General features: G+C 68.5%; 53 protein-coding genes and 1 pseudogene (1 of these 54 cut by a window edge). 39 read left to right on the top strand and 15 right to left on the bottom strand.

All coding sequences use genetic code 11. The features are described from left to right. The 3 genes from murC to ACIGXP_RS27675 form a co-directional block, all read right to left on the bottom strand. Positions 1-326: the start of a UDP-N-acetylmuramate--L-alanine ligase gene (gene murC / locus ACIGXP_RS27685; RefSeq protein ID WP_399772702.1), read on the bottom strand. Its footprint begins 1,063 nt before the window's first position; the window shows 326 of its 1,389 coding nt (coding positions 1-326); it begins with the start codon at positions 324-326; the stop codon falls past the left edge of the window. Positions 327-405: 79 nt separating this feature from the next. Continuing rightward, positions 406-882, bottom strand: coding sequence for an indole-3-glycerol phosphate synthase (locus tag ACIGXP_RS27680; protein WP_363218244.1), 477 nt, complete (start codon positions 880-882; stop codon positions 406-408). Positions 883-1,012: 130 nt separating this feature from the next. Then, positions 1,013-1,882, bottom strand: a complete 870-nt coding sequence (locus ACIGXP_RS27675) for a pyrimidine reductase family protein (RefSeq protein WP_399772700.1) — start codon at positions 1,880-1,882, stop codon at positions 1,013-1,015. Positions 1,883-1,919: 37 nt separating this feature from the next. On the opposite strand from ACIGXP_RS27675, the gene zapE reads away from it, so the two are divergent. The 10 genes from zapE (at position 1,920) to ACIGXP_RS27625 (ending at position 10,860) form a co-directional block, all read left to right on the top strand. Continuing rightward, entirely contained in the window at positions 1,920-3,023 is a 1,104-nt protein-coding gene (gene zapE / locus ACIGXP_RS27670) for a cell division protein ZapE (protein ID WP_399772697.1), read from the top strand. 165 nt (positions 3,024-3,188) lie between these two features. Further along, entirely contained in the window at positions 3,189-3,584 is a 396-nt protein-coding gene (locus ACIGXP_RS27665; protein WP_399772694.1) for a hypothetical protein, read from the top strand. An 89-nt stretch (positions 3,585-3,673) separates the two neighbouring features. After that, positions 3,674-4,252 (top strand): carbonic anhydrase, encoded by a 579-nt coding sequence (locus ACIGXP_RS27660; protein ID WP_363218247.1) that lies wholly within the window; start codon positions 3,674-3,676, stop codon positions 4,250-4,252. A gap of 8 nt (positions 4,253-4,260) precedes the next feature. Further along, complete coding sequence (locus ACIGXP_RS27655) at positions 4,261-5,739, top strand: SulP family inorganic anion transporter (protein ID WP_363218248.1); 1,479 nt, start codon at positions 4,261-4,263, stop codon at positions 5,737-5,739. A 129-nt stretch (positions 5,740-5,868) separates the two neighbouring features. Further along, positions 5,869-6,672 (top strand): slipin family protein, encoded by an 804-nt coding sequence (locus tag ACIGXP_RS27650; RefSeq protein WP_399772689.1) that lies wholly within the window; start codon positions 5,869-5,871, stop codon positions 6,670-6,672. Between the two features lie 68 nt (positions 6,673-6,740). After that, positions 6,741-7,595 (top strand): PPK2 family polyphosphate kinase, encoded by an 855-nt coding sequence (locus ACIGXP_RS27645; protein WP_399772686.1) that lies wholly within the window; start codon positions 6,741-6,743, stop codon positions 7,593-7,595. 141 nt (positions 7,596-7,736) lie between these two features. Then, the gene (locus ACIGXP_RS27640) at positions 7,737-8,027 is read left to right on the top strand and encodes a hypothetical protein (protein ID WP_363218251.1); all 291 of its coding nucleotides are present in this window, start codon (positions 7,737-7,739) and stop codon (positions 8,025-8,027) included. A gap of 191 nt (positions 8,028-8,218) precedes the next feature. Continuing rightward, a complete protein-coding gene (locus ACIGXP_RS27635) occupies positions 8,219-9,769 on the top strand; it encodes an FAD-dependent oxidoreductase (RefSeq protein ID WP_399772682.1) in 1,551 nt (516 codons plus the stop codon). Between the two features lie 35 nt (positions 9,770-9,804). Further along, positions 9,805-10,659, top strand: a complete 855-nt coding sequence (locus tag ACIGXP_RS27630; RefSeq protein ID WP_399772679.1) for a polysaccharide deacetylase family protein — start codon at positions 9,805-9,807, stop codon at positions 10,657-10,659. Positions 10,660-10,677: 18 nt separating this feature from the next. Next, entirely contained in the window at positions 10,678-10,860 is a 183-nt protein-coding gene (locus tag ACIGXP_RS27625) for a hypothetical protein (protein ID WP_399772677.1), read from the top strand. A gap of 13 nt (positions 10,861-10,873) precedes the next feature. Here the strand turns inward: ACIGXP_RS27625 and ACIGXP_RS27620 are convergent, their stop codons facing one another. Further along, positions 10,874-11,623: a helix-turn-helix domain-containing protein gene (locus ACIGXP_RS27620; RefSeq protein WP_399772674.1), complete on the bottom strand. Its 750-nt coding sequence runs from the start codon at positions 11,621-11,623 to the stop codon at positions 10,874-10,876. 237 nt (positions 11,624-11,860) lie between these two features. On the opposite strand from ACIGXP_RS27620, the gene ACIGXP_RS27615 reads away from it, so the two are divergent. The 6 genes from ACIGXP_RS27615 to ACIGXP_RS27590 all read left to right on the top strand — a co-directional run bounded on the left by ACIGXP_RS27615 (position 11,861) and on the right by ACIGXP_RS27590 (position 18,503). After that, positions 11,861-12,526: a DUF4097 family beta strand repeat-containing protein gene (locus ACIGXP_RS27615; protein ID WP_399773062.1), complete on the top strand. Its 666-nt coding sequence runs from the start codon at positions 11,861-11,863 to the stop codon at positions 12,524-12,526. Positions 12,527-12,607: 81 nt separating this feature from the next. Next, positions 12,608-13,324 (top strand): aminoacyl-tRNA hydrolase, encoded by a 717-nt coding sequence (locus tag ACIGXP_RS27610; protein ID WP_399772671.1) that lies wholly within the window; start codon positions 12,608-12,610, stop codon positions 13,322-13,324. Positions 13,325-13,453: 129 nt separating this feature from the next. After that, positions 13,454-14,821, top strand: coding sequence for a DUF692 domain-containing protein (locus ACIGXP_RS27605; protein WP_399772668.1), 1,368 nt, complete (start codon positions 13,454-13,456; stop codon positions 14,819-14,821). 243 nt (positions 14,822-15,064) lie between these two features. After that, positions 15,065-15,835, top strand: a complete 771-nt coding sequence (locus tag ACIGXP_RS27600) for a DUF4142 domain-containing protein (RefSeq protein WP_399772666.1) — start codon at positions 15,065-15,067, stop codon at positions 15,833-15,835. A gap of 97 nt (positions 15,836-15,932) precedes the next feature. Continuing rightward, on the top strand, positions 15,933-16,712 hold the full coding sequence (locus ACIGXP_RS27595; RefSeq protein ID WP_399772663.1) for a TIGR04222 domain-containing membrane protein: 780 nt from the start codon (positions 15,933-15,935) through the stop codon (positions 16,710-16,712). A gap of 147 nt (positions 16,713-16,859) precedes the next feature. Beyond that, positions 16,860-18,503 carry an alpha/beta hydrolase gene (locus ACIGXP_RS27590; protein WP_399772661.1) on the top strand — a complete coding sequence of 548 codons (1,644 nt, stop codon included), beginning with the start codon at positions 16,860-16,862 and terminating at the stop codon, positions 18,501-18,503. A 58-nt stretch (positions 18,504-18,561) separates the two neighbouring features. Here the strand turns inward: ACIGXP_RS27590 and hemQ are convergent, their stop codons facing one another. Continuing rightward, on the bottom strand, positions 18,562-19,293 hold the full coding sequence (gene hemQ, locus ACIGXP_RS27585; RefSeq protein ID WP_363218751.1) for a hydrogen peroxide-dependent heme synthase: 732 nt from the start codon (positions 19,291-19,293) through the stop codon (positions 18,562-18,564). A gap of 5 nt (positions 19,294-19,298) precedes the next feature. After that, positions 19,299-20,789, bottom strand: a complete 1,491-nt coding sequence (gene hemG / locus ACIGXP_RS27580; RefSeq protein WP_399772658.1) for a protoporphyrinogen oxidase — start codon at positions 20,787-20,789, stop codon at positions 19,299-19,301. Between the two features lie 48 nt (positions 20,790-20,837). Between hemG and ACIGXP_RS27575 the strand changes: the two genes are divergently transcribed. Both ACIGXP_RS27575 and ACIGXP_RS27570 read left to right on the top strand, forming a co-directional pair. Beyond that, a complete protein-coding gene (locus ACIGXP_RS27575) occupies positions 20,838-21,140 on the top strand; it encodes a hypothetical protein (RefSeq protein WP_399772655.1) in 303 nt (100 codons plus the stop codon). Next, positions 21,137-22,537: an FAD-dependent oxidoreductase gene (locus ACIGXP_RS27570; RefSeq protein ID WP_399772652.1), complete on the top strand. Its 1,401-nt coding sequence runs from the start codon at positions 21,137-21,139 to the stop codon at positions 22,535-22,537. Before ACIGXP_RS27575 ends, ACIGXP_RS27570 begins: the two co-directional genes overlap by 4 nt. On the opposite strand, the gene ACIGXP_RS27565 is transcribed toward ACIGXP_RS27570, so the two are convergent. Then, positions 22,534-22,803, bottom strand: coding sequence for a hypothetical protein (locus ACIGXP_RS27565; RefSeq protein ID WP_363218755.1), 270 nt, complete (start codon positions 22,801-22,803; stop codon positions 22,534-22,536). The genes ACIGXP_RS27570 and ACIGXP_RS27565 overlap by 4 nt on opposite strands. 92 nt (positions 22,804-22,895) lie before the next feature. Here ACIGXP_RS27565 and ACIGXP_RS27560 point away from each other — a divergent pair, with 92 nt between their 5' ends. Continuing rightward, positions 22,896-23,720 carry a rhomboid family intramembrane serine protease gene (locus ACIGXP_RS27560; RefSeq protein WP_363218756.1) on the top strand — a complete coding sequence of 275 codons (825 nt, stop codon included), beginning with the start codon at positions 22,896-22,898 and terminating at the stop codon, positions 23,718-23,720. Position 23,721: 1 nt separating this feature from the next. On the opposite strand, the gene hemE is transcribed toward ACIGXP_RS27560, so the two are convergent. After that, positions 23,722-24,762 (bottom strand): uroporphyrinogen decarboxylase, encoded by a 1,041-nt coding sequence (gene hemE, locus ACIGXP_RS27555; RefSeq protein WP_399773060.1) that lies wholly within the window; start codon positions 24,760-24,762, stop codon positions 23,722-23,724. A 105-nt stretch (positions 24,763-24,867) separates the two neighbouring features. Between hemE and ACIGXP_RS27550 the strand changes: the two genes are divergently transcribed. Continuing rightward, positions 24,868-25,545 carry a DUF3000 domain-containing protein gene (locus tag ACIGXP_RS27550; RefSeq protein ID WP_363218757.1) on the top strand — a complete coding sequence of 226 codons (678 nt, stop codon included), beginning with the start codon at positions 24,868-24,870 and terminating at the stop codon, positions 25,543-25,545. Positions 25,546-25,834: 289 nt separating this feature from the next. Next, on the top strand, positions 25,835-26,491 hold the full coding sequence (locus tag ACIGXP_RS27545; RefSeq protein WP_069778144.1) for a response regulator transcription factor: 657 nt from the start codon (positions 25,835-25,837) through the stop codon (positions 26,489-26,491). A 164-nt stretch (positions 26,492-26,655) separates the two neighbouring features. Here ACIGXP_RS27545 and ACIGXP_RS27540 read toward each other — a convergent pair whose 3' ends face one another. Next, the gene (locus ACIGXP_RS27540; protein ID WP_399772646.1) at positions 26,656-27,810 is read right to left on the bottom strand and encodes a tyrosine-type recombinase/integrase; all 1,155 of its coding nucleotides are present in this window, start codon (positions 27,808-27,810) and stop codon (positions 26,656-26,658) included. A 112-nt stretch (positions 27,811-27,922) separates the two neighbouring features. Beyond that, entirely contained in the window at positions 27,923-28,411 is a 489-nt protein-coding gene (locus ACIGXP_RS27535) for a helix-turn-helix domain-containing protein (RefSeq protein WP_233477524.1), read from the bottom strand. A gap of 88 nt (positions 28,412-28,499) precedes the next feature. Between ACIGXP_RS27535 and ACIGXP_RS27530 the strand changes: the two genes are divergently transcribed. The 14 genes from ACIGXP_RS27530 (at position 28,500) to ACIGXP_RS27465 (ending at position 46,446) form a co-directional block, all read left to right on the top strand. Next, complete coding sequence (locus ACIGXP_RS27530) at positions 28,500-28,691, top strand: AlpA family transcriptional regulator (protein ID WP_161174634.1); 192 nt, start codon at positions 28,500-28,502, stop codon at positions 28,689-28,691. Positions 28,692-28,989: 298 nt separating this feature from the next. Further along, a complete protein-coding gene (locus ACIGXP_RS27525; RefSeq protein ID WP_399772642.1) occupies positions 28,990-30,228 on the top strand; it encodes an AAA family ATPase in 1,239 nt (412 codons plus the stop codon). A gap of 1,305 nt (positions 30,229-31,533) precedes the next feature. Continuing rightward, positions 31,534-32,769: a helix-turn-helix domain-containing protein gene (locus ACIGXP_RS27520; protein WP_399772640.1), complete on the top strand. Its 1,236-nt coding sequence runs from the start codon at positions 31,534-31,536 to the stop codon at positions 32,767-32,769. Further along, a complete protein-coding gene (locus ACIGXP_RS27515; RefSeq protein WP_182729962.1) occupies positions 32,751-33,329 on the top strand; it encodes a flavoprotein in 579 nt (192 codons plus the stop codon). The genes ACIGXP_RS27520 and ACIGXP_RS27515 overlap by 19 nt, the downstream gene beginning before the upstream one ends. A gap of 156 nt (positions 33,330-33,485) precedes the next feature. Further along, complete coding sequence (locus ACIGXP_RS27510; protein ID WP_399772636.1) at positions 33,486-34,736, top strand: methionine adenosyltransferase; 1,251 nt, start codon at positions 33,486-33,488, stop codon at positions 34,734-34,736. Beyond that, the gene (locus ACIGXP_RS27505) at positions 34,736-35,659 is read left to right on the top strand and encodes an aminoglycoside phosphotransferase family protein (RefSeq protein ID WP_399772633.1); all 924 of its coding nucleotides are present in this window, start codon (positions 34,736-34,738) and stop codon (positions 35,657-35,659) included. The genes ACIGXP_RS27510 and ACIGXP_RS27505 overlap by 1 nt, the downstream gene beginning before the upstream one ends. Further along, complete coding sequence (locus tag ACIGXP_RS27500) at positions 35,656-36,366, top strand: histidine phosphatase family protein (RefSeq protein ID WP_399772630.1); 711 nt, start codon at positions 35,656-35,658, stop codon at positions 36,364-36,366. Before ACIGXP_RS27505 ends, ACIGXP_RS27500 begins: the two co-directional genes overlap by 4 nt. Then, on the top strand, positions 36,359-37,651 hold the full coding sequence (gene serS / locus ACIGXP_RS27495; RefSeq protein ID WP_399772627.1) for a serine--tRNA ligase: 1,293 nt from the start codon (positions 36,359-36,361) through the stop codon (positions 37,649-37,651). The genes ACIGXP_RS27500 and serS overlap by 8 nt, the downstream gene beginning before the upstream one ends. Beyond that, on the top strand, positions 37,651-38,667 hold the full coding sequence (locus tag ACIGXP_RS27490) for a glycosyltransferase (RefSeq protein WP_399772624.1): 1,017 nt from the start codon (positions 37,651-37,653) through the stop codon (positions 38,665-38,667). The genes serS and ACIGXP_RS27490 overlap by 1 nt, the downstream gene beginning before the upstream one ends. 170 nt (positions 38,668-38,837) lie before the next feature. After that, entirely contained in the window at positions 38,838-39,644 is an 807-nt protein-coding gene (locus tag ACIGXP_RS27485; RefSeq protein ID WP_399772622.1) for a hypothetical protein, read from the top strand. 302 nt (positions 39,645-39,946) lie between these two features. Then, positions 39,947-41,455, top strand: coding sequence for an N-6 DNA methylase (locus tag ACIGXP_RS27480; protein WP_399772619.1), 1,509 nt, complete (start codon positions 39,947-39,949; stop codon positions 41,453-41,455). A gap of 41 nt (positions 41,456-41,496) precedes the next feature. Next, positions 41,497-42,666 carry a restriction endonuclease subunit S gene (locus ACIGXP_RS27475; RefSeq protein ID WP_399772616.1) on the top strand — a complete coding sequence of 390 codons (1,170 nt, stop codon included), beginning with the start codon at positions 41,497-41,499 and terminating at the stop codon, positions 42,664-42,666. 37 nt (positions 42,667-42,703) lie between these two features. Further along, a complete protein-coding gene (locus ACIGXP_RS27470) occupies positions 42,704-45,706 on the top strand; it encodes a type I restriction endonuclease subunit R (protein WP_399772613.1) in 3,003 nt (1,000 codons plus the stop codon). After that, positions 45,703-46,446, top strand: coding sequence for a M48 family metallopeptidase (locus ACIGXP_RS27465; RefSeq protein WP_399772610.1), 744 nt, complete (start codon positions 45,703-45,705; stop codon positions 46,444-46,446). The genes ACIGXP_RS27470 and ACIGXP_RS27465 overlap by 4 nt, the downstream gene beginning before the upstream one ends. 87 nt (positions 46,447-46,533) lie before the next feature. Here the strand turns inward: ACIGXP_RS27465 and ACIGXP_RS27460 are convergent, their stop codons facing one another. Continuing rightward, positions 46,534-47,283, bottom strand: a complete 750-nt coding sequence (locus ACIGXP_RS27460) for a hypothetical protein (RefSeq protein WP_399772607.1) — start codon at positions 47,281-47,283, stop codon at positions 46,534-46,536. Positions 47,284-47,286: 3 nt separating this feature from the next. On the opposite strand from ACIGXP_RS27460, the gene ACIGXP_RS27455 reads away from it, so the two are divergent. The 4 genes from ACIGXP_RS27455 to ACIGXP_RS27440 all read left to right on the top strand — a co-directional run bounded on the left by ACIGXP_RS27455 (position 47,287) and on the right by ACIGXP_RS27440 (position 52,881). Continuing rightward, complete coding sequence (locus ACIGXP_RS27455; protein WP_399772605.1) at positions 47,287-47,562, top strand: hypothetical protein; 276 nt, start codon at positions 47,287-47,289, stop codon at positions 47,560-47,562. A 431-nt stretch (positions 47,563-47,993) separates the two neighbouring features. Then, positions 47,994-49,283 (top strand): ribonuclease D, encoded by a 1,290-nt coding sequence (locus ACIGXP_RS27450; RefSeq protein ID WP_363218758.1) that lies wholly within the window; start codon positions 47,994-47,996, stop codon positions 49,281-49,283. Between the two features lie 254 nt (positions 49,284-49,537). Continuing rightward, the gene (locus ACIGXP_RS27445; RefSeq protein WP_363218759.1) at positions 49,538-50,755 is read left to right on the top strand and encodes an acetyl-CoA C-acyltransferase; all 1,218 of its coding nucleotides are present in this window, start codon (positions 49,538-49,540) and stop codon (positions 50,753-50,755) included. Continuing rightward, on the top strand, positions 50,752-52,881 hold the full coding sequence (locus tag ACIGXP_RS27440; RefSeq protein ID WP_399772602.1) for a 3-hydroxyacyl-CoA dehydrogenase NAD-binding domain-containing protein: 2,130 nt from the start codon (positions 50,752-50,754) through the stop codon (positions 52,879-52,881). Before ACIGXP_RS27445 ends, ACIGXP_RS27440 begins: the two co-directional genes overlap by 4 nt. Before the next feature lie 169 nt (positions 52,882-53,050). Here the strand turns inward: ACIGXP_RS27440 and ACIGXP_RS27435 are convergent, their stop codons facing one another. The 4 genes and pseudogenes from ACIGXP_RS27435 to ACIGXP_RS27420 form a co-directional block, all read right to left on the bottom strand. Further along, on the bottom strand, positions 53,051-54,067 hold the full coding sequence (locus ACIGXP_RS27435; RefSeq protein ID WP_399772600.1) for a hypothetical protein: 1,017 nt from the start codon (positions 54,065-54,067) through the stop codon (positions 53,051-53,053). 46 nt (positions 54,068-54,113) lie between these two features. Then, positions 54,114-55,172 (bottom strand): hypothetical protein, encoded by a 1,059-nt coding sequence (locus ACIGXP_RS27430; protein WP_399772597.1) that lies wholly within the window; start codon positions 55,170-55,172, stop codon positions 54,114-54,116. A 37-nt stretch (positions 55,173-55,209) separates the two neighbouring features. Further along, a complete protein-coding gene (locus ACIGXP_RS27425) occupies positions 55,210-55,692 on the bottom strand; it encodes a poly-gamma-glutamate biosynthesis protein PgsC/CapC (protein WP_351251157.1) in 483 nt (160 codons plus the stop codon). Continuing rightward, positions 55,689-56,665 (bottom strand): annotated as a pseudogene (locus ACIGXP_RS27420) (poly-gamma-glutamate synthase PgsB); the annotation flags it as partial. The pseudogene ACIGXP_RS27420 and the gene ACIGXP_RS27425, both read right to left, overlap by 4 nt.

Genomic DNA, 56,665 nt, shown 5'->3' with positions numbered 1-56,665 from the left:
CCCTCCATCAGCGCGGCGAGCGCGTCGGAGCGGTGCACCGCCGGGATGCCCAGCTCGGCGGCGCGGGCCAGCTCGGGGTTGTCCTGACGGATCGCCGACGACACCACGACACAGCTCGCGTCGTCGGCGACGTGCTCCGCGGCGTGCCCGATGTGCACGGTGACCCCGAGCGCGCGCAGTGCCTCTGCGGTCGCCGACTCCCTGGCGTCGCTCCCGGCGACCTGGGCCCCGCGCTGCGCGAGGATCTTGGCGATCCCCGACATCCCGGCGCCGCCGATGCCGATGAAGTGCGGTCGGTCCATGGCGGTAGGAAGGCCGGGTGCCATGTGGTTCTCCCAGGATCACGGTGCGGGCTGAAGCAGGCCTAGCCTATGCCGAGCCCCGTGCTTTCTCCGACAGCCGAGGTCACTGCGCCTTGCTGTGCGAGAACAGCTTCAGCACCGGAACGCCCACCTTGTGCCGGGCCCGCGAGGCCCAGTCCCGGTGGAAGAACTCCTCCACGTAGTGGGGGTCGGTCAGCACGATCACCTCGTCGGCGTCGACGTCGGCGACGAGGGATTTCAGCGCGTCCAGCGGGTGATCCTCGACCAGCCGGCCGTCCGCCTGGCTGCCGGCGGCCCGCAGCGCCTGCACCGACACGTCCAGGGCCTGCCGGCCGACGCTCCTGGCGTCCTCCCCCTCGGGGGTCTCCCGTTCCCGCACCGCCTCGTCCAGTTCGCCGAGCGCGATGTCGTCGATGGCCCGCAGCAGGCGGTCCGCCTGGTCGCCGCGCGGCTGGAGGAGCACGTGGAACGCGACCGGCTCGTCTCCGTGCAAGGTGGTGACGAACTCCACGTCGGCGGACGTCAAGGCCTTCTCGATCATCAGAACGCTTGTGAACACCGAACGCCTCTTCTCCTCCGTGGGGCCCCGGCAAGGCCCCTGCGGAAACCATCCTGCCCCGTGATCGCACGGATTGTGCCGGACTAAGTCTGCCCGCCGGAAGCTAAACGGAACGATCTATTCCGCCGATTCAGGACCGACGGTAACGACCGAACAGGAATCCGGCCTCCTCCAGAAGGGACGCGAGTTCGAACCGGTGCGGCACGGTGACCGGCGGCCCCCCGGCGATGCGCTGCGCGTCGCCCGCGGTGAGCATGGGCGAGAGGGTCAGGCACAGCTCGTCCAGCACCTCGTCGGCGATCAGCTGGCCGAGCAGCCGGGGACCGCCCTCGGTGAGCAGCCGGGTGTGGCCGAGGCCGGCCAGGGCGCCGACGGCACGCGCGGGCTCGATGCCCGTGCCCTCACCGGCGATCAGCACCCTGGCGCCGGCCTTCTCGGCGGCGGCGACCCGGTCGGGGGCGGCCGCGGCCCCGGTCAGGATCAGCGTGGGCACCAGGGGCGAGGTGAACAGCGGGAGCGAGAAGTCCAGCTCCAGGCTCGCGCTGACGACCGCGATCACCGGCGCCGGGGTCTGTCCGGCGGCCTTGCGGGCGTCGGCGAACTCGGCACGCGCGCGTGCCGGCCGGTACCCCTCCTGCCGTACCGTTTCCGCGCCCACCACGATCACGTCCGCGAGCGCTCGCAGCGTGCCGAAGATCCGCATGTCGGTGGCGCTGGAGATGGGCTGGGAGCGTCCCTCGTGCTGAGCGGCACCATCCAGCGAGGAGACCATGTTGGCCCGCAGCCACGGTCGCGGGGCACCCGGCGCGGGCTCCGGGTAGGCGTAGGCGGCGGCCAGCTCGGCGAGGCTCCACTCACGGTCGGCGAGCGCGCCGCCCCCGTGCGCTCCCGGCATCCCGGCCGCATGGGCCCCGGTCATCCCTCCGGCCCCCTCACCCTCGGTGGTGCCGCCGAAGGCCCGGGCTGCTGTTTCGTCGGTCACAGGGAACAGGCGTCGCATGTCGTGCAGTGTGACACGGCGCTTAGCATGGATAACCGTGTCGTCCTCCACCACCGCCCCCGGATCCAGCCCTCTGACCGACGCGGGCCCCCTCTCCCTGTGCGCCCGCGAGCCGCACGTCCCCGCGGACCGGCTGGTCGCCGAGATGGTGCCGCCGCCGCGGTTCGACTCGGTCCGCTTCTCGACCTACATACCGGACCCGAACCAGCCCAGCCAGACCGAGGCCGTGCAGGTGCTCGACGGCTTCGCGGCCGGGCTCGGCGGGGCGCACGCCTCCGGCGCGGGCAGGCGCGGCTTCTTCGGCTTCGGCAGGGCCAGGGCGCCCAAGGTGCCGGCCGGCCCGCGCGGGGTCTACCTGGACGGCGGCTACGGCGTCGGCAAGACCCACCTGCTCGCCTCCCTGTGGCACGCCACCCCGGCCGAGCCCGCGCTCAAGGCATTCGGCACCTTCGTGGAGCTGACGAACCTGGTCGGCGCCCTCGGCTTCCAGCAGACCGTGCGCACGCTCTCCGACCACCGCCTGCTGTGCATCGACGAGTTCGAACTGGACGACCCGGGCGACACGGTCCTCGTGTCGACACTGCTCGGCAAGCTGGTCGAGGCCGGCGTGGCGCTGGCCGCCACCTCCAACACGCTGCCGGGCAAGCTCGGTGAGGGCCGGTTCGCCGCCGCCGACTTCCTGCGCGAGATCCAGGGTCTGTCCGCCCACTTCCGCACCCTGCGCATCGACGGCGAGGACTACCGCCACCGCGGCCTGCCCGAGGCGCCGAAGCCGTTCACCGACGAAGAGGTGACGAAGGCGGCCTACGCCACCGCGGGTGCCTCGCTCGACGACTTCCCGCATCTGCTGGAGCACCTGGCCAAGGTCCACCCGAGCCGGTACGGCGCGCTGACCGACGGGCTGCGGGCGGTGTGCCTGACCGACGTCCAGCCGGTGCCGGACCAGTCGACCGCGCTGCGGCTCGTTATGCTGGCCGACCGGCTCTACGACCGCGAGGTCCCCGTGCTGGCCTCGGGCCTGCCGTTCGACAAGCTGTTCAGCGAGGAGATGCTGAAGGGCGGCTACCGCAAGAAGTACTTCCGCGCGATCTCCCGGCTCACCGCACTGGCCCGCGACGCGAAGGGTCTCGTCGGCTCCTAGTCAAGAGCCGGATCGCGCCACGCGACCGGCACTTTTCACGCTCTCTTGCGTTCGTAACGCGCCGTTAACCCTGCAAAGGCCTTTGCAGGGTTAAAGTGCTTCTTGACCATCCATTGACCAATGCTTGGTCCGTACTAGACGTGCGACGCGGTGGAAGGGGGGCGCATGTTCCGAGGTACGACGACCCGGACCCGCTTCACTCTCCTCGCCGTGCTCCTGCTCGCGCTCCAGCTCTTCGCTCCGACAGGAAACTTCGCACCCGCGCATACGGTCCGTCAGGCACTGGCCAAGGCCGAGTCCGGAATTCCGTCCTCCGTGCCCCCGGTGCACGAGGAGAAGGACTCGGTCCGCGCCCCGCACCGCTCGGGCGCCCCCATGGGCGCCCCGCACCTCCGCGACCGGCGACGCGGCTCGGCCTCCGGCTGGGCCCAGCGGCCTTTGCCGATAGCCGGCCGTGCGTCCGGCACCGATGCACCGGACGCACCCGGCGCGCCGTACCACCGCGCCGCGAGCACCTCCAGAGACCACGCCCCGGCAGCGCTTCAGGTCTTCCGCTGCTGACCGGCGTTCACCTTCTGCAACTTCCCCCACATACAACGTCGTTCAAGTCCGACGCGTCCCTGCAGGCGCGCCAGGAGGAACTCACACACATGCAGCCCCTCATCGACAACGCCCGTACCTTCGGACAGCGCCCTGAGGAGTTCGCCAAACTCGCCGAAGGCCAGTCCCCGCAGGTGCTGTTCATCACCTGCTCCGATTCCCGGGTCGTCCCGGCCCTGATCACGGGCGCCCGCCCCGGCGAGCTGTTCGAGCTGCGCACCGCGGGCAACATCGTGCCGCCCCACACCTCGCAGCACCCCACCAGCGAGGCGGCCACCATCGAGTACGCCGTGGAAGTGCTCGGCGTCCGCGACATCGTCGTCTGCGGGCACTCGCACTGCGGCGCCGTCGGCGCGCTGGTGCGCGGTGACGACCTGACCGCCGTACCCGCCGTGCGCGACTGGCTCGCGCACGCCACCCCGCGCCCGACCGGCGCGGCCGAGGATCCGGAGGTCGCCGAGGGCGTGCAGGCCCATGTCCTGACCCAGCTGCTGCGGCTGCGCTCCTACCCGTGCGTCGAGCGCCGGCTCGCAGCGGGTCAACTGACGCTGCACGCTTGGTACTACGAGGTGCACACCGGGACCGTACGGACGCACCGCCCGCAGACCGACACCTTCGAGTCCCTGTGAGCGCGCCGATGACCAGTAAGAACCCCATATCCCGATTCCCGTATCTGCGGCAGGACTTCGCCGCCTCCCTCGTCGTCTTCCTGGTCGCGCTGCCGCTGTGCGTGGGCGTGGCCGTCGCCTCCGGGGTCCCGGCCGAACTGGGCCTGGTCACCGGCGTCGTGGGCGGCCTCGTCACCGGGCTCATGCGCGGCAGCAGCCTGCAGGTGTCGGGTCCGGCGGCCGGAATGACCGTGCTCGTCTTCGAGGCGGTCAAGGAGTTCGGCCTGCCGGCACTCGGCGTGATCGTGCTCGCGACCGGCCTCCTCCAGGTCGGCATGGGCCTGCTCGGGCTGGGCCGCTACTTCCGCGCCATCTCGGTCTCCGTCGTCGAGGGCATGCTGGCCGGGATCGGACTCGTGCTCATCGCCGGGCAGTTGTACCCGGCGCTGGCGGCCAAGGCCCCCGGCTCCGGACTCGACAAGATCGCCGGGCTGCCCGGGGCGCTCCGGCACGCCCTCGGCAACGGCACCGCACTGGCCTCGCTGTCGGTGTGCGCGGGCACGGTCGCCGTACTGCTGCTGTGGAAGCACGTTCCGGCCAAGGTGCGGACGCTGCCCGGTCCGCTGGCCGCGGTCGGCCTCGCCACGGTGGCCACGTTCGCGCTGGCCCTGCCGGTCGCCACGGTCGAGGTGCAGGGCCTGCTGGGCTCGATCCAGCCGCCGCCGCTGAGCGCGTTCGGCGAGCTGGCGGGCGTCGGGATGCTCGGCACCGTCGTCGCCTTCACCCTGATCGCGTCCGCCGAGTCGCTGTTCAGCGCGGCGGCCGTGGACCGGCTGCACTCCGGGCCGCGCACCGAGTACAACAGGGAGCTGATCGCCCAGGGCGCCGGCAACACGGTGTGCGGCCTGCTGGGCGCGCTGCCGATGACCGCGGTGATCGTGCGCAGCGCGGCCAACGTGCAGGCGGGGGCCCGTACGAAGGCCTCCCGTGTCCTGCACGGCGTGTGGCTGCTGCTGTTCGCCGCGCTGCTGCCCGGCGTGCTCGCCCACATCCCGATCCCGGCGCTGGCGGGCATCCTGGTCCACTCCGGCGCCAAGCTGGTGCCGGTCCGGGCGCTGGCCGTGCTGTGGCGCGAGCACCGGGGCGAGGCGCTGGTCCTGTCCGTCACGGCGGTCTCGATCGTGGCGGTCAGCATGTTCGAGGGCGTGCTGATCGGTCTCGCGCTGGCCGTGGTCAAGACCGCCTGGGAAGCCTCGCACGTCAAGCTGGAGGTCATCGACAAGGGTGCGGGTCCGGTCGACGCGTATCTGTCCGGCAACGCGACCTTCCTGCGGCTGCCGAAGATCCTGGACAGCCTGGAGTCGCTGCCCCAGGACCGCCCGGTCCGCCTCGACCTGTCCGGCCTGCACCACCTGGACCGCGCCTGCCGTACGGCCCTGGAGAACTGGGCGGAACGGCACAGCGCGGCAGGGACGGAGCCGGTGGAGCTGACGGTGCCGACGGGCTGAGTGCCCCGCGGGGGCCGTACCGGGGTTCCTGGTTACGGCCCCCTCGCCACCACCCGACTCGATCGGCCTGGAACTGGCATATCGTTACAGCAGCGGACAAACAACAGACCTCTCGGTGAGGAGGTCATCATGCTCCAGGATCTGCTGGGAGCGATCGCCGCGGCCGGCGGGGCCGGCGTGGTGTACCTGGCGATGGCGGCCCGCGTGGTCAAGCAGTACGAGCGGGGCGTGCTGTTCCGGCTCGGGCGCGTCACGGGTGAGGTACGGCCGCCGGGCCTGAACCTGATCATCCCCTTCGTGGACCGGCTGCAGAAGGTCAACATGCAGATCGTGACGCTGCCGATCCCCGCGCAGGAGGGCATCACCCGGGACAACGTCACCGTCCGCGTGGACGCGGTCGTCTACTTCCGGGTGATCGACGCGGAGAGCGCGCTGGTGAAGGTGGAGGACTACAAGTTCGCGGTCTCGCAGATGGCCCAGACGTCCCTCAGGTCGATCATCGGCAAGAGCGACCTGGACGATCTGCTCTCCAACCGCGAGAAGCTCAACCAGGGCCTGGAGCTGATGATCGACAGTCCGGCCGTCGGCTGGGGCGTCCAGGTCGACCGGGTGGAGATCAAGGACGTGTCGCTGCCGGACACGATGAAGCGGTCCATGGCCCGCCAGGCCGAGGCCGACCGGGAACGCCGCGCCCGGATCATCAACGCGGACGCCGAGTACCAGGCCTCCAAGAAGCTGGCCGAGGCCGCGCAGCAGATGGCCGACACACCCGCCGCCCTCCAGCTGCGGCTGCTGCAGACGGTGATGGCGGTGTCGGCCGAGAAGAACTCCACGCTGGTCCTGCCCATCCCGGTGGAGCTGCTGCACTTCCTGGAGCGGGGCAACCAGCAGCAGCTGGCGTCGAACGGTGACGGAGAGCCTCGCTCCGGCTAGCGTGCGGCTTCCCTCCGGGACGCGGCCACGGCTGGCGGAGTCGGCAGTTGCGGGCGCACCATGCCGTGGTGAAGGAAAGCGCGAAGGATCTCAGGGGGTTGCTGCGCCTTCCGCCCGGCGAGCCGGTGGTGCTTGCCGGGTATGACGCGCGGGCCACTCCCGGCGCCCCCGGCGGGAAGCGGGCCGGGCGTGCCGACAGCGCCCGCATGGGCAAGCACCTGGCGAACCTTCAGGAGCGGCTGTGGGCGGCGGGCACGGCGGGGGACCGCCGGCGGGTGCTGCTGGTGCTGCAGGGCATGGACACCAGCGGCAAGGGCGGCACGGTCAAGCACGTCATCGGTCACCTCAATCCGTCCGGCTGCCGGATCCAGGCGTTCAAGGCGCCCACCGAGGAGGAACGGCGGCACGACTTCCTGTGGCGGGTGCGCGCGGCTCTGCCAGGGCCGGGCGAGATCGGAATCTTCGACCGCTCGCACTACGAGGACGTCCTCATCGCCCGCGTACGGCATCTGGCCCGGCCCGCCGAGATCGGCAGCCGTTACGGCCTCATCAACGACTTCGAGCGCTCCCTCGCCGAGGACGGCGTGACCGTGATCAAGTGCTTTCTGCACGTGTCCTACGAGGAGCAGCGGCGCCGGCTGCTGCGCCGCCTGGACCGCCCGGACAAGCACTGGAAGTTCGACCCCGGCGACATCGACGAGCGCGCCCTGTGGCCCGCCTACCAGGAGGCGTACGAGCTGGCCCTGGAGCGCTGCGCGGCGCCGTACGCGCCCTGGTACCTGGTGCCGGCGGACCGCAAGTGGTACCGGAACTGGGCGATCAGCCGCCTGCTGCTGGAGCACCTGCGGGAACTCGACCCGCACTATCCGAAGGGCGACTTCGACGTGGCGGAATGCCGGGAGCGGCTACTGAAGGGCGCTTGACGCCTTTTGCCTCCAGACCGGACTTTTCACGCAAAAACCCGGCGCGTCGCTGCCCGCTTTGGGTTATTTTCACATAATCTCCGTGACTGTAAGAGGTCGCCCCGTTGCAGACCGCATCCACACTCACGTCATGGAGATGACATGCACAGACTTCGCAGGGCTGCCGTGCTCGTCGCGGCCCTCAGCACCGTCGGGTTCGCCGCCGCCGGCACGGCCTACGCCGACGACCATGAGCACGGGGACGACCACGACAAGGGGGGGTGGCACGTCATGCAGAGCTCCAACTGCAAGGACCACGACTTGAACCTCGACGTGCTCGGCGAGGTCGGCATCCTCAACGGCCTGCTGGGCAACGCGCTCAACGGCGAAGGCGACCCGGGTGCGCAGGCGACGCACATCGGCTCGACCATGGGCTGCAGCAACAAGGCCTGACCCGGGCCGGCTGAGAACTCCCTGACGGCGGGAAGCGGCGGCAGGCCGGACATCCGGTGGGCCGGCCCGCCGCCCACCGCCGACAGGGACAGGGCGTGGTGACCTCATGCGCAGCTGCGTGTGAGGTCACCACGCCCTCACTTCGTTGGGGAGCGATTGCTGAAGCCGACGGGGGTGGGTACCCGGCGGCCATGCAGGAGCAGCGGCACGTCACCGACTCCTACTGGCTGCGGACCGCGCCGGCGCCGCCCCGTCCCGCCCTGGACGGGGACCTGGACGTCGACGTGGCCGTCGTCGGCGCGGGCATCGCCGGACTGAGCACCGCATACGACCTGACCCGGGCCGGACTGGGGGTGGCGGTGCTGGAGGCCGGGCGGGCGGCGGGCGGGGTCACCGGCTACACCACCGCCAAGCTGACGGCCCAGCACACCCTCGTCTACGACCGGCTGCGGCGCACCCGCGGCCCCGAGGGGGCACGGCTGTACGCCCGCTCCCAGTCGGAGGCGATCGAGCACGCGGCGTCGCTGGTGGCCGAGTTGGGCATCGCCTGCGAGTGGGAGACCCGGGACGCGTACACGTTCGTGCGGGACCGGGCGCGCGTGGACGAGCTGCGGGCGGAGGCGCAGGCGGCGCGGGAGGCGGGGCTGCCGGCCGAGTTCACCACGGAGACCGGGCTGCCGTTCCCGGTGGCGGGCGCGGTCCGGGTGACCGGGCAGGCACAGTTCCACCCGGTCAGGTATCTGCGGGCGATCATCGACGATCTCGTCGCGCGCGGCGGCCGGCTGTACGAGGAGACACGGGTCGTCGGCCTGCAGGAGGGCGGCGAGCCCTGCCGTCTGACGACGGAGTCGGGTCACACGGTCACCGCACGGGACGTCGTGATCGCCACCCACTACCCGGTGTTCGACCGGGCGTTGCTGTTCGCCCGGCTCTCCCCGCGCCGCGAGCTGGTCGTGGCGGGTCCGCTGGGCGCGGGCGCGGATCCCGAGGGCATGTACATCACACCGGAGGAGAACACCCGCTCGGTGCGCACCGCACCGTACGGAACGGACGGGCAGCGGCTGCTCGTCGTCACCGGGGAGCACTTCACACCGGGCACCGGCGATGTGCGGGCCGGCTTCGAGGCACTCGCCGCCTGGGCCGAGGAGCACTTCCCCGGGGTGGCCCTGGACCACGCCTGGGCGACCCAGGACAACGACTCCACCGACACCGTGCCACTGGTGGGTCCCTTCCACCCGGGCGCCCGGCACACCTGGGTCGCCACCGGCTTCGGCGGCTGGGGGCTGAGCGGCGGGATCATGGCCGGGCAGTTGCTGACCGCGCTGATCACGGACCGGGACTGCGCCTGGCGCGAGCTGTACGACCCGCGGCGGCTGAAGTCGGTGGTGCGCGAGGCACCGTCGCTGCTGAAGACACAGGCGGAGGTGGCCCGGCACTTCATTGGCGACCGCCTGAAGCCGCCGGCCTCGGTGGACGACCTGGCACCCGGCGGCGGGGCGGTGGTCCGGGCGGACGGCGGCCGGCTCGCGGTGCACCGGGACGAGGAGGGCGCGCTGCACGCGGTCTCGGCCCGCTGCACCCACCTCGGCTGTCTGGTCTCCTTCAACCAGGCCGAAAAGGCCTGGGAATGCCCGTGCCATGGTTCCCGCTTCGCCGTCGACGGCACGGTGCTCCAGGGCCCGGCGGTACGGCCGCTGGAGCAGCGGGACCCGGGGCGTATCACTCCACTGCGGGACAAATAATCACACAAGTCGTCAGTTAGTCATATTTTCATACCGTGATCCCACAACTACGCCGTATCACCGCCGTCTGCGCAATGGGCGCGGCTCTCGCCGCCTGCGGTACCGCGGACCCGGCGGGCAGCGCCCGCCGGGACCCGGCCGAGTCCCCCGTCCCCGCCTCCCCGTCCGCCTCGCATCCTCCCGTGCTGACCCCGGGCCCCGGCGGCCTGACCCCGGTCTTCGAGCACGGCCCCCGCACCCTGGGGAAGACCGTCGCGCTGACCTTCGACGCCGACATGACCGCCGACGAGGGCCCGCGCGCGGCGGCCGGCGAGCACTTCGACAACCCGGACCTGATCGGCACCCTGCGCACGCTGAAGGTGCCGGCGACGATCTTCATGACCGGCCGGTGGGCCGACGAGTACCCGACCGAGGCCCGCAGCCTCGGCCACGACCCGCAGTTCGAGGTCGCCAACCACTCCTACAGCCACTACGCGTTCACCAGCGACTGCTACGGCCTGCCCACCGTCGACGCCGGCAAGATGCGCTCGGACGTGGAGCGGGCGTACGCCTCCCTGCACAAGGCGGGCGTGGAGCACGCGCTGCCGTACTTCCGCTTTCCCGGCGGGTGTTACGACCAGCGGGCGCTGCGCGCGCTGAGCGGGCTCGGGGTGACCGCGGTGCAGTGGGACGTGGTGAGCGGAGACGCGTTCGCCACGGACGCCGACGCCGTCACCCGGCAGGTGCTGGACGGGGTGAAACCCGGCTCGGTGGTCGTCATGCACTGCACCCGCAGCGCCGCCCCGACCACCGAGCGGGTCGTCCGGGCGGTCGTACCGGAACTGCGCAAGCGCGGGTACCGGTTCGTGAAGGTCTCCGAGCTGATCGGCGAGACGTCCGGCCATCGGTGACCGTCCTACGCTGGAGGCATGAGCGACGAGGACTACTGCACGATTGTCGACGCCGCCAAGCCACCCCAGGCCGACGGGCCGCCGTATGCCGACTGTGTGCTGTGCCGGGAGCCGACGGAGTACCCGGAGTCGTACAAGGGCATCACGTTGTGCCCCCGGTGCGAGTGGCAGGAGGCACAGCGCACCGCCTGCTCAGGGTGACTCAGGGCACGGATCAAGGGCGACGGGGTGTGTCCGTGTCGGCCGGGGTCGTCTCGGTCCTGGTGTAGAGGATTTCACGGGCCTGCTCCGCGGCGCGGGTCAGGCTCTCGGTGATGAAGTCGAGAAAGCGGGCGACGTTTTCGAGACGGGCGGCCGCGGGGGTGTCGGGGCCGAGGACGGCGACGCCCTGTCGTGCGGTTTCGACGAGCTGGTCGTTGGATCGGGCACTGCGGATCATCGACTGGTACCAGAGGTCGTCGTCGACGATGTAGCGCTCACGGCGGCGTTCGTCGCGCTCACGGCGGACGAGGTCCATGCTCGCGAGGAACGTGATCGCTTTGGAGACGGACGCCGGGCTGACCTGGAGGCGCTGGGCGAGTTCGGATGCGGTGAGGCTGCCCGCGTCCGTCATGTAGAGGCAGGCCAGCACTCGGGCCGTCATCTTGGGCAGCCCGGAAATCATGAAGACGGTGGTGAGCTTCTCCTGGTACTCGGCCACGGCCTCGGCGTCGCGTCCATGGGGCTGGGGCAGCGACTCCGGCCCTCTGGGAGAGGCGGGCCTGCGCCGGTGAGCGCGGCGTTCGGTGGCGCGGTGGGCCAGGTCGGCGCGGTAGGCGGTGGGGCCGCCGTTCCGCATCACCTCACGCGTGACCGTCGAGGTCGGACGTTCGAGGCGTCGGGCGATCTCCGCGTAGGCGAGGCCGTCGGCCAGCCCCAGCGCGATCTGCTGGCGTTCCTGCTGGGTGAGCCTGCCTCCCGGCATCGCGGTCTCCTTGGTGATCGTTCGTGGTGTCCGTGAGCCCCCACTATAGCGTTCGCTTACAACCCATTGCAACGATAGCCCCCGCTCCGTTGCGTTACCCTGCAGACTCGTTGCAACACTTTCACGCCTGTTACCTGCAGAGATGTCAATCAAACGCAATGAGAACGTTGCGTCGCCTTGGAAAGCAACGTAGCTTTTCCGGTGTCAGAAACGAACCAGCGCGCACCGGAGACCACCATGCAGAAGTTCGACACCCCCGCCCCGATCTCCGCCGTCCTGCACATCCCCGCCGGACGCATCCAGCTCATCGCCGCCGACCGCACCGACACCGCCGTCGAGGTCCGGCCCGCCGACCCCGCCAAGAGGCGCGACGTCCAGACCGCCGAACACACCGACGTCACCTGCGCCGACGGCGTCCTGCGGATCACCACCGCGGAACCCAAGAACCAGCTCTTCGGCCCCTCCGGCGCCCTCGACGTCACCGTCAAACTGCCCGCCCACTCCCGCGTCGAGGCCCACACCGCCGGCTGCGAACTCCGCGGCGTCGGCCGCCTCGGCGACGTCACCTTCGAAGGCGCCCACCGCCGGACAAAGATCGACGAAACCGCGAGCCTGCACCTCACCGCAACCGACGGCGACATCGAAATCGGCCGCCTGGGCGGCCCCGCCCGGATCAGCACCGCACGCGGCGACATCCGCATCACCCAAGCCGCACACGGCACCGTCGAACTGCGCACCCACTCCGGCGACATCACCATCGGCGCCGCCGCCGGCGTCTCCGCCACCCTGGACGCCGGCACCAGCTACGGCCGCATCAGCAACACCCTCAAGAACACCGGCACCCCCGCACTCGACATCCGCGCCACCACCTCCCACGGCGACATCACCGCCCACAGCCTCTGAGCGAGTGCAACCGGTCCCTCGGGGCCGGCCCACCGCAACCGCACGTCAGACGCAGCGCCGTGCCCCTTAGGGTTGGCCGGTGTGAGCCAGAGTCTGCCGTCTGCCGGAGTCAGTCCCTTCCAGGCCGAGCGCAACCCTCGCGACGAGGCGCCGCAGTTCGTACTGCCGCTCGTGGTGCGGATCGAGCGAAGTGCGCCGCCTGCCCGTACCGATGCGCTGGAAACGGCCGCCCGGGCGGTGCTCGCGCTGCTCGCGGACGAGCGGGCACACGGTGACGGGGAGTGGGCCGAGTCGGTGCGGAACTGGGAGGACGCGCGGATCCGCAAGGTCGTCCGGCGGGCCCGGGGCGCCGAGTGGCGGCGGGCCGAGGCGCTGCCCGGGATCGCGGTGGCCGGTACGTCCGCGCAGGTCCGCGTCTTCCCGCCGATCCCGCTCGACGGCTGGCCCAAGGACCTGGCCAAGCTCCAGGTGTCCGGCACCGAGCTGGACGACCCCGAGCCGCCCGGCGGGACCGATCCGGCGCAGCCCGTGCTGTGGCTGAACCCGGAGCTGGAGATGTCGGCGGGCAAGGCGATGGCTCAGGCCGGGCACGGCGCCCAGCTGGCCTGGTGGGCGCTGCCCGAGACGGAGCGCACCGCCTGGCGGGACACGGGCTTCGCCTTGGCCGTCCGCACGGCCGACCCCGCCGACTGGCCCCGGCTGACCGGCAGCGGACTGCCGGTGGTCAGGGATGCCGGCTTCACGGAGATCGCCCCGGGCAGCTGCACGGTCGTCGCCGACCATCCCGCACTGCGCTAGCCGGGGCCACTCCCCCGGGTCACGGACGGCGGGGGCCGAACCTCAAATGTTGCTCTGAACCCGGTGCGCGGGAGGTTCGCGTCCGGTCGCCGGGGCCATACCCCCGTCATTCGGAGGAGGGGTGGAACCATGCGGCGACTGGGTACGGGGATCGGCTGGCGGCCGGAGATCGCGGACGCCGTGGAGCGCATGCCGGGCATCGACTGGGTGGAGGTCGTGGCGGAGAACGTCTGCCCCGGCCACCTTCCCGCCTCGCTGCTGCGACTGCGCGAGCGCGGGGTGACCGTGGTCCCGCACGGCGTCTCCCTCGGTCTGGGCGGCGCCGACCGTCCCGACGAGGGCCGGCTGACGGCGCTCGCCGAGCGGGCGGAGGCGCTGGGCGCGCCGCTGGTCACCGAGCACATCGCGTTCGTCCGTGCGGGCGGCCCGCTCACCGCCTCGCCGCGCCTGGAGGCAGGGCACCTGCTGCCGGTGCCGCGCACCAGGGACGCCCTCGACGTGCTCTGCGAGAACGTGCGCATCGCCCAGGACTCCCTTCCGGTGCCACTGGCGCTGGAGAACATCGCCGCGCTGTTCTCCTGGCCGGGCGAGGAGCTGACCGAGGGGCAGTTCCTGTCCGACCTGGTCGAGCGGACCGGCGTACGGCTCCTGATCGACGTGGCCAACCTGCACACCAACCACGTCAACCGGGGCGAGGACCCCGCCGAGGCGCTGGCGGCGCTGCCTGTGGAGGCGATCGCCTACGTCCATGTCGCGGGCGGCTTCGAGCGGGACGGCGTCTGGCACGACAGCCACGCGCACCCCGTGCCGCGCCCGGTGCTCGACATCCTCACCGACCTTGCCTCCCGCACCGCCCCGCCCGGTGTCCTGCTGGAACGGGACGAGAACTTTCCGGAACCCGCCGAGCTGGAGCGCGAGTTGGCCGTGATCCGGGAGGCGGTGACGGCCGGGCACGGGCGTGCGCACGGGGCTGCGAGGGCTGTCGCCGGCACCGACACCGGCGTCGGCTCGGCGGGTGGGGGTGTCGCGGTTCTGGCGCGGCCGGCGGCCGGGGCACCGTCAGCGGCCGAGGCACGGTCAGCGGTCGGGGCGCGGGGGCGGGTCGGGGTCGCCCAGGCCGCCGTGCTCTCCTCACTGGTGGCCGGGACGCCGGTGCCCGAGGGGTTCGACCGGGTGCGCATGGGGGTGCAGGCGCGGGCGCTCGCGGCGAAGCGGGCGGATGTGGTGGCGAAGGTGGCGCCCGAGCTGCCGGTGATTCTCGGTGACGGGTACCGGGGGGCGTTCCTGGAGTACGCGCGGGTGCGGCCGATGAGTGGGGGGTACCGGCGGGACGCGCTGGACTTCGCCGGTCGTCTGCTGGAGGCCGGTCGGCCGGAGGACGCGGGGGCCCGGCGGGCGCTGCGGGAGTGGTGGCTGGACCGGGCGGGGCCCGCGCCGAGGCATGCCGGGCGGGTGGCGCAGGTGGCGCGGAGGGTGTTGCTGAGGAACCGGGGCTGACCGGAAAGGGGGTCGTTCACCGGCGCCGGCCGGGTGCCGGCGGCCCTGCGCAGGCGGACAGCACGGCACCTCCCTCAGACGCGCGGGGAACTGCGCGGGCGACCGCGGCGCACCCGCAGCCGCCGACGCACAGTGGCACCTCCACGACAAGGCGCCACGGCCCAGGCCCTGCAGGAACCCGCAGTAATATGCCAAGCCGCACCACCCCTGCACACTCGCGTACGGTGCGCTACAGGAGGCGCCATGCGACCCCGCCCCCCGGTCAAGGGCCGAGGCATATTCAGCGGTACCGGACTCGTCATCGCGGCCCTCGCGGCGACCGCGGCGGCGCTGCTGTACCCGCTCTGGTCGTACGCCGACCGCCAGGGCGCGGCCGGCGCGAACGTGCTGAGCGCGCAGACCGTCACCACCCCGTACGGCCCCCTGGCCACGCAGGACCGGGACTTCATCACCAAGGTGCGGCTCGCGGGACTCTGGGAGCTGCCCGCCGGCGAGCTGGCGGAGCAGAAGGGGACCACGGCCGCCGTACGCACCGCGGGCCAGCACCTCGTCGACGGCCACACCTCGCTGGACGCGCATGTGCGCACCGTCGCCACCCAGCTCGGCGTACCGCTGCCCGACGAACCGAACGAGCAGCAGAAGCAGTGGCTCGCCACCCTGAGGGCGGCGAAGGGGGAGGATTTCGACCGCCGGTTCGCCGACATCCTGAGGCTCGCCCACGGCCGGGTGTTCGCGCTGGTCGCCCAGGTCCGGGCCGGCACCCAGAACTCCCTGGTCCGTGATCTCGCCGACGACGCCAACGCGACCGTCCTGGACCACATCAAGATCCTGGAGGCGACGGGGTACGTCGACTTCGCGGCACTCGCGCGGGACCTGGCGGCCTCGCCCACACCCGTGCCCTCCCCGCCGGTGGTCGCCCCGAGCGCCGCCGTGCCGGTCGTACCCTCACCGGCCGAGTCGTACTCCCTGCCGCCCGCCGCCGCCAGCCCGCCGCCCGCGACGTCCAGCCCCTGACGCGGACTCAAAACGGAACGTCACATACCGCTAACACTGTGTCCGGATATTGAACAGGGCATGGTGTTCACCCAGGCCTCTGGCATAGAAACACGTCATGTTCTGGGTCCTTCTCCTGCTCCTGGCCTGGGCTTTCGCCGGTACGGCGTGCACCCGGCTGTGTCTTGCCGCCGTTCGCGCCGCGGCCCTGGACACGGATGCCGCGGCACCGGACCGGGAGCACGATCTGACGCTGTACGAGGCGGCCTTCCTCTCCGGCGGCCCGGCCCGGGTCGCCGATGTGACCCTGGTCTCCATGGCCCGCCAGCGGCGCCTGCTCCTCGCGCACACCGGCTGGGCCACCGTGGTGGACCCGCGTGGGCGCGACGAGATCGAGCAGTCCGTCATAGGGGCCATAGGGCCTGAGGGACAGTCGCGGATCGCGCCCGTGCGGGCGCGGACGGCCGGCGCCGAGGCCGTGCGGCGGCTCGCCGACCGGCTCGTGCGCGCGGGTCTCGCCGTCCCCGACGGCGCCGCCACGACCGTGGGCGCCGCCGTCCGCCAGGTGCGCGCCGCCGCGCCGGCCGTGGCGGCGCTCGGCCTGACCGCGCTGCTGCTGCCCGTCCAGACCGGGACACCGCGGCTGCTGGTCGGTCTGTGGTTCGCCCTGCCCCTCACGCTGGCCCTGAGCTGCCTGGCCATCGCCCGGTTCGAAGTGCCTCCGTCCGCGCGCTGGGCCTCCCCGGCCGGGCAGCGGCTGCTGGGCGCGCTCCCCCGCAGGCCGGCCGCCGACGAGCGGTCGTTCCTCACCTCGGTCGCCCTGCGCGGGATCCGCGCGATCGGCGAGCCGGAGCTGCGCGCCGCGTTCACCCACCGCGACCATCCCTGGCGGGAGTGACGGCGCTGCGGGGGCGCACAGGGGCATTGACGCCGACACCGGCCCGATGGTGCTTGCCTTCACCGGGGGCCGACCGAAATATCCCTTCTGTTGTCGCCGGGCCGTGGCAGCCGTGCCATCGCCGCCGTTGCACCGAAGGGATACGCGATGAGAGCTGCCGCCCTGTACTCGGCCGCCGGGACCCTGCTCCTGACCAGCCTGGCCGCAGCCCCGGCAGGCGGCGCGCCCGCCGCCGCGGCGCCCGGTGCCCCCGGCGCGGCCGAGCTGCGCGGCACCGAGGTGGCCGTGGCCCGCGCCGAGGCGACCGGCATCGCCTTCGGCACCTGCTCCCCCGCCGACGTACCGCACGCGCCGAAGAACCTGCGGTGCGGCACGGTGACCGTCCCCCTCGACTACGCCCGCCCGAACGGCAGGCAGATCACCCTGACCGTCAGCCGGGCCCCGGCGACCCAGAAGGACCCGCACAACAGCAAGCGGAAGGTCCCCCGGCAGGGCGCCCTCGTCTACAACCCGGGCGGCCCCGGCGGGTCCAGCATGTACTTCCCGCTGGTCGGCACGGCTCCGGAGTGGAAGCGGATCGCCGCCGCCTACGACCTGGTCGGCTACGCCCCGCGCGGCGTGGGCCGTTCGGCGCCGCTGTCCTGCGAGGACCCGAAGCACTACTTCAAGGCGCCCACCGCGTCGCCGGCGCACCCGTCGGAGGCGTACAAGCGCGAGCGCATCGCCGAGGCGAAGGCGTACGCGCGCGGCTGCGCCGAGCGCTCCGGGGACAAGCTGCGCCACTACACCTCCCTGAACAACGCCCGAGACCTCGACGTGCTGCGGGCCGCGCTGGGCGAGAACCGGCTGACCTTTCTCGGGGCGTCGTACGGCACCTACTTCGGTGCGCTGTACGCGACGCTGTTCCCCGCGCACGTACGGCGCATGGTGCTGGACTCGGCGGTGAACCCGGACCCGGCCAAGATCTGGTACCGGAACAACCTCGACCAGTCGGCCGCCTTCGAGGAGCGCTGGGCGGACTTCCGGGACTGGATCGCCCGGCACGACGACGTCTACCGGCTCGGTGACACCGCCGAGAAGGTCCAGCGCAGCTACGACACCGCACGGGAGCGGCTGGCCGCCAGGGCGGCGGGCGGGAAGGTGGGTCCCGGCCAGCTGCAGAACGCGTTCCTGCGGGCCGGGTACTACGACGACTTCTGGCCGGGCCAGGCCCAGGCCCTGTCGGCGTATCTGCACGGCGACCCGAAGCCGCTGGTGCGGCTGGCGGCGCCGGACCTGAGGACGGCCGCGGAGGCGGAGAACGGCAACGCGGTCTACACGGCCGTGGAGTGCAACGACGCGCCCTGGCCGACGGACTGGAGGGTGTGGGACCGGGACAACACCCGGCTCGCCCGGGTGGCGCCCTTCGAGACCTGGGACAACGCGTGGATGAACCTGCCGTGCGCCTTCTGGCCGGCGCCCCGCCAGCAGCCGCTGGACGTGCGGACCGGACTGGGTGAGCTGCCGCCGGTGCTGATCCTGGCGGCCGAGCGGGATGCGGCGGCGCCGTATCCGGGTGCGCTGGAGATGAACCGGCGGCTGGCCGACTCGGTGCTGGTGACCGAGCGGGATGCCGGCACGCACGGCATCGGGGGCGGCGCCAACACGTGTGTCAACGCGTATCTCGACGCCTACCTGCTGGAGGGGCGGGTCCCCGGGCGGCGCGCGTCGTGCGCGCCGCACCGGTTGCCTCCGGCGGTGGGGCCGGCGAAGAAGGCCCAGCGCGGCACCCTTCGGAGTGGTCGGCGCTAGGCGGCCCGGGCGGAGCCGCACATCGACACAGCCCCGCGGCGCCCCTTCGGGGGCGCTTTCAGGCCAGGCCCGCCACCAGATCCGCGATGCTCTTGCGGCGGCCCGTGTAGAACGGGACCTCCTCGCGGACGTGCATGCGGGCCTCGGAGGCGCGCAGGTGGCGCATGAGGTCGACGATGCGGTACAGCTCGTCGGCCTCGAAGGCCAGGAGCCACTCGTAGTCGCCGAGGGAGAACGAGGCGACCGTGTTGGCGCGCACGTCCGGATAGCCGCGGGCCATCTTGCCGTGGTCGGCGAGCATGCGGCGGCGGTCCTCGTCGGGCAGCAGATACCAGTCGTAGGAGCGCACGAACGGGTAGACGCTCACGTAGTTGCGGGGCGTCTCGTCGGCGAGGAACGCCGGGATGTGCGAGCGGTTGAACTCGGCCGGGCGGTGCAGCGCCATGTTGGACCACACGGGCTCCAGCGCGCGGCCGAGCTTCGTGCGGCGGAAGAGGTTGTACGCCTCCTGCAGCTGGTCGCTGGTCTCGGCGTGCCACCAGATCATGAGGTCGGCGTCGGCGCGCAGGCCGGAGACGTCGTAGGTGCCGCGGATGGTCACGTCCTTCGCGGCGAGCTGGTCGAACAGCTCCTGGACCTCGTCGGCGTAACCGGCGCGGTCCTGCGGCAGCACGTCCTTCAGCTTGAAGACCGACCACAGGGTGTAGCGGATGACCTCGTTGAGGTCCTTGGCCAGCTTGCCCTTGTTCGGGATCCTGCCGGACTCGGTGGTGGGGGCGTCGTCACTCATGGCCCCTATTCTCCCGCTCCGCCGTGGAGGCTCTGCACCGGGTTGGCCGTGAGCTCCCGGACCCGGCTCAGGTCACCGCCCAGCTGATCCACCGCCGCGTACGCGCTCGCGATGCAGGCCGGGATGCCCACGCCGTCGTACTGCGCGCCGCACACCGCGAGGCCCGGCAGCTTGGCGACGTGCTCGCGGATGCGGGCTACGCGCGCGTGATGCCCGACCGGGTACTGCGGCAGGCCGTCGGTCCAGCGGGTGACCCGGGTCTGCAGGGGCACGGCGTCCAGGCCGGTGGCCTCCCGCAGGTCATGCCGGGACACCTCCACCAGGGCGGCGTCGTCCCGCTGGAGGATCTCCGTCTCGCCGAACCGCCCGACGGACGTGCGCAGGACGACCACGTCGGGGTCCTCCTCGGCGATCCAGCCCCACTTCTGCGAGGCGAAGGTCGAGGCCTTGATGGTGCGTCCGTCGACGGGCGGCACGAGGAAGCCGCTGCCCTCGGGGAGTCTCAGGTCCCGGCGCCGGTAGGCGAGGGTCACCAGGGCCATCGAGGCGTACTCGACGGCGGCGAGTTCGCCCGCCGCGGCCGGGGCCTCGGCGCGCAGGAGGCCGGCGGCCGCGCCCGCGGGGACGGCGAGGACGACCGCGTCCGCGTGCAGCACGCGGTCACCGGCGACGATGCGCCACGCCGCGTCCCTGGTCCCACCCGCGCCCTCGCCCGGCTCCGCCGTCCCGCCCCGGCGCAGCTCTCGCACCGGCGTCCCGGTGAGGAGCTCTCCCCCGCGCGCCCGCACCGACTCGGCGACCGCGAGCGGGAGGCTGCCCACCCCGCCCTCGATGCCCATGAACACCGGCCCGGTCTGCTGGGCGGCGGCGGCCTTCGCCTGGATGTCGCGGACGGCCTCGGTGAGCGACGCGTGGATGCGGGCGGCCTGGAAGAGCTGCGGGACGGCCGAGCGCATCGAGATGCGGTACGCGTCGCCCGCGTACACCCCGCCGAGCAGCGGCTCGACCAGGCGGTCGACGACCTCCCGGCCGAGCCGGGCGGCCACGTACTCCCCCACGGCCACGTCGTCACCGAGCTCGGTGCGCGGCAGGTCGGCGTCGCGCTCGATGCGGGCGAGGCCCTCGTCGGACAGCACTCCGGAGAGGGCGGCGGCGGTGCCGGGCACGCCCATGACATGGCCCTTGGGCATGGGGCGCAGGGCGCCTCGGGTCCAGATCGAGGCGGTCGCGGTGGCCGGCGGCTGGAGCCGCTCGGCCAGGCCCACCTCGCGCGCGAGGGCCACCGCCTCGGGCCGGCGGGCGAGCATCGACTCGGCGCCCAGATCGACCCGGACACCCGCGATCTCCCCCGGCAGCAGCTTGCCGCCGACCCGGCCGGAAGCCTCCAGCACGGTCACGCGCATGCCGCGCCCGAGCAGCCGGTGGGCGGCGGCCAGCCCGGCGACACCGGCTCCGATGACGACGACATGCCCCGTACGCGTACCCGTTGCGCTCATGCACCCACTCTCTCAGACCCCACGGACACCGCGGCCAGGGCCGGGGTCATGGGCGGTACGGCCCGGTGTCCGCGCCGGGTCCGGGCCGTGGACGCGCTGTCGGGCGGCCGGCACGTGTCCGTCACGGTGCTGCGCGGGATCGCGCTCGCGCTCGGCGCGGTCCTGCCGGTCGCGGCCCTGCTGACGCTGCGGTGGCTGCGGTGCGTACGCCCCCGGCAGCCGCGCCGCCGGGAGCCCGCGCCGGCGACGACCGCGCTGTCTCCTGCCGTCGGCCCGCCCGGTGCCGCAGTCCCTCGCCGAAGCAGCCCGGCCAGGACCGACATGTCCCCGCCCCGTAGCGTGTTCCCATGAGCATGAGCGGTGGGCGGGACGGCAGTGGCCGGGAACGGCTGGTGGTCATCGGCGGCGACGCCGCGGGCATGTCCGCGGCGTCGCAGGCGCGCCGGCTGAAGGGGCCCGGCGAACTGGAGATCGTGGCCTTCGAACGCGGCCACTTCACCTCCTTCTCGGCGTGCGGCATCCCGTACTGGGTGGGCGGCGCCGTCCCCGGACGCGACGCCCTGATCGCCCGCACGCCCGAGGAACACCGCGCGCGGGGCATCGATCTGCGGCTGCGCAGGGAGGTCACGGAGATCGACGTGGCCGGACAGCGGGTACGCGCGCGTGACGTCGATTCCGGCGCCGAGTCCTGGACGCCGTACGACAAGCTCGTCATCGCGACCGGCGCACGCCCGGTCCGCCCCGACCTGCCCGGCGCGGACGCCCCCGGCGTGCACGGCGTGCAGACCCTGGACGACGGCCAGGCGCTGCTGGACACGCTGGCACGCACGCGTGGCCGCAGAGCGGTGGTCGTCGGGGCGGGCTACATCGGCGTGGAGATGGCCGAGGCGCTGCTCCGCCGCGGCTTCGAGGTGACCGTCCTCAACCGCGGCAAGGAACCCATGTCGACGCTCGACCCGGACATGGGCCGGCTGGTACACCGGGCCATGGAGGGCCTCGGCATCACCATGGTGAACGACGCGGAGGTCACCAAGATCCTCACCGGGGAGGACGGCCGGGCCCGCGCGGTCGCCACGCAGGACGCCGAGTATCCCGCGGACGTGGTGATCCTCGGCATCGGTGTCCGGCCGGAGACCGCGCTCACCAGGGCCGCGGGCCTGCCGCTCGGCGCCCATGGCGGTCTGCTCACCGACCTCGCGATGCGGGTGCGCGGCCACGAGAACATCTGGGCGGGCGGCGACTGCGTGGAGGTGCTGAACCTGGTCTCCGGCCAGGAGCAGTACATCCCCCTCGGTACCCATGCCAACAAGCACGGTCAGGTCATCGGCAGCAACGTCGGCGGCGGTTACGCGACCTTCCCGGGCGTGGTCGGCACGGCGGTCAGCAAGGTCTGCGACCTGGAGATCGCACGCACGGGTCTGCGCGAGAAGGACGCCCACCGGGCCGGTCTGCGGTACGAGACCGTCACCATCGAGTCCACCAGCCGCGCCGGTTACTATCCCGGCGCCTCCCCGATGACGGTCAAGATGCTCGCCGAGCGCCGCACGGGCCGGCTGCTGGGCGTCCAGATCGTCGGCAGGGAGGGCGCCGCGAAACGGGTCGACATCGCCGCGGTGGCGCTGACCGCGCAGATGACGGTGGACCAGATGACGGCCCTGGACCTGGGCTACGCCCCGCCCTTCTCACCGGTCTGGGACCCGGTTCTGGTGGCAGCGAGGAAGGCGGCGGCGAAGGTACGCGTTTCCTAGGCTGTTCCGCTGATCCGTGGCAGTGTGGACACGGCCGCCGGCGGCTGCTCCGCGGCGGGTTTCGCGTGCGACGCCGACGGCCGGGTGGACCGCAGCCGGTAGCTCACCGCCTCGTCCAGCGTCACCGGCCGCTGCATCTGCGAAGCGAGCCGCCCCGCTTCCTGGCCGAGGCGTGCGACGTCCTCCCAGGGGAGCCGCACGACCAGAGAGAGCTCCGCCTCACCATCGGGCAGCGCGTGCATCGGAGGAGTGATTCGCTCGTTCATCGCCTGATCCTCACGTCGGTTGACGAGAGATACGCACACTCCCCCCGCGCCGTTCACCGATTCGCCCGCCCCATGCCGGGCACTACTTCTGTGTGGTCATCCCCGTCCATGACGTGAATCCGGTGCGCCGCACCCCATGGGTGACGTACGCGCTGATCGCCGCGAACGTCCTCGTGTTCGTCACCACGCCCGGCATCGCCGGTTCCGTGGCCGGCGGCAGCGACCTGGCGCAGCTGTGCCATCTGCAGGCGTTCATGGACCACTACGCGGCGGTCCCCAGAGAGCTGATCCACCATCAGATACCCCGGCTGGTCCCGACCGGCGACGTCGGCATCGGCGCGCACGGCCCGGGCTGCGTCGTGGCCCCGCCGTCCTACGACAAGTCGCCGCCGTTGTCGGTCTTCACGGCGATGTTCCTGCACGGCAGCTGGTTGCACCTGCTGGGAAACATGCTCTTCCTGCTGATCTTCGGCAACAACGTCGAGGACCGGATGGGCCACATCCGCTTCTTCCTCTTCTACGTCGTCTGCGGTTACGCCGCCGGCTATGGCTTCGCGCTGCTCAACGCCACGTCGGGGGACCCGCTGATCGGTGCGTCGGGCGCGATCGCCGGGGTCCTCGGCGCCTACATCGTGCTGTGGCCGGGGGCGAGGGTCTGGGTCCTCGTCCCGTTCCTGATCTTCCTGCCGCTCAGGCTGCCCGCGTGGCTGGTGCTGGGATTCTGGTTCGTGCTGCAGGCGGTGTACTCGTCCGGGCACGGGGTGTCCGGGGCCGGCACGGTGGCGTACGCCGCGCACGTGGTCGGCTTCCTGGCCGGCATGCTGCTCGCCTGGCCGCTCAAGCCCGGCACCCCGCCTCCGCCGGAGCCGCGCGGCCTGCTGTTCGGCAGGCGGGCACGGCCCCGGTACACCTGGTGAGTCAGCGCGCGGTGGCGGTGTGCACGTAGTCCACGAGGCGGGTCAGCGCGTCCGGGTCGGTGTTCGGCAGGACGCCGTGGCCGAGGTTGAAGACGTGGCCCTCCAGGCCGGCGGCCGCGTCGAGCACCTCGCGGGCCCTGGCCTCGACGGTGTCCTTGCCGGTGAACAGGACCGTCGGGTCGAGGTTGCCCTGGAGCGCCTTGCCGGGGCCGACGCGGCGCTGCGCCTCGTCCAGCGGGATCCGCCAGTCGACGCCGACGACGTCCGCGCCGGCCTCGCCCATGAGCTTCAGCAGCTCACCGGTGCCGACGCCGAAGTGGATGCGCGGGACGCCGTAACCGGAGACGGCCTGGAAGACCTTCGCGGAGGCGGGCATGACCGAGCGGCGGTAGTCCGCCGGGGCGAGGGCGCCGACCCAGGAGTCGAAGAGCTGGACGGCGCTCACGCCGGCCTCGATCTGCACCTTCAGGAAGGCGGCCGTGATGTCCGCGAGGCGGTCGAGCAGGTCGGCCCACAGCTCGGGGTCGCCGTACATCATCGCCTTGGCGTTCTCGTACGTGCGCGAGGGACCGCCCTCGACCAGGTAGCTCGCGAGGGTGAAAGGCGCGCCCGCGAAACCGATCAGCGGGGTCGCGCCCAGCTCCTTGGTGAGCAGGCCGATCGCCTCGATGACGTAGGGGACGTCCTCGGGCGTGAGGTCGCGCAGCCGGGCCAGGTCGGCGCGGGTGCGGATGGGCTCCTCGACGACCGGGCCGACGCCGGGCTTGATGTCGAGGCCGATGCCGATGGCCTTGAGCGGGACGACGATGTCGCTGAAGAAGATCGCCGCGTCCACGTTGTGCCGGCGTACCGGCTGCAGGGTGATCTCGGTGACCAGCTCGGGTCGCATGCAGGAGTCGAGCATGGGGATGCCTTCGCGCACCTTGCGGTACTCGGGCAGGGAGCGGCCGGCCTGACGCATGAACCACACGGGGGTGTGCGGCACGGGTTCACGCCTGCACGCCCTGAGGAAGGCGCTGTTGTACGTGGCTGTCTGCTGCATGCTGTCGTTGGCGGTCACGTGGGCAAGTCTCGCACGACGGCGGCGGGCGACGGCGCGGGGTGTCTTGCCCTGCACAAGGCCTCGCTTCCCCTTACTCTTCCCCGCATGGCTGCGGCTCACGGACGAATGTCGGACAGCGCTGACGGAATGGACGACGTGAAGGACACCGAGGAGGCGGACCGGCGCGCGAGCACCTCGGGTCCGCAGGCTTTCCGGGCCGCGGTCGATGCCCTGCGCAGCAGCCGGCTGCGGCCGCAGGTCGAGGTGGAGCCCACGCCCGCACCGCAGCGGCTCGCCCCGTACGCGTACGCGCTGGAGGCCGTGGTGATCGACGGGGAGCAGGAGCTGGCCGACGGACGGCTGGTGCTGCTGCACGATCCGGCGGGCCATGACGCCTGGCGCGGAACGTTCCGCCTGGTGACGCTGGTGCGCGCGGAGCTGGAGCCGGAGATGGCGGCCGATCCACTGCTGCCCGAGGTGTGCTGGTCGTGGCTGACGGGTGCGCTGCAGGCGCGCGGGCTCGGTTATGGCGAGCCGAGCGGGACGATCACGCGCGCGAGTTCGCACTACTTCGGCGGTCTCGCCGACCGTCCGTCGGCCTCGCAGATCGAGATCAGGGCGTCCTGGACGCCCCGCGAGGGGCTCGCCGGGGTGCCGGACACGGCCTCCCACCTGGCCTCCTGGTGCGATCTGCTGGCCCAGGTCGCGGGCCTGCCGCCGGCTGGTCCGGGGGACGCCTCGGTGGTGACGCTGCCGCAGCGCAGGGGCCCGCAGCCACGGTGATCAGGTGAGCCGACCGGCGGGTGCCGGCGGCGTCATCCGCATGGGCGCCTTATTGACCATCCCTTTGTCGATACGGCCACTTTCCGACGCGGAATCGCATCGTCTCGGGCCGACTCGATCTTCGGATGATCGATCGTGCGTCCGAATTGCGCAGATTGTTACTCACTAGATCGTGATCATTCTCTAAAGGCGGACGAGTTTGCTGCCGAAGACGACTGTGACCTTGAAAGCACGGTTCGTCCCGGCTTCATCCCCACAAGCCGGCCCCGTCCCCCACCCAGGAGGCCTGGTGTCCGTTCTCCTCGAGCAGCCCGCAAGCCTGGTCGCCTACCGCCCGAACAAACCGACCGCCATGGTGGTCGTGGCCGACCCGCGCGTCCGCTCCACCGTCACCCGTCATCTGTGGGCTCTCGGCGTGCGCGATGTCATCGAGGCCTCGTCCATCGCGGAGGCGCGCCCCCGCATCGGCAACCCGCGCGACATCTGCGTCGCCGACGTCCACCTGCCCGACGGCTCCGGCCTGACCCTGCTGTCCGAGACCCGCGCCGCGGGCTGGCCCAACGGGCTGGCCCTGTCCGCCGCCGACGACATCGGCGCCGTGCGCAACGCCCTGGCCGGCGGGGTCAAGGGGTACGTCGTCACCGGCACCCGGACCAACATCGGCCTGCCCGCCCGGCCCGGCGCCGCCCCCCTCGGCGCCGCCCGGATGCACCGCCGCCCCCCGGGTGCCCCGAGCCACCCGGGCGGCTACCGCGAGCTGTCCGGACGCGAGGTCGAGGTGCTGCGGCTGGTCGCGGAGGGCCAGTCGAACAAGGCGATCGGCGTCTCGATGGGCCTCTCCGCCCTGACCGTCAAGAGCCACCTCGCCCGCATCGCACGCAAGCTGGGCACGGGCGACCGGGCCGGCATGGTGGCCGTGGCCCTGCGCACCGGGATCATCCACTGACCCGTCCGGAGCGCGGCCGGTTCGCTCACGTGAATCGCACCGTTCACCGGCCTGACTGGTTTACGACCCTCCCACGCCCGTCGACGGAACGTTCCGGCGACGGGCGGCGTCCGCGCACGGATACCCTTGATCTGTCCGGGCACGGCCCTGACCTGCGCGAAGAGTCATCCAGCCTGCCTCTCAGGGCACATCGGGGGCACATCGCCGAGCGCTGCTTCGACTGCGGCTCGGGTCGTGTCCTCGTCTTCCATCCAGAGGTGGGTGTACGTGTCGAGTGTGATGCTCGGCTTCGAGTGCCCCAGGCGCTTCTGGACGGTCTTCACGGACTCGCGGTGCTTGATCAGCAGACTCGCGTAGTAGTGGCGAAGATCATGCAGTGTGGTCCCGGCTGGCACCCGTTCGTCACGGCCCGCAACCTCCAGCGCGGCGTTCGCGCGCTTCACGATGCCGGACCATGTCCGTGCCCAAGGAGAGCGCTGCACGGGTCTCCCCTCCGCGTTCGGGAAGATCAGTAGCGCATTTCGCTTCACGGGCTTGCGCGGGTCGGTACGGTCCCAGACCTCCACCTCCCGTGGCGGCGATGCCGCCAGGAAGGCCGCCACGGCGTCTACAGCGGCCTTGGCCAGCGGCACGGTACGTACGGCCTCATGGGTCTTAGCCGGCCCAAGGAAGACGCCTCCTGCGCCCTTCCCGGTGATGTCGCACAGCTGCTGGTCGACCCGCACCTCACGGCGCAGGAAATCGACGTGGCGGACTTCGAGGCCGAACAGCTCGCCCTGCCTGAGGCCCGAGCAGGCCGCGAGGAGCACCAGCGCTCGCTCGCGGATGGTCGGGGCGGCGTCGATGAGTGCGCGCACGGCCACGTCGCCGGGCGGTACCACCTCGGTCCGACGCCTGGTCGGCAGCTTCACGCCGTCGCATGGAGAGGACCGAATGACACCGTCCAGCACAGCCGAACGCATGACAGTAACGATGATCGCGTACGTGTTCCGCAGGCTCACCGGGGCGAGCACCTGGGAGCGGTCCTTGATCCACGCCTTGATCTCAGACTGGCGTATGTCGGCTATCGGACGTTGCCCAAGCGCCGGGTACACGTGTGACTCCAGCCTCTGCCGGACGCTGGCCGCGGTGGAGGGCCGGTGGACAGCCGACGCCCGCCAGCGCTCGGCCACCGCCCGGAAAGTCTCTCGTCCCGCCTTGCGGTCGATGAACTCTCCCCGGTTGAGGTCTGTCTCTACGGCAGCGGCACGGGCATCAGCGTCCGGCTTGCGCGCGTAGTTCTCCTTGCACTGCTTCCCCGACGCATCCCTGTAGCGCACCTGCCAACGGTTACCTCGGCCATGGTCAGCAGACGGCACCAACACTCTCGTCTTGCTGCTGTGTACCCTGCACGGCTCTGCGCCTTCCCCGGGCCGGGACAGATGCCACCGGTCAACTACCTGGGCCATCGTCGACCTCCTCTTCCAGCACCTCGACCGCGATCGTTGCCGGAGCCGCGAACATGATCTTGGCGAGTTCTTCCTCCGTCACGTACGGCCGGTTAGTGGCCAGCCAGGACAGACCGGAGACGGGGACCCGCTTCCTGGCGACCAGCGGCGTCAGCCCGTGCATCCAGCGCCAGGCTTCCCGCCATCCGGGCACGGTGAGCCTCTCCGCCAGCCGTACCGTCTCGGTCTGGTCGCCCTCGGGGGGAAGCATCAGCGTGACCGGAGAAACCCCCAGCGCGGCGGCCAGAGCCACCAGTTCGTCAACCGTGATGCGACGCTTCTGCGTTTCGATCTTCGTGATGGTGGATGCGGTCATCGGAACGCCCAACTTGGTTACCGCTGCAGCCAGTTCGGCGGTCGTCTCACGGCGCAGTCGAGCAAGGTTCTCCGCCACCTGATCACCGACGGGTCCGCGTTCACTGTGCTTCCTCATTTCTGCCACCTAGGCAGAATCTCATCCTCTCTAGCATTCCACAAGCGACACTGGCATGCTGCTGGAAAGAGCTACGCAGGGAGGAAAGATGCCAAGCAAGCAGAAGCTCGTGACACGTGTGGAACTCGCCGAGTACCTGGGACTGCCGATCGCGACGCTCGCCCAGTGGTCCTACCGGGGCACCGGTCCGCGCTCAATCAAGGTGGGGCGTCACGTCCGCTACCGCTGGACCGACGTCGAGCGGTGGCTGGACGAGCAGAGCCGGGGAGCCGCCGCATGAGCCCCAGCCATCGCTACAAAGCCCTACTCGACGTCGATCTGTTCCCCTTTGCGCCCGTTCGGCGGGAGTTGCGCGTCCTGGACTCCGCCCCTGATGGCGCGAGGAGACACCGCCGGCCAGGGTCGTCGAGGGAGTGATCGACCTTAGGGCCACGCTGCCCGTTGTGCCCGATCGACGCCTATGCCGAAGCGCTGGCCGACGCTCTGGCGGACCTGAAACGGAACCTGCTGACCCAGCAAGATCAAGCGAAAGGAGACCGGGCCACGCCGCGCGGACCCGCAACCTGGGCATGCCAACTATGAGCCAGAACAGCAACGAGGCCGCCCCCAACGAGAGCGGCCCCGAACCCACGACCAGTGTACCGACGTCTCAGTTCCGTAGGCCGTCACCGACGCTCTGCCTGGACCACGATCAGCACGAGCCGTGCCTCCACCGCAGCCACTGGGCACAGACTGACATCCGCGAACTCACCTTCCACTCACTCGCCGCCGTCGCCGCCGAGGTAGACGCAGCAGGCCCGCCGCGCTGGCTGTTCAAGGGCGTCATCGTCGCAGGCGACTACGGCGTCATGTCGGCAGAGGACAAGGCCGGGAAGACCTGGGCGGTCATCGACGCCGCCGTGTCCTGCGCGGCCGGGCTGGCATGGTTCGTAGAGTTCGCATGCGAAGACCCGGGACCCGTCCTCGTGTTCTTCGGGGAGGGCAGCCGCAGGAAGGCCGTACGGCGCATCCGGGCGGTCGCCGAATCCAAGGGGCTCACGCGAGAACAAGCGGACGCCCTGCCCATCGTCCTGTGCTTCCGCGCGCCGCGACTGGGCAATGCCGAACACCTGGAACTCATTCGCCAGGCCGCCGCTCTGCACCGCCCGAAACTCGTCATCGTCGACCCGCTGTACCTCGCCGCAGGGGGAGCCAAGGGCAGCGACCTCTACTCGATGGGCGAACTGCTACAGAAGGCGCAGCACGTCGCCCAGGAGATCGGCGCGAGCCTGATCATCTCCCACCACTGGAACAAGGGTGGAACGGGCGACGGCCACGACCGGGCGAGTGGCGTTGGCCCCGGAGCATGGGGCCGGTTCCTCATCTCCGTCGCGGTGAAGTCCCGCCGTAGCGACCCCGCCACGGGCGAAAGCACCGTGTGCCAGAAGTGGTCGCTGCGCGGCGACGAGATCCCCGACACCGAGATGGGTCTGATTCGGCGCGTCCACGAAGAGATCCCCGGCGACCTCTCCAGTGCCATGCACTACTCCGTCCAGCGAGATGACTCGGCGACGAGCGGGAGCGGACGGCAGGACGATCTGTCCCCGGCTGAACGCAAGCTCCTGGAGGCGATGCGGACCGCTGGGCGGCCAGAAATTGTGCGGCAACTGGTCGACCGAGTAGCCGCCAAGCACGGTCACGGACTGCAACGAGAAACGTGTTCGCGGGCTCTCAACCGCCTCGCCGGAATGGGCCTGGTCGACCAGATAGCCCCGGAACGGGTCGGGATGGCCGCCCAATGGTTCGTGGTCGACGAAGCCGCAGGTCAGGTTGCGTGACCGCCTGACATCACGCGTGACCGGTCACGTGTGCGTGCGTGTGACCGGGCCTATGGGGCCGGTCACGCCATCACGCGAGCGCACGTGTGTCGATTGGGCACGCCTTACGCCGTCGCTCTCAGTGAGCCCTCCGCCATTGCTGAAGCTTTCCCCGAAAGGATCAACGAACCATGGGCCGCAGGAAGTTCAGCAAACCCCGTCGCCCTCGTAGGGATTGGACGGACCTGGAACGGGCCGCTGACGCTTACAGGTGCGGTCACTGTCACTCAACTACGAGCTGGGCGAAGTCCAAGGACGACGCCATCGGCCGTCTCACCATCCAGCACGACAGCACCTGCCCCGTCCTGGCCGGAAGCCTGTCCGATCTCCCCGATGCGGTACGGGCCGCTAACGCCACCGGTGGGATGGTCATCCTTGACGCCTCGACCGGCCAACACGTCACGGTATACGGCGACGACGACCAGAAGGCCGCGTTCATCGCCGCTCTGTCTGCGCGGGGAGATCACTTCTTCCCTCCACGACCGGATGACATCTCCGGCCATCGAGGAGGCCCGGATACGGGCGTGCAGCCGTAATATTCGCCGACGCCGACCGCGTAGTAGTTACCGGCCCGCGCCACAAACTGGTCGCAGGGGCCATCACGTATTACCTTGCGCTAAGCCGCGAAAGCGGGAGTGGTTGCCTGCGAACCATGCGACGTTCCGGGTCCATCGGAGGCGATTGAGCCCGGTGGCAGCAGCCCGGCTCATCGGGAGTTTTGGCGCGCGAAAAAATACGGATCACTGCGCGGGGTCGTCCGGTCGAGAAGCGACCTTGCACCTCCCTCCCCCCATGAGTAGGAGGTCCACGAAGCTACTTTGATGAATTTCCTGGATCCCTCACTGCCCATCGCGTGGCGTGACCGAAGGACTGAACGACGCTGAAGAGCGCAACGCGAACTTGAAGAAGCTGCGATTGCAAGCGAGCGCCAACAGGGCTGTGAGGCATCAGTCTCAGTTTGCCAACAAGCATCTTTCTGCTACTGGTCAACAAGCTCTAGCTGCGACCTCGACTGTGATGTGCGCCTGAAACCAGATGTGAGTGCTCCACCTGCTGCGCGCAAGGCGACGCCGACAGGAGCTGCCGACTCTCGCTCCCATGATCGCGGCAACACACACCGGGGGCGGGGCGCTGGCGTAGCTGAGCGATCGCGGCAGACCCGCGCCATCGACCGTTTCTCTCTCTAATGCAAAAATCCGTCCGGTCCGTACAAGAGGCTGGCCGTTCGGTTCGTGACGCGGCCCGCCAGGTCAAGGGAGGGCACGCATGCGTGGGCTCGGAGACCATCTCACAATCGGTGAGCGGATCGCTTTCCACCGGCGACGCCGCGGCTACACCCAGCAAGTCCTGGCCGGCTTGGTGGGCCGCAGCACCGACTGGTTGGCTAAGGCGGAGTCAGGCCGGCGCAAGCCTCCCCGTATCGACATGCTCGCCGAGCTGGCCCGCGTGCTCCGAGTACCACTCGGTGACCTGCTCGGGAAGCCTGTGCTGATGGAGGACGAGCGGCAACAAGACGACATACCCGCTGTCCGGGACGCCTTGATGAGCCCACGCCGCTTGTCGCGCCTGCTCTTCGGACCAGAGGCTGAGAATCAGCTCCCGACCCCCGGCCCAGTGGCACCTCGCGTCGAAGCAGCTTGGGACGACTATCAGGCCGGGCGGCTTGGCAAGGTGATCGCTGCGCTTCCGGGACTGCTTCAAATTGCACAGGGACTCGAAGATCGTGCTGTTCGCTCCACCGCAGAGCGCATGGGCTCCTGGGCAGGCTCCGCGCGCGTCCACCACCTTGCAGCAACGACCCTCGCCAAGGTGGGTGAGTCCGACATCTCGTGGCTCGCTGCTGAGAGGGCCATGAGAGCTGCCGACGAGTCGCAGGATCCATTGGTCCTGGCCTCCGCTGCCCGGTCGGGCACCCATGCCCTTCTGGCGAACGGCCGGTACGAAGACGCTCTGGAGCTGGCGATGACGGCGTCAAAGTGGCTGTCCGCTCGAATCGAGGAGAGCGATCCGGCTGCATTGAGCCTGCTGGGCATGATCCACCTCCGAGCGGCTATCGCCGCAGCTCGGCATCAGGATCGTTCGACCGCCATGAGTCTCTTGGCCCGTGCCGAGGAGCTGGCCGACCAGCTTGGCTCGGACGAGAACTACTGGCACACATGCTTCGGCCCGACGAACGTGATGCTGCACCGGCTATCGGCGGAGCTGGATCTCGACAACGTGTCGTATCTGGTGGAGCACGGTGATATCGATGTGGACCACATAGCTGCGGAGCGCAGCGTCTCTCACCGCATTGACTACGCCCGAGCCCTCTCTCTGACCGGGCGGGTGGACGACGCATTCACGGAGCTGCGCACAGCCGAGTCAACCTCGCCACAGCTCGTGCGGAACAATCCTCGTGTCCGTGACACGCTGCGCGACCTGATCAAGCAAGCTCCGGTTACGGGCGGAGCTCCTTCGTCGGAGCTGTTCATGATGGCTCAACGATGCAGGGCGGTGCAGTGAGCACAAGGAAAAGCCGGGTGTTGGGAGTCGTGGGTACCAGCGCCGGAGGAGTCGAGAGCTTGCGCACCGGGCTCGTGGAGCCGGCGCTGGCGCGGGGCTGGCGAGCGGCGGTAACACTCACACCGACGGCAGGTCGCTGGCTGCGCATGAGTGGCGAGGTCGCCCGCTTGGAAAAGCTGACAGGCCTACCCGTCCGGGATGAAGCACGGCTGCCCGGTGAGGTAAGTCCGCACCCGAAGGTGGACTGCTACGTGGTGGCCCCCGCGAGCGCCAATACGGTGGCCAAGCTCGCGACCGGCATCGCCGACAACCAAGCGCTGACACAAGTAGGGGAAGCACTCGGCACTCTCGGACTGCCCGTAGTGGTGTTCCCCAGGGTCAACGCGGCTCATGTACGCCACCCCGCCTGGAAGCGTCACATCGAGACGCTACGAGAGGCCGACGTGCACCTGGTCTACGGGCCGGAGATCTGGCCTCTGTACGAGCCACGCGAGGCGCCTGCCGGGCGCGAGTTGCCCTGGACCGCAGTACTCGACACCGTCGAAAACGTCCTGAGCTGACTCGGTTGGCGGGCTCTGAGCTGCGGTAACTACGAACCCGGACAGTTTGTCAGGGCTATGGTTCCTCGCGGCGCCGAAGCTATCTCCCGTTGTTCCCCGCCGGGCCTACCGACGCCCGTGCTGGGCCATCTGCCGCCCATGAGACGGGAGTTCGCCATGCCCCGAACGAGCATGACCCTCGGCAAGAGCCGCCTGGCCATCGAGACCGGCGCTCATGAGCCCGGTGGCACAACCATCGTGGAACGCAAAGGACTTGGTCACCCGGACACCCTCGCCGACCACCTGGCCGAGCGGCTCTCCCGTGCGTACAGCCGCTACACCGTTCACCACTTCGGTGCCGTGCTGCACCACAACTTCGACAAGCTCGCCCTCCTGGGCGGAGCCAGCGAGGTGCGCTACGGCGGCGGCGAGATGACGGCTCCGATCCGGGTCCTGATCAACGGGCGAGCGGCGCCCGCCTGCGGCGGTGAGAGCATTCCCGTACTGGAGATCGTCGAGGCGGAGGTCCGGGACTTCTTCACCGAGCGCCTCCCGGAGGTGTCAGATCACCTCGACCTCTCGTTCAACATCACGAGCAATTCGAGTCCCGGCGCCGTGCTGACCGGGGACACGGTGCCCGACCGCACCCGTTGGTTCAATCCGCGATCCATCGACGACCTGCGGGAGCGCAGGGTCCGGCTCTCGAACGACACATCCCTCGGCACCGGCTGGGCACCAGAGAACCCCTTCGAGGCGTTCGTACGAGAGCTGGTGGACCACCTCTCCGGACAGAGCGACTTCAGGCGGGCACACGCCTGGTGCGGCTCCGACGTGAAACTCATGGGCTACTGGGACGGCGAGTCCGCCGACATCGTGCTGTGCGTGCCGCAGAAGTCGCGGCATGTCGGTAGCCGGGTGGAGTACATCCGCAACGCGGAGACGGTCCTGGCCGAGTGCCACCGACTCGCCGGCATCCGGCTGCCCGGCGCCGAGGCCAGATTCCGTCTCAATGCCCGAGACATGCCTGAGAAGGACGAGCTCTACCTGACGTACACGGGAAGCTCGATCGAGTCCGGTGACGAGGGAGTCGTGGGGCGTGGCAACCGCGTTAACGGCTTGATCACGCCGTTGCGTCCGATGAACCTGGAGGGCGCCAACGGCAAGAACCCCGTCTATCACGTCGGCAAGCTCTACAACATCGCCGCGCAGCGCCTCGCGCAGCGTCTGCACGAGGCGACCGACGGACACGCCGAGGTTCACCTCGTGAGCACCACGGGGCAGCGGCTCGACGAGCCCTGGCGCATCCTCGTGCGCTTGTCCTCACCCGACGTCGAGATCGACAAGGTCCACGCGCTCGTCTCCGAGGCCCTCGACGGGTTCCCGGCCCTGACGGACGAGCTGGTCTCAGACGGGATCGTTCTGAGCTGATGACGCTGCAAACGCTCGGAGAAGTGCCGCCGGGTTGTCGGCGGCGCCTTCTCGACCACTACGGCCCAGCGGCGGAAGCCTGGCTGCGAAATGCTCCGTTCCTTCTGGCCGAGGCAGCAGAGCGCTGGAAGCTCTCGCTTACGAGCTACCACGACGCAGGACACGCCTCTGCCGTCGCACTGGCCACCGCCATCGATGAGACGCCGTTGATTCTCAAGGCGTGGTACGAGCCTCTCCGCTACCGCCACGAGACCGCCGCACTGCGTACGTGGGCCGGCGGGCCTACCGTCAACTTGATCGAGTCCGCGGATGACCTCTCCGTGGCCGCCTTGGAACTGGTGGGCGGCCGGCCTGGGGGCGCAGCCTCCATCGGACGCGAGAGGCAAATGATCGCCGCTGCAATCCACGGGCTGCATGACTTCGGCCGGAGAAGGCCACGGCCGGATCTGCCGAGCTTGGCCTACTTCCATCGGGAGATCATGCTGCCCCGTATCCGTCAGCGAGCAGACAAACTCGATCTTGGTGCTGGACGGGCGTTGGTGGAGGAGGCGTGCGCGGGACTCCCCTTACTTCGGGACGATCCCGCACGAACAACCGTTCTGCACGCTGATCTGTACCGAGAGAACGTGATCTTCGACCGTGCTGGGCATCCCCGACTGATCGATCCGCACCCCCTGGTGGGAGATGCAGCGTTCGACTGGGCCTTCTGGACGGTGTACTACGACCTCCAACACGAGGTGCCCGAGCGATTGGCGACTGCCGCGCGCATCTCACGTATCCCCGTCCCGGACATCACCCCCTGGTGTAGGGCACTCGCAGTCGACGGCTTCCTTTACTACATGGAGATCGACGACCCCGCGAAGCCGAAGATCGAGAAGGTTCTGTCCTCGTTCTTGGCCTCCGATCTGGAGGGCGATCGATGACGACGTACGTCCTCCGTCACGGCCAGACCGACTACAGCAAGCAGCACCTCGTCAACGGGGACCCGTCCCGCAACATCACGCTCAACGAAGAGGGCCTGACGTCCTGTCGGCGGCCGTGGTCTGAGCTCCCGCTCCATAGTGTGCGCACCTGGCTGGCGAGCGAGTTCCCGCGTGCCCAACAGACGGCCGCTCTGCTCACGGGCGTGCCAGCGCCAGACCTCGTCGTGGAAGCACGCCTCAACGAACTGGACTACGGAACGTTCGAAGGCGGCCCGTTCCTGGACTACGCCGCATGGCTCGACGCGCACGGCGGATCGCAACGCCCGCCAGGTGCCCGGGAGTCCCAGCGAGACGGCATCCGACGGATGCTCTCGGGGGTTCGTGCGGCGCTGGAGTACCCAGGCCCTCGCGTCCTGGTCTGTCACGGCCTTCTCGTGTCAGTCCTCCGCTGGCACCGCGACCGGACTCCGTCCGAGGCCATGCCGTTGTTCTTCCCGGAGGCCCCCTGCATCGAGCTCCTCTCGGTCCCCGACGACGTACTGCCCGACTGGATCGGAGCCCTTATGACCAATCTCGACGGGGAGGAACCACAGGATCCGGAGGCGCGCGGCAGCGCCGCGATATTGCGGATCGGACAGGGTTCGGCAGTTGCTACCTTCGACGCAGTAGCCCACTCGCCGGAGAAAAAGGAACCTCCCCATGCATGATGCCCGCGCCCTTCTCGAAATGGGTGCCGAAGCGGTTCGTCGCCTCGCTCGCCGCGGATACTCGCTGGACCTGTCGTCGCTGGAGAGTCTCCAGTCTCGGCGCAACCAGAACATCCGCTCGGCTGACGAGCTCCGGGCAGAGTCCAAGCGGGTGGCAAGCGAGGTCCAGCAGACCGCGAAGCAGGGCGGGGACATCTCGAAGCTCAAGGACCGGGCTCGCGAGATCAAGGAGCAGATCCGCGAGATCGAGGCGGATCAGGAGCAGATCCAGGAAGAGCTCCGTTCGCTCCTCCTCACCATCCCGAACCTCCCTGACGACAGGGCCCCCGACGGCGACTCCGAGGAGTTCGCGGTCGAGGTTCGGCGGGTTGGAACTCCACCGTCGTTCTCGTTCGCTCCGAAGGACCACGTCGACTTGGGCGAAGCCACCGGCATCCTCGACTTCGCCCGTGCCACGAAACTGTCGGGTCCTCGCTTCGCCGTCTCCCGCGGCGCAGGGGCGGCCCTGGAGCGAGCCCTCACCACGCTCTTCCTCGACATCCACACGCGTCGGCACGACTACGTCGAGCACTCGGTGCCTTTCCTGGTCACCCGGAAGACCATGACCGGGACCGGTCAGCTGCCGAAGTTCGAGGAAGACCTGTTCAAGACAGGCGTTGCGGATCGCGAGCTGTTCCTGATCCCGACGGCCGAAGTACCTCTGACCAATCTCTACGCCGACGAGATCATCCCGCCCGCCGAGCTCCCGGTCGCGATCACCGCGCAGACTCCGTGCTTCCGCTCGGAGGCCGGCTCGTACGGCCGCGACACCCGGGGCCTGATCCGCCAGCACCAGTTCACCAAGGTGGAAATGGTGCGGATCTGCGACCCCGAGGAGGCCGACGCCGAGCTCGAGAAGATGATCGGCCACGCTGAGGCCTGTCTGAAGGAACTCGGTATGGCGTACCGCGTGGTCACCCTCGCCGCAGGCGACACCGGCTTCTCCGCCCAGCTCACCTACGACCTTGAGGTGTGGTTCCCCAGCCAGAACACCTACCGCGAGATCTCGTCGGTCTCGAATTTCGGCACCTTCCAGGCACGCCGCGCGAACATCCGCACCCGCGGTGCGGACGGAAAGCCCAAGCTGGTCGCCACGCTGAATGGCTCGGGCCTTCCGATCGGCCGGACCATGGCTGCGCTGCTGGAACAGTGCCAGCAACAGGACGGCTCGATCGTCCTGCCTGAACCACTCGTCCCGTACCTCGGCTTCCGCCGTATCTCGGCGGACGGAACACCGGAGGCATAGTGCTCGTCGGCGTCTGCGACTTTCCAGGTAGCTACGCTTTCCCCCCTGCCGGATACGGCGGGATCGAACGATGGCTATGGGCGGTCGCAGTGGGCGCCCGAGCCGCAGGCGCCGACGTACACCTCCTCGGTCCGGGATGGCTCCCGAATTTGGAGCCGGACTGGATACGCAAGCCGGTCAGGCTCGAAGATGTCACGCCAGGCTCACTGGCTGATCGGGAACTCAAGGCCACGGGTTATGACCTTCTGGTCGTAGGTCACGAGCACCCATCGCTACCCGCCTGGGCGCGCACCTGGAGTGAGCTGGAGTGCGACGTAGCCACTTTCCAGCACTCCCCTGTGTTCCAACACACCGACACCGCATTCGACGGCAAGCGGTCACGGCTCTACTGCTACTCGCCAGAGATGATCGAGCGGTATGCAACCCATAGGCCCATCGCGGAGTTGGCTGTCCACCTTGGCCTTGACGAGGAAGAGCCCCCAGCCACACGGGGACAAGATCTTGTGTGGCTGGGCCGTATCGACGAGGAGAAAGCTCCCCACCTTGCGGCCAGGGCGGCGCAGATCCTCGGCCGCCGGATACGCATCGTCGGTCCGGTCTTCAGCAAGGATTACGTACGGAGCCACGAAAAGATCCTCACCGCCGGCAATGTGGAATTGGTCGGCGAACTCGGCGGCCCAGCCAAGACGGCCGCTATCAGGAACGCGTCCGTGTTCGTCTACACCTACGCACGTAGCTACGTGGAGGCCGGCGCGGCCGTCTTCGGCGAATCCATACGGGCCGGAACACCCATGGCAGCACTGACCTGGCGTGAGGGGACCTGCGCACAAGCCGCTCTCTGCGACCGCACGGGCACGATGGCCGTCATACCTCCCGATGTGGACGACGAGACGGCATCACAGGCCCTCGCGGAAGCGATCGAGCGCGCTGCCGAACTCGACCACGCCGAGGTACAGGAGATCGGCAAGCGTCGTTTCGATCCCACACGGCACTTCGAAGCCTTGGCGGCCCACTGATGTTGGCCGATCCGACCATGCTCGACGTAACTATCGCGCTCCGCCAAGTGCTTGGCCCAAGCTGGGAGTTCGCGACCGACGGCAGGTCCCTGGAAATCTGTCACCGTCGCCGAGGCTCGCCGTACGCTGCGCCGCGCCGGCCACCGTCCTGGACGGAGCTCCTGGCAACCTTGGAGGATGCCTTCGCTGTCCGCGGCGTTCCTCGTGATGAGTGCATCCCACTGCGCTGGGGCCGCGAGACGGAACTGGCGATCTCCGCGGTCCAGGCCCTCGATCCTTTCCTCAAGGACGGTCGTCCCGTGACCTACCGCAGCGGGTTCCTGCCCCAACCAGTGGTCCGATTCACTGGTGAGAGAGACCGCAATGGGGATCTCCTTGACGGCTACCTGACCTCCTTCGTCAACATTTCGCGCGTCCAGCCGATCCAGAGCATTAGCGAGTACGCCGAGGCCCTGGACGACTGGCTGTACGTCCTCTCGCGGCTAGGCTTCCACGCCCGGCATGTCAGCCTCTACGGCCAGCTCAAGGTCTGGCACCGCCGGCAGATCTCCGGAGTGACTCTGATGTTCCGCCACCTCAATCTCGACATCGGCGACCTCGTGCTGCTCTGGAACACCCAGAACCCTCAGCGGATGGCTGTCGACCTCGGTACGGGCCTTGAGCGCTTAGCTTGGGCACGGACGCTCCGCCCATGGGACGAACTGATCCACGATGCCCTGGCCGGAGCTGCACCCCCGCGGACCTTGGACGCGCTCCGCACGGCAACGCTACTGCTTGGACACGGCATCATGCCGGCTGCCCGTGGTGCTGGTGGGGCGGCTCGACGGGTCCTTGCCATGATCCCGTCGGAGTCGATACGTCTCGGAGTGAGCGTCGCCATCCGCTCGTCATACGAGTTCTGGACGACCGTTGCGCCGCTCACTGTCCCATGGCCCGCCATTGCCGCCAGCATCGAGCACGAAGTCACCCGTCGCTAACCGCGAGGCAGCTTCGCGAAGTTGCATCCACGCGGTCGGCATTGGAGCTGCCCGGGACCGGCGATGAGCGGCACTCTCAACTGGGCCCCTGCATCGGTCGGCGGCTATGCAGGGCACCGGCCCGATGCCAGAGGCGAGTGTCCCGTCCGCCACACATGACCGCCGTGGAGACAGCTCTGTCGCCGCTTCGACTCGCTCCTGCGCCCCCAGTTGTCAGTGGCACGTCCTACGGTGACTCCGTGCGGGACCATAGCTCGAAGTCTGCGAAAAGTGACGCCACGGGGCCGGTAGGCTCAGTCGGCGTGACCGCCGACACCAACACCCCGATCAGCCTCCGCAAGCTGGAGGACCACCTCTGGGCTGCAGCAGACCTCTTCCGTAACAAGGTCTCGAACCAGAAGGATTACATCCTGGCCCTTCTCTTCTTCAAGCGGGCCTCGGACCTGTACGCGGAAGAGACCGCAGCAGCGCTGGCGGAGCTCGGAGACATCGACGATGCCAAGGAGCTCGCTCGCGACAGGGCATACCACGTCCTCGAGATCCCACGAGGCCACCAATGGGACGACGTTCGCGGGACTGATCCCGCGGCGATGGGACAGGCACTCAACGATGCGCTGTCGGCAATCGGTCGGGCCAACCCGAAGCAACTCGCAGGCGTCTTTGAGCGCACTGACTTTGCTGACGAGATGGCACTCCCCGCTGACGATCTAGTTCGAATCGTCGATCATTTCCACGAACTCGGCCGACTCAACTCACAGCGCGTCTCGGCGGATATGCTTGGTCAAGCCTATGAGTGGCTTATCGCCAAGTTCGCCGCCGCATCAGGAAAAGGCGGTGGAGAATTCTACACGCCGGCTGAAGTCGGGAATCTAATGGCCGTCCTACTCGATCCCCAGGACGACGATGACATCCATGACCCCACTTGTGGTTCTGGCGGTCTACTTCTTCAGTGTGTCAACCATGCTCGCCGTCAAGCAAGGAATACGCGTTCCCTCTCGCTCAGCGGGCAAGAACTGAATCCGGAGACATGGGCGATCGCACGCATGAACATGCTGCTCCATGGCGTCGGGGAGGCTAGCGAAATTAAACTAGGAGACACGCTAGCCGCGCCCTCCTTCCTCGACGGCAACAAGCTGCGCACCTTCGATATTGTAATCGCGAACCCTCCCTTCTCCTCAAAGAACTGGGGGCACGAACGTTTCAAGTCCTCCGCAGATCCATTCGATCGCATTAAACACTTGCCACCGAAGAGCCATGGAGAAATGGCCTTCGTTCAGCATATGATTGCCAGCCTGAACAGTCGTGGGCGCATGGCCGTGGTGCTTCCAAACGGCGTGTTCTTCCGAGCTGGTGGTGAACTGGCTGTTCGTCGTGACCTTGTTGATGGCGACCTGATCGAAGCAGTGATCCAGCTACCGAAGGACTTGTTCTACGGCGCTATGATTCCTGCGTGCGTACTGGTATGTAATCGAGCTAAAGCAACTAACAGGACTGACCGAATCCTCTTCATCGATGCGTCTAACGGGTTCGAACGACGTGACACCAAGAATGTGCTCACTTCCGCCGCGATCGAGGAGGTGGCCAAGCATTTCCACTCCGGAGAGCCGAGGAACGGTTTTGCAGCCTGGGCTACGCGCGAACAAGTGATTGATCTTAGTTACAACCTAACGGTTCGCCGTTATGTCCGTAGCAAGACGAGCGTGGAGTCCATCGACCTATCTACGTCGATGCAGAACCTAAAGAGCGCTATCGACCGTAGTCAGGCTTCAGATACCGATGTCCTGGCACTCCTTGCCAAGTTGGGGGGCTGACCATGGGGCGAGGGCACTGGAAAACGCTGACACTCAGCGACGTGCTGACGCCAAGCGCTCGGCGTGTAAAGGTCTCCGAGAGCCGCGAATACCCAAATCTGGGGCTCTACTCCTACGGCCGCGGCGCCTTCTCTAAGCCCCCCATCAGCGGAGCAGCCACCTCGGCACCTGCACTCTTCCAAGTGCAGGCAGGCCAGTTCATCTACAGTCGCCTGTTCGCGTTCGAGGGCGCATTTGCAGTGGTTCCTGACCATATGCACGGATGGTTTGTCTCGAACGAGTACCCAACTTTTGACATCAATCAAGACCTGGTACTCACTGACTACCTGCGCGCGATCATGTGTCGGCCAGGCACATGGAGTGCACTTGCCGACATGACCGTCGGAATGGGCCATCGACGGCAACGGCTTCACCCGGATGAGCTGCTCGCATTCGAAATCACTCTGCCCCCTATCGATGAACAGTACGACATCGTGACAGCGATTCGGACACTGGAGTCTGGAATCGCGGCGGCCCAATCACTGCAGGTGGAGTCACAATCCTTCCTGGAGTCGCTGAGAGAATCACTTCTCGTAGAGAACGGCGATTGGATCTGCCGCGACGACTGGCGAGTCGTTCCGCTCGAAGACGTTTGTCGAGTAACCCTGGGATTTACCAAGGGCCGCAAACTTGTCGGCCCTATCCAGGAAGTTCCGTATCTTCGAGCCGCGAACGTTCAAGATGGATTCTTCAACCTCAATGACGTAGCAAAGATCGAAGCATGTCAAGCCGATCACGATAAGTATCTGCTCGCCCCCAACGACATTCTCCTATTGGAGGGCGGGAATCTGGAACATGTCGGACGAGCATGGATTTGGGCCGGGGAAGTTTCTCCTTGCCTACACCAAAACAGCACAATCCGAGCAAGAATCCTTAATGAGCAGGAGTGCAGTCCACGCTTCATTGCTTGGGCACTAGGAGCAAGTCCGGCCAGGGAGTTCTGTCTGGATGAGGCCACCCAAACCAGCAATGTTGCCCACCTAGGACTGGCCGGCGCACGCCAGATCCCGATCCCGCTCCCCCCGCTGGCTAGGCAACTGGAGATCGCGGATGAGTTGGATGTGGCGCGCTGCCATCTGGTGTCGGCAATCCGGAAGGTACAGCGATACGAGGCATTGCGCGCAGATGCAATCGATGCTCTCACGTCCGGCCAGGCGAGCGTTCACGTTTAGCTAACTAACAGCGAAGCCAAGGGGAGGGGAAGATCAGGTGATCGGCAGGGAAGCGCCAATCCAAGCGAAGATCGTGGACTATCTTCAAACGCTGGGCTGGCACTACAAGAGCAGGCAGCAAATAGCATCCATGCGCGCAGGGCGCATGGGGGAAGCCTTGGTTGAACCACTCCTGGTTGACTCCCTGTGCAAGCTGAACGGAATATCCGAGCAAGCCGCTCTGCAAGTCGTCGAGAGATTGAGGAGGGTGGTAGATTCCGAGTCGTTCTTGGAAATTCTCCGGGATGGCATTTCCGTATCATTCAGAGCAGATGAGAAGGCTCGCCGGTTAATTGTCGTTGACTGGCAGAATCCGGAACTCAACACTTTCATCGTTACCACAGAGTACGAACTCAGGACAGGCGCCCTTCGAGAGCCGCGCCTCGATGTCGTATGTCTGGTCAATGGTATTCCGCTTGGCTTGGTTGAGACCAAGGCAGCCACTGTGAGCTGGAAAAAGGCGGTGGGCGATTTCCAGCAATACTGGACTGACGCTCCTGAGCTAGAGCGTTTCGCGGCGGTTTGTGTTGCAACCAACGGATTCACCTTCCGCTGTGCTCCGAGCGGCGCGCTGAAGGCATCTCAGTATGCCGAGTGGAAAGATCCCTGGCCACACACCGTTGCCGATGAGACTCGAGATCTGGAGATCGGGCTACTTGGGGTATTCAACCCGGGCCACCTGGTCGACATTGCGGCGAACTTCCTTGTATTCGAGACCCGAAAAGGGGCGACCACAAAAAAGCTGGCACGCTATCAGCAGTTCAGAGCGGCAAACAAGATCGTTCAGCGGGTTCTGGACGGCACCCACAATCGCGGCATTGTGTGGCATACGCAGGGTTCCGGTAAAAGCCTGACTATGCTTTTTGCCGCTCGCAAGCTGCGTAATGTAGGTCTCGGGAATCCAACGGTTCTCATTGTGATCGATCGCGTCGACCTTGACGACCAGATCAACGAGACGTTCTCTGCGGCATCTTTCCGGGGTGTAGTTCGAGCGGAAACTCGATCTGGCTTGCACAATTTGCTCACTTCCGACCGGCGAGGCGTGATCATCACCACGGTTGAGAAGTTCGATGAAAGCATGCACGAGCTGGTCACTCGCGAGAATGTCATCGTCTTTGTCGATGAGGCGCATCGCACGCAGGAAGGGCTGTTCGGCATTCGGATGCGAGCAGCGCTGCCTAAGGCGAAACTCTTTGCCTTCACCGGTACCCCGATCGAAACGCAGGACCGATCAACGCGTAGGGCATTTTCCCCCGAGATTAACGGGATTTACGAGGAATACCTGGACGTCTATTCACCGCGTCAGGCAGTTGAAGACGGCGCGACTGTCGAGGTTCGTTACGAGTATCGGGGCGATGATTGGGGCTTCGATGGTGACGAGTTGAACGCAGCCTTCGAGGCGTTCGCCGAACTCGAAGGGCTTACCGACTCTGAGCAGGAGCGGATAAAGGCCGATGCTGCGCGTCTGTCGGTGGTTGCCAAGGCACCTGAACGGGTCGACGCGATCGCTGAGGACATCGCGGCCTACCTGCGGAAGCGCACAGAGCCTCAAGGGTTCAAGGCCCAGCTTGTGGCCATCGACAGGGAGGCGTGCACTCTATACGCCGATGCACTGATTCGCCACGGATTGCACCCCGAAGAGCTAGCGGTAATCTATACACGCGACCCAAAGGGCGACACCAAGAATTACCGGCGCTGGTATGCGAGTGAACAGTGGCGCCGTCACCAGGCAGCGGGAGTCGGCAGTCCCAACCCTGTGCCTCCCTCCCCACGTCAGCACGACATCTCTGAATCACAGGCAAAGAGAAAGCTTATCGAGGGGTTCAAGTCGCCTAGCTCCCCCGTAAAGGTGCTGATTGTATGCGATATGCTCTTGACCGGCTTCGATGCGCCGATCGAGCAGGTGATGTTCCTCGATAAACCGCTACGAGGGGCGAAACTCCTCCAAGCAGTCATGCGTACTAACCGACCCTACCCGGGTAAGGATCGCGGCATAGTTGTGGACTATGCAAACGTCTTCTCAAAGCTCCAACAGGCGTTTGCAGAGTTCTCCCCGAATGAGATCGAGCTGGCCGTCCTCGACCTCACTGCGCTGCGTGCTACTTTTCCCGTAAGGATCGCTGAGGCGCTAGCTCTTCTGGCCGGCATGCCGGATGGACTAGAAGAGTATGAACAGATGATGTGGCTTGTGCACCGCTTCAATGAAGATGTAGACGCGGCCACAGTCTTTGAGGAACGGTTCCGGCTTGCTCAGTCAGCCTACGAGGCTCTGGCGCCCGACCCGCTTCTCGCAGGCCACCTCGCGGACTACAGCCGTCTGGTGAGGATGCGCGCCCTTTGGCGGCATGGTGCGCGACTTGGTGACGAAGATGGCTACGACCTAGACGAATACCGCACACATACGCGCGCCCTTGTGCAAGAGGCCGTGTCTCTCGAACGGCTAAGGCGTGAGGCGCCCGTCTACCGCATCGACGGCAACTTCGTGCGTAACCTCCAGGAGAGAGGCGGCACTCCTGAGGAAAGGATTGCTGCTGTCGAGTCAGCCATTGAATTTGAAGTTCGTGAGCGGGGGGAAAGCGATCCAATCGCACGGTCCCTGGCAGAGAGACTTGAGCGGCTTCGCCGGAAGAGGCAGGAGTCGACTCAGAGCACTTTGGAACTTCTCAACAACCACCTGCGCTTGGCTGACGACTGGGCAACGGAAAGGGCTGGAGCAGCGTCGCACGGTTTGTCTGAGCGAGCCCATGGGTTCGTGTCAGTCGCGCGGGCTGCTGCAGGGGATGAATTGTCGGAGTCTCAGCTGCTGGATCTAGCCCGGCGTATTGACGCGGTCGTCACCCACAACGCGTCGTTTCCTGGGTGGCGCGACCGAGACGACGTACTCCGGGCTATCCGGCGTGCAACGATCAATCTGTTGCTATCCGAACCTTCTGCACGGAAACTCGTTTCGACCAGCTTTGTTGACGATGTAGTCGCAGTTGCCGTGGCGGTGGGGCGATGACCCAGAAGATGCTAGAGCGGCCACCGCGCAACGTCGCGCTCGACGATCTCGTGGTAAAAGTGCGTGTGCGCGAATCGAAGCGTGCAAGTAAGATGCGTCTCATCATGGGACCGCAGCGACCCGCCGAGGTCATTGTTCCTTCTCGTGCCAGTGATCGAGAGGTCGACGAATTCATCAATTCAAAGCGGGCGTGGCTTAAAGAGAAGGGAACACTGGTAGAGCATATCCGCGCGAATTCTTCTGAGTTGAAACTTAATCAGCAGGGGGTAGTCTGGCTCCTCGGTAGCGCTCAGCGGCTTCAGCACCAGCCTTTGGGCCGTGCGATAGTACGTCGTCAGGGGGAGAGCTTCGTGGTCGGCGGAAGTCTTGAGGAAGCCACCGCCGCCGTGGATCGCTGGTATCGAAGGCAAGCACGTATACACCTTGCAAGCCTCATCGACACAGAGGCCTCTCGGTTGGGCGTGGAATACCGGTCCGTCGGCATTCGAGATCAGCGCACGCGATGGGGGTCATGCTCCGGATTGGGAAACCTTTCATTTTCTTGGCGTCTTGTAATGGCGCCACTCGAGGTATCTCAATATGTGGTGACTCACGAACTCTGTCACCTCCGTCAGCCAAACCATTCGAAGGCGTTCTGGCGTCTTGTTGACGCTGCAGCCCCGGGATGGACTCAACCTGCACGATGGCTGCGGGCTCACGGTGAAGAACTGCGAGGCTATCGACCTAGCCACGCCCTCTGACGCTGGTGGACGGAGCGTTCCAGTACACGGCGCGTCACGTCATATACGCCGTGCATTTAGGCCGTCACGTGCAGCACCCGCATGTGGTTACTGCGGTCTACGAAACAGCACCCAGAGCACGGTGAAGATGCCGCACAGAAGGAATGTGGGGAGGGAGAGCGCCAGCGTAAGTGTTGAGCTCGCGCCCGCGAGATTGCAAACTGCAGCTACACTGAGCCCGCCAATGGAAGCAGAGACGAGCATCATAAGCGTTCCGATTGACCTACTGAGGTCTGAGCCGGCGCGCGCCTGAGCCGCTATCGCGGCTTCCCCACCCGGCAGGGGCACCCTCAGTTCAAATCGTTCGAGATCGGAGCGCTCACTCGGCACTTCTTTCTCGCCCAGCATCCACTCCGGATCGTAGGCTGGCTCGAGAGTGCCATGAGAGTTCAGGTCGGGAATACTCTCCTCTGACTCTGGTGCATTTGGTTCGCTGCGAGCCAAGCCGCTCCCCGCAGGTGTATCCAAGTATTCGACATCGGGGTCCGAGCGGCGGCTTGGCAGCTCTGCCCCCGCCAGATCCCAGTCTTCCCCGTCGTCACCTTCGTCATCATCGTTGTACCTGAAGTCTGCGTTGGCTCTATCGCCTGGTGTCTCCCGCTCAAGCCACCCTTGCGACTCCCACCACTCGAACAGTTCTTCGTCGTCCGCCATGGCGGCCTCCAGGACCTTCGTGGTGATCAGGGCCTCCAAGACCATCATCCAACGAAGATCCGGCTTGCGCTTCCGGAGCTGGAGCGTATGCTCGATTGATGTACGAGATGCATACAGTAGATGCATCGAGCCCTTGGAGGTCAAGCCATGAGTGACATCGCTCACCGCCAAGACACAGAAGGCAGCCAGCCAGCGTTCACGCCTCCCAAGCCGGAGCGCCTTACTCGCGCGACCGTGAACCTGACTCCCAAGTCCGTGCGGGCGATCAAGCAGGCTGCGGATCTTACGGGCGACACAAGGACCGACATCATCAACCGCTCCGTCCAGATCTACGGAGAGATTCAGCAGGTCCTCAGCAACGGCGGCGAGCTCTATGTTCGTCCAGAGAAGGACGCTGACCTGCAGCAACTACGCATCTGGTAAGGGATAGCGGTGCGCTGACAGCATCCGTCCTGGACAGCATGCGGACAGCCGGACGTCGCGCCTCTGGCGAAACCTTGTCACTGAAGGCAGCGGCGTCCGGCTAAGCCAATTGGTCTCTTAGCCTGGCAAAGACTCCATCACGCCGGGAAGCGCCGCCTGCCCGCAGTCCCCCGCGGCCCCGCAACAGGCCATACGCAATGGCGGCACGCGTCCGGACGTTGATCGACGGGATACCTGGCCCGGGCTGCGCATCGCGTGGTAGTGATCGTGGTCCTGGCTTCGCCGATCTTGTCGGGGCACATCCAGGGCACACTAGGATGAGAAACACCCGGAAACCCCGACAAGTGGTGAGAAGTGGTTTCCGCAGGTCAGCCGAACTTTCGACCGAAACCGCAGGTCAGCAGACCGCCCAGTACGGATACCCTTGACAGGTGACCGACGCCCAAGAGACCGCAGCAGACAGCTCCCTGCGCACCACCGGAGGCACTCCTCCGGACGGCGCCGGATCTTCTGTGACGGGGGCGCCGACACCGCTGCTCGAACCCCGCGAGGGCATTCCGCCCGTCGTCGCCGACGCGACCGCGCTCGCCGAGGTGGTCGCCGCCTTCGCCGCGGGCTCCGGCCCGGTCGCCGTCGACGCCGAGCGCGCCTCCGGCTACCGCTACGGCCAGCGGGCCTATCTGGTGCAGTTGCGCCGCGAGGGCGCCGGGAGCGCGCTGATCGACCCCGTGGCCTGCCCCGACCTGTCCGCTCTCGGCGAGGCGCTGTCCGGCGTCGAGTGGGTGCTGCACGCGGCCACCCAGGACCTGCCCTGCCTGCGCGAGATAGGCATGGTCCCGACCCGGCTGTTCGACACCGAGCTGGCCGGCCGGCTCGCCGGGTTCCCCCGGGTCGGCCTCGGCGCGATGGTCGAGAACGTCCTCGGTTTCGTCCTGGAGAAGGGCCACTCCGCCGTCGACTGGTCGACCCGGCCGCTGCCCGAGCCGTGGCTGAGGTACGCCGCGCTCGACGTGGAACTCCTCGTCGACCTGCGCGACGCCCTGGAGAAGGAACTGGACCGGCAGGGCAAGCTGGAGTGGGCCCTGCAGGAGTTCGACGCGATCGCGACTGCGCCGCCGGCCGAGCCGAGGAAGGATCCGTGGCGGCGCACCTCCGGAATGCACAAGGTGCGGCGGAGGCGGCAGCTCGGTGTCGTACGGGAGCTGTGGGAGACGCGGGACCGTATCGCGCAGCGGCGGGATGTGTCCCCCGGCAAGGTGCTGAGTGACGCGGCCATTGTGGAGGCCGCGCTCGCCCTGCCCGGCAATGTGCACGCGCTGGCCGCGCTGAACGGGTTCGGGCACCGGATGGGGCGGCGGCAGCTGGAACAGTGGCAGGCGGCGGTGGATCGCGCCAAGGCCCTGCCGGACGCCGCGCTGCCGCAGCCGGGCCAGCCCGTGACCGGGCCTCCGCCGCCGCGGGCCTGGGCCGACAAGGACCCTGCCGCCGCGACGCGGTTGTCGGCGGCCCGGGCGGGGGTGACCGCCCTTGCCGAGCGGCTCAACATGCCGCAGGAGAATCTGGTGTCTCCGGATACGGTTCGGCGCATCTGCTGGGAGCCGCCGAAGGTGCTGGACGCCGGGTCCGTGGAGCTTGCGCTTGCGGGGTACGGCGCGCGGCCGTGGCAGGTGGAACTGGTTGCGCCCGTGCTGATGAGTGCGCTGGCGGCGAAGGGCGCCTAGCCGGCGCCCAGCCGCCGTAGCAGTTCCCCGCGCCCCTTTCGGGGCGCCTCATCCGGTCGAAAGGGGAAGGGCACGTAGAAGTCGTTGCGGTCGGGGGCGGCGCCGCCCTGTCCGAAAGCGGAGCGCCACCGATGTGACCTTCACCGCTCCAGTCGCGGGGACTGGGCAGTCACGTTACTCGTAAGTAGCATGTCTCCTGAGCGCGCGCTCAGCGCAGCGCGGCAGTGCCATCCCGCATCTGGAGGAGAGCCATCGTGCCTCGTACCGTCAGGGACGTCGTCTTCGTCGACGGCGTCCGCACCCCGTTCGGCAAGGCGGGCCCGAAGGGCATCTACCACGAAACCCGTGCCGACGACCTTGTCGTGAAGGCGATCCGGGAGCTGCTGCGCCGCAACCCCGGTCTGGACCCGAAGAAGATCGACGAGGTCGCCATCGCCGCGACCACGCAGATCGGTGACCAGGGTCTGACCCTGGGGCGTACGGCCGGCATCCTCGCGGGCCTGCCGCAGTCCGTGCCCGGTTACTCGATCGACCGCATGTGCGCCGGCGCCCTGACCGCCGTGACGACGACCGCCGGTTCGATCGCCTTCGGTGCCTACGACGCCGTCATCGCCGGCGGCGTGGAGCACATGGGCCGCCACCCGATGGGCGAGGGCGTGGACCCGAACCCGCGGTTCGTCTCCGAGAAGCTGGTCGACGAGTCCGCCCTGTTCATGGGTATGACCGCGGAGAACCTGCACGACCGGTACCCGCAGATCACCAAGCTGCGCGCCGACGAGTACGCGGTGCGCTCGCAGGAGAAGGCCGCCAAGGCGTACGCCAACGGCAAGATCCAGCAGGACCTGGTGCCGATCTCGGTGCGCCGGACCAACCCCGAGAGCGGTGAGACCGGCTGGGGTCTCGTCACCGCCGACGAGCCGATGCGGCCGGGGACCACGCTGGAGAACCTGTCGGGTCTGAAGACGCCGTTCCGTGTGCACGGCCGGGTCACCGCGGGTAACGCGGCCGGTCTCAACGACGGTGCCACCGCGTCGATCATCGCGAGCGAGGACTTCGCCCGCGAGAACGGCCTGCCGGTGAAGATGCGGCTCGTGTCGTACGCCTTCGCGGGCGTCGAGCCGGAGGTCATGGGCTACGGCCCGATCCCGGCCACGGAGAAGGCCCTCGCCAAGGCGGGCCTGTCCATCTCCGACATCGGTCTGTTCGAGATCAACGAGGCCTTTGCCGTGCAGGTGCTGGCCTTCCTCGACCACTACGGCATCGCGGACGACGACGAGCGCGTCAACCAGTACGGCGGCGCCATCGCCTTCGGTCACCCGCTGGCCTCCTCCGGCGTCCGCCTGATGACGCAGCTGGCCCGCCAGTTCGAGGAGCAGCCCAACGTCCGCTACGGCCTGACCACCATGTGCGTCGGCTTCGGCATGGGCGCGACGGTCATCTGGGAGAACCCGCACTTCGAGGGGGACAAGTGAGCACCACCACCGAGCTTCTGAAGCAGGCTGCGGACCTGTTCCCCGACGAGGTCGTCACGAGTGCGCACGTACGCCACTTCGACCTGCCGTCCGGTGCCGGGCGCTTCGCGCTGATCACGCTGGACAACGGCTTCGACCACACCAAGCCGACCACCTTCGGCCCCGGCTCGCTGGCGAACCTGAACACCGCCATCGACCAGGTCGAGAAGGAGGCGGCCGACGGCGAGATCGTCGGTGTCGGCATCACCGGCAAGCCGTTCATCTTCGCGGTCGGCGCCGACCTCAAGGGCGTGGAGATCCTCAAGGAGCACGAGCACGCACTCGCCATCGGCAAGGGCGGCCACGAGGTCTTCAAGCGCCTGTCGAACCTGGCCGTCCCGACCTTCGCCTACTACAACGGCGCGGCGATGGGCGGCGGCGTCGAGGTCGGTCTGCACTGCACCTACCGGACCGTCTCCAAGGCGATCCCGGCGTTCTCGCTGCCCGAGGTCTTCCTCGGTCTGGTCCCCGGCTGGGGCGGCTGCACGCTGCTGCCGAACCTGATCGGCGCCGACAAGGCCGTCTCGGTGATCATCGAGAACTCCCTGAACCAGAACAAGCAGCTCAAGGGCAAGCAGGTCTTCGAGCTCGGAATCGCCGACGCGATCTTCGAGGGCGCCGACTTCCTGGAGCAGTCGCTGATCTGGACCGCCCAGGTGCTCAAGGGCGACATCGAGGTCGAGCGTCCGGTGATCGACCGTGGCGAGGCCTGGGACCAGGCCGTCGCCAAGGGCCGCTTCATCGCGGACTCCAAGGTGCACGGCGCGGCCCCGGCCGCCTACCGCGCCCTCGACATCATCGCGGCCGCCAAGAACGGCGACCTGCAGCAGGGGTACGACGCCGAGGACCAGGCCCTCGCGGACCTGATCATGGGCGGCGAACTGCGCGCGGGCATCTACGCGTTCAACCTCGTCCAGAAGCGCGGCAAGCGCCCCGCCGGCGCCCCGGACAAGAACCTGGCCCGCCCGGTCACCAAGGTCGGCGTCGTCGGCGCCGGTCTGATGGCCAGCCAGCTCGCCCTGCTCTTCCTGCGCCGTCTGGAGGTGCCGGTCGTGCTGACCGACATCGACCAGGAGCGTGTCGACAAGGGTGTGGGCTACGTCCACGCCGAGATCGACAAGCTGCTCGGCAAGGGCCGTATCAACCAGGACAAGGCCAACCGCCTCAAGGCGCTGGTGACCGGTGTCCTGGACAAGGCCGAGGGCTTCGCGGACGCGGACTTCATCATCGAGGCCGTGTTCGAGGAGATCGGCGTCAAGCAGCAGGTGTTCGCGGAGGTCGAGGCGGTCGCCCCGGCGCACGCGATCCTCGCCACCAACACCTCCTCGCTGTCCGTGTCGGAGATGGCGTCGAAGCTCAAGCACCCCGAGCGGGTCGTGGGCTTCCACTTCTTCAACCCGGTCGCGGTGCTGCCGCTGCTGGAGATCGTCCGCGGCGAGAAGACCGACGACGCGTCCCTGGCCACCGCGTTCGCCGTCGCCAAGAAGCTGAAGAAGACCGCGGTCCTCACCAAGGACGCCCCGGCGTTCGTCGTGAACCGCATCCTGACCCGCTTCATGGGCGAGATCCAGAACGTCATCGACGAGGGCACCCCGGTCGAGGTCGCCGAGAAGGCGATCGAGCCGCTCGGTCTGCCGATGTCCCCGCTGGTGCTGCTGGAGCTGGTCGGCCCGGCGATCGGTCTGCACGTCTCCGAGACGCTGCACGGCGCGTTCCCCGACCGCTTCAAGGTCTCCCCGAACCTCAAGGCGGTCGTGGAGGCGGGCAAGCGCGGCTTCTACGTCTACGACAGCGGCAAGCCGGAGCTGGACCCGGAGGTCGCCGCGCTGCTGAAGCAGGGTGATGTCGTCCTGACCGAGGAGCAGGTGCGGGCGCGGGTGCTCGACGCGGTGGCGCAGGAGATCGGGCTCATGCTCGACGAGGGCGTCGTCGCCGAGGCCCAGGACATCGACCTCTGCCTGATCACGGGCGCCGGCTGGCCCTTCCACCTGGGCGGCATCACGCCGTACCTGGACCGCGAGGGTGTCTCGGAGCGCGTGAACGGCAAGAAGTTCCTGGCTCCGGGCGTGGCCAGCGTCCCGGCGTAACGCTTGACCGGTGAACGCCGGGTGCCCGCATTCCTGTCGGGGTGCGGGCACCCGGCGTTCCTGTGTGCCGGGTCAGAGCGCGCACCAGGGGACACGGCAGACGTGCGGGGTCGTGCCCTCGGGGCACAGGGCCCTGATCACCGACTCGCGGACGGCGCGCCAGCCTGGTTCAGACCTGCCGCCACGCCTCCAGCGCCAGACCCGGCTCGTCCTTGCGGCGCGTCAGCAGCAGTTGGCTCGTGGACGGGGACAAGGCTGCCGCCGCCACCCGGCCGTCGGCATCCGTGGTGAGGCACACCGTCGCGTCCACGGGCAGGATCGGGCCCGACTCGGTCCACCAGGCGCCCGCCGACTCCAGTTCGGTCGGGTAGGCGGCGAAGGCGACACGGCCGCCCGCCGAGCGCTGGGCGAGCAGGGTGCAGTCGTGGCCGTCGAGTTCGCAGCGGATCGCCGCGACCGGGCCGGGGCCCGCCGCGGGCAGCAGGACCGCCGGCTTGCCGCCGGGGCGCCAGGCGCACAGGTCCCCCGAGGTGTCCGTGAAGAAGACCGTCGTGCTCTCGGGTGAGGTCGCGAGGGCGCGCAGTGTGCCGGGGCGGACCGGGGCCTTCAGCGGCTCCTGCATGACCGGCCGGCCGGTCGGCTCCTCCTGGCGCCAGTGCAGGATGCCGTCGGGTACGGCCGCGTACACCTCAACCCTGCCGGACTCCCCGGTCACCGCCGCCAGGCCGTCCTGGACCTTGCTGCCGCGCAGGTCCCGCCAGGGCTCCCAGCCGCCCTTCTCCATCTGGACGATGTGGTGCACCCCCGCGCCGTTGTTGCGGACGAACACATGCGCGCGGCCCTGGGCGTCGACGGTGACGGCCGGTGTGCCCGTACGGTCGCCCTTCTTCTTCGGGTGACCGATCGAGTTCCAGTCCAGGGGCGCGAGCAGCGGCCGGAAGTGCGTGGAGTGCACCAGGCCCGACTCGCCCTCGGCCGTGGGCCGCCAGGCCACCAGGTGGGCATAGCCGTCCGCGCCCTGGCCGACACCGACCGAGGGGTGCAGCAGCTGATCGCCGCCCACCTTCCGCGGGTCGGTCCAGGGGCCGCCGGGAGCGCGCTCCGCCCGCACCAGGACGGTGTCGCCCGACAGCTGATAGACACTGAGCCGGCCGTCGCGGCCGCGCTGGAGCCAGTCGCCGTTCACCGGTTCACTCTAAGCCGTGGGCCCGCAGCGCCTCCCGCCCGCCTGCTCACAGCCGCTTCGCGCTGCGGAACAGCTTGGCGTAGAAGCCGTTGCCGTCGAGGCGCGAGACACCGCCCTGGTCGCCGATGGTGGGTCCGTTCTGCTCCTTGCGGCTGGAGATGAAGACCTTGTGGCCCTCGGTGTCCGGGCCGAGGTAGATCGCGGAGTGGTCCATGTGGTTGGCGGTGCGGTGGTCCATCTTGAAGAACAGCAGGTCACCGGGCTGCAGGACGTCGATGTGCTGCGGCCGCACGTACCAGGGGCTCGGGCCCTGGAGCTTGATGACGTCGACGCCCTCCTTGCCGCGGGCCATGCCGTCGGCGGTGCGCGGCAGCCCGTCGCCGTGGATGTTGTCCGACATCAGGGGGTAGCGGGCCCGGTAGCCGTAGACCAGCCGCAGATAGCCGGAGCAGTCCACGGCGCGCAGCCGGTCCTTCTGCGGGTACATCGTGACCCCGTCCCGGAAGGTGTACGGGATGCCCAGGTAGTCGTAGAAGTCGGTCTGTTCGTAGCGGTCGACGCCGTCGGCCTTGAGGGGGCCGTAGGTGGCGTGGCCCGCGTACTGGACGCCCTGGTCGTCCTTCTTGGCCGGCGCGCCCTGGATGTACGAGAAGGCGAAGGCGAAGACGTCGTCCTCCTCGCTGCCGTAGTACTGCTTGAACCAGTCCTTGAACCACTGCTGCTTCTCGGCGCCCTTGGTCCAGGTCTCCGGCATCAGACGCACCCAGTCGTCGGTGACCACCTTGGTGGTGGTGTTGGCCGGTTCGGTGAAGGTCCGCGTCGGGCCCTTGAGGGTGGCCGTACGGGCGCCGTCCGTGAAGGTGGCGATGACGGCGCCCTTGCCGTCGCGCAGCACCGAGCGCGCCGGGTTGTTCAGCCGTTCCCAGGTCTGCTTGCCGGTCGCCTTGCCGTTGCCCGAGCTGTTCAGGTTCTCGGTGATCGTCTGGGCGGCCGGGAGCTTCGCCTGCTCGTCCTTGCGCAGTTCGTAGGTGAAGTACGCGCTGCCCGCGAGCAGCGCCAGGACCGTCGCCGCGTGGAGGACGGGGCGGCCTTTGCGCTTCGGCATGGTGGAGGCTCCAGGGGTACGTGAGGTACGGAAGGGTTCAGGCGGTCGGCATGGCGCCCAGGAGGATGCCGGCGGTCAGGACCACATAGGTGGCGAGCGAGACCGACGCGACGGACAGCAGGGTCGCGCCCTTGGGCTGGCGGACCAGCTGGTAGCCGATCAGGCCGGGGACGATGAAGCCGAGCGTCTGGTTCGCGTACAGCAGCGGGAACTCCATCTGCAGCACGATGATCACGGTGGCCTGGATCAGCACACCGCTGAGCACGACGGCCGCGAAGAGCCGCTTGCCGTACAGGATCACGAACTTCTGCATGAGCAGCGTGGCGAGGTAGGTCAGCACGGTGACGCCGATGACCAGGGCGGCACGCTGGAGGTCCTCGATGAGGGTGAGCGCGAGCCAGCCCGGGGTGATCATGCCGCCCGGCGACAGATTGGTCGTCAGGTAGCACATGAGCGAGAACATCAGGCCCAGGCCGATGCCGATCGCGGCGATCTCGGGGGTGAGGACGGAGGGGATCAACGCTGTTCTCCTGGGCTGTGCCACTGCTGGCTGTCGTCGGCGGAAGGCTGGGGCGGGACGCGGGGTTCGAACAGCCCGCGGGGCTGGCCCGCATCGGCCGCCCGGCCGCTGTCCGCGGGTGCCTGGGGCAGGGCGGGTAGGGGCCGGCCGCCCCGGTCCGGCTGGGGATCGGTCCAGGTGCCGTGCGACTGCGCGTGCTCGTGTCCGGTCCGGTGCACCGGTTCCTGGTGCGGGTGGGGGTGCGCGCTGTCGCGCTGCCCCGGGAGCTGGGGGACGTACGGCTGCTGGTGCTGCGCGTAGCGCGACTCGTACGCCTCCGAATAGTGCTGGTACGGGTCGATGCGGGGCGCGTACAGCTGCATGGTCTCGGAGGGGTCGACCGCGGCGGGCGCCGTCTCGGTCCGGCCGGCCGGGGCGGCGGGCGCGGCGGCCACCGGTTCGTCGGCGCTGTCGTCCGGCGGCAGTTCGGCGAGGTGCTCCAGCAGGATCTCGCCCTGGCCGTGGATGTTGCCGATCGCGACCATCGACGAGTCCGGGCCGAGCATGTCCAGCATCTTGCCCATGAACTCCTCGGGGTCACGCTTGTCGCCGCCGAGGTCGACGGCGCGCGAGCGGAACTCGGCGGGGATGGCGTCGATGGCGGACTTGGCCGGGTGGCCGATGACGAAGACCCGCTCGGGGTCGAGGTCGGGGATGATCTCGCCCATCTGCCCGTTGCGTTCGACGCGGTCGGGGCGGCAGTTGATGACCACGTTGAGCGGGCGGTGGATGGCGCCGAGGTCGAGCAGCTGGTTGATGTTCATCAGCGTCGACTCGGGGTCGTTGGCCGCGAAGACGTTGGCGAAGCGCAGCTTCTTGCCCTCGGGTGTCCGGTAACGCTCGACGGAGAGGACACCGGGGTCCGGCGGGGCGTCGTACATGCCCTGCAGGGCCGTCCCGCGGTCCACGCCGAGGAGTTCGGCGACGGCGAGGG

The sequence above is a fragment of the Streptomyces sp. NPDC053069 genome, from assembly GCF_044546895.1.
Classification (GTDB): Bacteria; Actinomycetota; Actinomycetes; order Streptomycetales; family Streptomycetaceae; genus Streptomyces.
Note: the sequence above shows the minus strand (reverse complement) of the source record. Positions and strands in the feature narration are given on the sequence as shown.

What these genes read in the sequence shown, in the direction of transcription:
- ACIGXP_RS27675 (WP_399772700.1), bottom strand. Translation starts at nt 1,882, where the DNA reads ATGCGACGCCTGTTCCCTGTGACCGACGAAACAGCAGCCCGGGCCTTC.
- ACIGXP_RS27665 (WP_399772694.1), top strand. Translation starts at nt 3,189, where the DNA reads ATGTTCCGAGGTACGACGACCCGGACCCGCTTCACTCTCCTCGCCGTG.
- ACIGXP_RS27660 (WP_363218247.1), top strand. Translation starts at nt 3,674, where the DNA reads ATGCAGCCCCTCATCGACAACGCCCGTACCTTCGGACAGCGCCCTGAG.
- ACIGXP_RS27655 (WP_363218248.1), top strand. Translation starts at nt 4,261, where the DNA reads ATGACCAGTAAGAACCCCATATCCCGATTCCCGTATCTGCGGCAGGAC.
- ACIGXP_RS27650 (WP_399772689.1), top strand. Translation starts at nt 5,869, where the DNA reads ATGCTCCAGGATCTGCTGGGAGCGATCGCCGCGGCCGGCGGGGCCGGC.
- ACIGXP_RS27640 (WP_363218251.1), top strand. Translation starts at nt 7,737, where the DNA reads ATGCACAGACTTCGCAGGGCTGCCGTGCTCGTCGCGGCCCTCAGCACC.
- ACIGXP_RS27635 (WP_399772682.1), top strand. Translation starts at nt 8,219, where the DNA reads ATGCAGGAGCAGCGGCACGTCACCGACTCCTACTGGCTGCGGACCGCG.
- ACIGXP_RS27625 (WP_399772677.1), top strand. Translation starts at nt 10,678, where the DNA reads ATGAGCGACGAGGACTACTGCACGATTGTCGACGCCGCCAAGCCACCC.
- ACIGXP_RS27620 (WP_399772674.1), bottom strand. Translation starts at nt 11,623, where the DNA reads ATGCCGGGAGGCAGGCTCACCCAGCAGGAACGCCAGCAGATCGCGCTG.
- ACIGXP_RS27615 (WP_399773062.1), top strand. Translation starts at nt 11,861, where the DNA reads ATGCAGAAGTTCGACACCCCCGCCCCGATCTCCGCCGTCCTGCACATC.
- ACIGXP_RS27605 (WP_399772668.1), top strand. Translation starts at nt 13,454, where the DNA reads ATGCGGCGACTGGGTACGGGGATCGGCTGGCGGCCGGAGATCGCGGAC.
- ACIGXP_RS27600 (WP_399772666.1), top strand. Translation starts at nt 15,065, where the DNA reads ATGCGACCCCGCCCCCCGGTCAAGGGCCGAGGCATATTCAGCGGTACC.
- ACIGXP_RS27595 (WP_399772663.1), top strand. Translation starts at nt 15,933, where the DNA reads ATGTTCTGGGTCCTTCTCCTGCTCCTGGCCTGGGCTTTCGCCGGTACG.
- ACIGXP_RS27590 (WP_399772661.1), top strand. Translation starts at nt 16,860, where the DNA reads ATGAGAGCTGCCGCCCTGTACTCGGCCGCCGGGACCCTGCTCCTGACC.
- hemQ (WP_363218751.1), bottom strand. Translation starts at nt 19,293, where the DNA reads ATGAGTGACGACGCCCCCACCACCGAGTCCGGCAGGATCCCGAACAAG.
- hemG (WP_399772658.1), bottom strand. Translation starts at nt 20,789, where the DNA reads ATGAGCGCAACGGGTACGCGTACGGGGCATGTCGTCGTCATCGGAGCC.
- ACIGXP_RS27575 (WP_399772655.1), top strand. Translation starts at nt 20,838, where the DNA reads ATGGGCGGTACGGCCCGGTGTCCGCGCCGGGTCCGGGCCGTGGACGCG.
- ACIGXP_RS27570 (WP_399772652.1), top strand. Translation starts at nt 21,137, where the DNA reads ATGAGCATGAGCGGTGGGCGGGACGGCAGTGGCCGGGAACGGCTGGTG.
- ACIGXP_RS27565 (WP_363218755.1), bottom strand. Translation starts at nt 22,803, where the DNA reads ATGAACGAGCGAATCACTCCTCCGATGCACGCGCTGCCCGATGGTGAG.
- hemE (WP_399773060.1), bottom strand. Translation starts at nt 24,762, where the DNA reads ATGCAGCAGACAGCCACGTACAACAGCGCCTTCCTCAGGGCGTGCAGG.
- ACIGXP_RS27550 (WP_363218757.1), top strand. Translation starts at nt 24,868, where the DNA reads ATGGCTGCGGCTCACGGACGAATGTCGGACAGCGCTGACGGAATGGAC.
- ACIGXP_RS27535 (WP_233477524.1), bottom strand. Translation starts at nt 28,411, where the DNA reads ATGAGGAAGCACAGTGAACGCGGACCCGTCGGTGATCAGGTGGCGGAG.
- ACIGXP_RS27530 (WP_161174634.1), top strand. Translation starts at nt 28,500, where the DNA reads ATGCCAAGCAAGCAGAAGCTCGTGACACGTGTGGAACTCGCCGAGTAC.
- ACIGXP_RS27525 (WP_399772642.1), top strand. Translation starts at nt 28,990, where the DNA reads ATGAGCCAGAACAGCAACGAGGCCGCCCCCAACGAGAGCGGCCCCGAA.
- ACIGXP_RS27520 (WP_399772640.1), top strand. Translation starts at nt 31,534, where the DNA reads ATGCGTGGGCTCGGAGACCATCTCACAATCGGTGAGCGGATCGCTTTC.
- ACIGXP_RS27515 (WP_182729962.1), top strand. Translation starts at nt 32,751, where the DNA reads ATGCAGGGCGGTGCAGTGAGCACAAGGAAAAGCCGGGTGTTGGGAGTC.
- ACIGXP_RS27510 (WP_399772636.1), top strand. Translation starts at nt 33,486, where the DNA reads ATGCCCCGAACGAGCATGACCCTCGGCAAGAGCCGCCTGGCCATCGAG.
- ACIGXP_RS27505 (WP_399772633.1), top strand. Translation starts at nt 34,736, where the DNA reads ATGACGCTGCAAACGCTCGGAGAAGTGCCGCCGGGTTGTCGGCGGCGC.
- ACIGXP_RS27500 (WP_399772630.1), top strand. Translation starts at nt 35,656, where the DNA reads ATGACGACGTACGTCCTCCGTCACGGCCAGACCGACTACAGCAAGCAG.
- serS (WP_399772627.1), top strand. Translation starts at nt 36,359, where the DNA reads ATGCATGATGCCCGCGCCCTTCTCGAAATGGGTGCCGAAGCGGTTCGT.
- ACIGXP_RS27465 (WP_399772610.1), top strand. Translation starts at nt 45,703, where the DNA reads ATGACCCAGAAGATGCTAGAGCGGCCACCGCGCAACGTCGCGCTCGAC.
- ACIGXP_RS27455 (WP_399772605.1), top strand. Translation starts at nt 47,287, where the DNA reads ATGAGTGACATCGCTCACCGCCAAGACACAGAAGGCAGCCAGCCAGCG.
- ACIGXP_RS27430 (WP_399772597.1), bottom strand. Translation starts at nt 55,172, where the DNA reads ATGCCGAAGCGCAAAGGCCGCCCCGTCCTCCACGCGGCGACGGTCCTG.